Below are 56557 nucleotides of genomic sequence, written 5' to 3'. Positions count from 1 at the left end.
ACTGCATTAATGGTGTTATTGCTGGGTTTAACCCTGTCATCTTTGTTTGCATACCGTTTAATGCAAGATGTGACTCGCCCGATATCTCATATGGTTAGCGTGGTTGATCGTATCCGTCGTGGTCACTTGGACGTACGTATCGAAGGGCAGCTACTTGGTGAACTTGATACCTTGAAAAACGGCATCAATGCGATGGCGATTTCATTGGCCGAATACCATATCGAGATGCAACAAAGCATCGATCAGGCCACCTCTGATTTACGAGAAACACTTGAGCAACTAGAGATTCAGAATGTTGAACTCGATATCGCCAAGAAACGAGCCCAAGAAGCGGCGCGCGTGAAATCAGAATTCTTGGCGAATATGTCGCACGAACTGCGTACGCCGCTAAATGGGGTGATCGGTTTTACCCGCCAGATGCTTAAAACCCGTTTAAGCTCAAGTCAGCAAGACTACTTACAGACCATTGAAAAATCAGCCAACAACCTACTGACCATCATCAATGACATTCTCGACTTCTCGAAACTAGAAGCGGGCAAACTGTTACTCGAAAACATCCCATTCGACTTTACCGAGTCATTGGATGAAGTTATGCGACTATTAGCGCCAAACGCTCACGAAAAAGGGCTAGAACTAACGCTAAAAATCGACAACCGTATTCCAGCGGGCTTGATTGGCGATCCCCTACGTATTCAACAAGTGCTAACCAACTTGATTGGTAACGCGGTGAAATTTACCGAACGTGGCAACATTGATGTGTCGGTTGAACTCAAAGCCGATAAAGATGAAAACGTCGAACTACAATTCATTGTGCGTGATACCGGTATTGGTATTTCAGAGCGCCAGCAAGCGCAGCTATTCCAAGCCTTTAGCCAAGCTGACGCCAGTATTTCGCGCCGCTACGGCGGTACAGGGTTAGGTCTGGTTATCACCCAGAAGCTGGTGACCCAAATGGGCGGTGAAATCAGCTTAACCAGCCGCCTACATCAGGGTTCAACTTTCTGGTTTAGCTTACGCTTACTGAAAACAGATTTACCTGTTTCACAACCGATTGATACCGCAACCTTAGTAGGTAAAAAACTGCTATTGATCGAACCGAATATGCAAGCGGCATCGGTGACCCAGCAGCGCTTGATCAATGCAGGGCTGCAAGTAACCTACCGCTCAACCATGCCTGAAGACATCGAGCCGCACCAATTTGCCCTGCTTAGCCTATCGCCAGGCGAGCAGCCACCAATCGCGACCTTGCTCGATAACGTGTTCAAGGCTGAGCAAATTGCGGACAAAGTCATAGTGAGCTTGCCAGCCACTGAACTGGCTCTATCGGAGCGCCTGATCAGCGCTGGAGTATCGGCTTGTTTAGGTAAACCACTGGCCCAGCGAAAACTGTTTGAAGCACTCGCTGGGAGCAATGACTTACTGCTCGAGCCAGAAATAGGGTTACTACCTGAGCCTGTACCAACCATCTTACCTCTCACTGTGATGGCGGTTGATGATAACCCTGCCAACCTAAAACTGATTTCAGCACTATTGAGTGAGCGGGTAGAGACAGTTATCACTGCGACAGGGGGCCGTAAGGCTGTGGAATACGCTCACCAAAAAGCCTTTGATTTAGTCTTCATGGATATCCAAATGCCAGAAATGGATGGGGTTACCGCCTGTGAAGAAATCCATAAGACAGAGCTAAACCACCATACACCAGTGATTGCTGTTACAGCCCATGCGATGGCGGGCGAGCGAGAACGTTTAATCAATGCAGGCATGGATGACTACCTGACCAAGCCAATTGAAGAGCATATCTTGCAGCAAATCTTGTCGAAGTGGACTCACCCGGAGGGGCAACCAAGCGCACAAGACAATGTTGAAGAGGCTGACTTTACCCCTATCGATCCCCAACCGACTGAAACGGAGAGCGCCAGCAATGTCAGTTGGGATTGGGCGTTAGCCTTAAAACAAGCTGCAGGCAAAGAAGATCTCGCCAAAGATATGCTTCAAATGCTGCTCGACTTCATGCCAGAGGTTGAGATGCTGGTTAATGAAGCCTTAGATGGTAAAGAGATCGAGCTATGGCCTTCGATTCATAAGTTACATGGCAGTTGTGCCTACAGTGGTGTTCCGCGCTTAAAGGCGCTTTGTCACACCATCGAAACCCAGCTTAAAGCGAATGCGACCCAAGAAGATATCGAGCCTGAGTTATTTGAACTGATCGACGAAATGAACAATGTGGTTAAGGCATCAAAAGAATATCGTCACTAAATAGTGCGGTGCTTTTAGTGCTGTAATAAAAAAGGAGAGCCTCGGCTCTCCTTGTTACCACTGGACGCTTTTACATATGGCAGGCACTAGCTTTCTAGGATCACCGTTGCCACCGCATAGCGCCTTTCATCTGAAATGGTCAAATGAATATGATTAACGCCCATGGTCGCCGCTAATTCTGCCGCTTTACCTGACAATGAGAGCACAGGCTTGCCTAGCTCATCATTACTGACCGTAAAATCATGAAAGCTCACACCACAAGCAATCCCAGTGCCTAGGGCTTTTGACGCCGCCTCTTTCACCGCAAAGCGTTTGGCTAAGTAACGACCTTTGAACTTTAAGTCACGAAAGACCTCAAGCTCCGATGCTACCAACACGCGCTCAGCAAATGCTTCACCCGTGCTGCGCATCAAGACTTTTTCAAGCCGCTCTATTTCTGCGATATCCGTCCCTAAGCCTAGGATGGCCATTACTTACGTGCTTCCTGCATGATAGCGCGCATATCAGCAACCGCCTTGCTTAAACCATCAAACATGGCACGACCCATGATCGAGTGGCCAATGTTCAGCTCATAAATTTCAGGTAATGCCGCTAACGGTTTTACGTTGTGGTACGTCAAGCCATGGCCTGCATTCACTTTAATGCCTAAACCATCGGCGTAGCTTGCAGCTGCAGCAATGCGCTTAAACTCAGCTTGTTGCTCTTCTTCCGTTTCAGCGTCGGCATAGTGGCCAGTATGCAGCTCAATGTATGGTGCACCACATGCCAACGAAGCATCGATTTGGGCACGATCAGCATCGATGAATAAAGACACTTTAATGCCAGCCGCCGTGAGTTTTTCTGTTGCAGCTTTGATTTTTTCAACTTGACCTGCAACATCCAAACCACCTTCAGTGGTTAACTCTTCGCGCTTTTCTGGCACTAAGCACACGAATTCAGGTTGGGTTTGCAGCGCAATCTCAACCATTTCATCAGTCACGGCCATTTCAAGGTTCATGCGTGTTTGAATCGTCTCACGCAGAATACGTACATCACGGTCATTGATATGACGACGATCTTCACGAAGGTGAATCGTAATACCATCAGCACCTGCACGTTCAGCGACTTCCGCAGCATGCACAGGATCAGGGTAACGAGTACCACGCGCGTTACGCAGTGTTGCCACATGATCGATATTGACGCCGAGTAGTATGTTGTTCATTTTCCGGTACTCCTTGATCGAGGGATAAACAGTTCCCTACTTTTTAATGGTTTCCCGCCAAGATAAGGTTTTAAGGCAATACGTGTAAAGCGTTTTGCCGCCCGAAGCTGATCTGGGCTGGTAAAATGACGTGCCGCAATCGCTTTAAGTTGGCTGCCGGTAAAGGTCAGCTGGTTGGTCATCATAGAGGCAATGAAACCTCGTTGCTCACGGTAGTTATAGGTCATGCTATCTTCGACGGGTAAGCCACTTCCCGCACAGTGAAGAAAGTCGATACCATAGCCAAGGTGATGCAATAAAGCTAACTCGAAACGACGTAATGCAGGCTCTGGATTATCCGCTTGCGCCAGCTCACGCAGCACATTCAGGTAATCCAGAAACAGCACAGGGTATGGCGTATTAGTTTCTAATACACGCGCAACCAGTTCGTTGACATAAATCGCAGAATACAAGATATAGCCGCGCATCGGCAGGCTGATAGAGATAGGCTCGGCTTGAGTTAAAATCGGCATAGTGCCGCGGCCAGACCATTTCATAAAGAGTGGTGTAAAAGGCTGAAGTGCCCCTTTGAGGTTGGAACGCTTACGTCGCGCACCTTTCGCCAATAAAGTAAGACGGCCGTAATCCTCGCTAAAGATGTCAAGGATCAGGCTCGTCTCACTGTAAGGACGAGAGTGAAGGACAAAACAACGCTGTAGCCCTTCCATGGTGTCCCTTATAGGTCGTCGATGTAACCTAAGCTACGCAATGCACGTTCGTCATCAGCCCAGCCAGATTTCACTTTAACCCAAAGCTCTAGGTACACTTTACGCTCGAACAAGTCTTCCATATCAATACGGGCTTCACGGCCGATGACTTTCATCTTCTCACCGTTTTTACCGATCACCATTTTCTTCTGGCCTTTACGTTCAACCAGAATCAAACCATTGATATCAAAACCGTTAGTACGTGGGTTGAAATCAAAACGCTCGATCTCAACCGTCACAGAATACGGCAGTTCTTCGCCCAAGAAACGCATCAGTTTTTCACGGATGATTTCTGACGCCATAAAGCGCTGAGAACGGTCAGTCACATAATCTTCAGGGAAGTAATATTCACCTTCAGGGATATGGTCACGAACAATTTTCTCTACCGTATCAACGTTAGTACCGCTTTTCGCTGAAATAGGCACAACATCAACAAAGTCCATTTTCTTAGACAGTGCATCTAGATGCGGGAATAAGTCGCCTTTTTCTTTAACGTTATCAACTTTGTTGATCAACAGTACTGTTGGTAACTCACTTTTCTTAAGCTTGTTCAGTACCATTTCGTCATCAGCAGTCCATACGGTGCCGTCAACCAAAAACAATACTAGCTCGACATCGGTCAATGAACTGCTTGCTGCGCGGTTCATCAAACGGTTAATGGTACGTTTTTCTTCAATGTGAAGCCCTGGGGTATCCACATACACCGCTTGGTAACCGTCACGGGTATCAACACCCATGATACGGTGACGCGTCGTTTGAGGCTTACGTGAGGTGATCGAAAGCTTCTGACCGACTAAGCGGTTTAGTAGCGTTGATTTACCTACATTCGGTCGGCCTACAATGGCAATAAAGCCGCAATGTTGTTTATCTGTCATGATTCCAACTGCTTAAGCGCAATTTCTGCTGCTGCCTGCTCTGCCTTGCGCCGACTGCCGCCTTTTCCGATTACAGGTTTATCCAAACCTGTTACTTCACACTGCACGGTGAACTCTTGGTTATGAGCTTCACCCTGAACCTTAGTTACAGTATATGCTGGCAGCGGCAAACGACGCCCCTGTAAGCATTCTTGCAGGCGTGTTTTTGGATCTTTTTGGTTGATACCCGGCTTGATCGTTTCAAGGCGTGATTGGTACCAGCTTAAAATGATGCCGCGAACCACTTCGATATCACTATCTAAGTAAATCGCACCGATGATCGCTTCCACACAGTCAGCCAAGATTGAATCGCGACGGTAACCGCCACTTTTCAATTCACCTGGGCCAAGTAGCAGGTGATCACCTAAATCAAACTCACGACCTAGCTCCGCCAACGTTTTACCACGTACTAGCGTTGCACGCATGCGGCTCATATCACCTTCGTCCACTTCTGGGAAACGGTGGTACAAGTCATCTGCAACAACAAAACTCAAAATTGAGTCACCTAAAAATTCTAGGCGTTCGTTGTGCGTACCATTAGCGCTACGGTGCGTCATCGCTAAGGTCATCAGGTCTAAATTATTAAATTGGTAGCCCAGCTTACGCTGAAGTCTATTTGCAGGAGATGTCATTTTATCTCGATCAGTTTATGCCACCGACACGACTAAAGCGTACGTCGGTAGGAATCCAAGAAGGTAGTGCACTGTCTGCACCTCGTTCAAACTCAAAGCTGATCCAGATCCCGACCGCCTTGCCCACTAGGTTCGCTTCTGGCACGAATCCCCAGTAGCGGCTGTCAGCACTGTTATCGCGGTTATCACCCATTACAAAATACTGGCCTTCAGGCACAACCCACTCACTCACGCCTGGGCGCGGTTGATATGCTAACGTGCGGTCACGTTTAAGTGGGTGAATCAAAATTTGGTGCTCTACGTCACCAAGTTTCTCATTCAGTTGTACGAGTTGTGTCATGCCTTGCTGGAACTCACTGTCTACCATATTGGTCAGTGGTACTGGCTGGCAATCCGAGGTGCCTTTAGCTGCAATACAAATTTGTTTGTTTGCGCTATAGCGAACGGTATCGCCCGGCATACCAACAACACGCTTAATGTAATCGATGCTTGGTTGAGGTGGGTATTTAAATACCACTACATCGCCACGCTCTGGCTCACCCGTTTCAACCAATTTATGGCGGAAAACAGGATCGCGTAACCCGTAGCTAAACTTCTCAACCAGAATAAAATCCCCAACGAGTAACGTCGGCATCATAGAGCCGGATGGGATCTGGAACGGCTCATAAATAAATGAGCGAAACACCATTATTAGTGCGATAACCGGAAAAAGCGAAGCCGTTTGCTCCACCCACACCGGTTGTGGTGCAACGGTATTAAGAACTTCAGCATCTATCTCATCGCCCGCATTGGCTGCAGCTGCATCAATTTTTAATTGACGTTTTGGCGCCCAGACAAACTTATCCAATGCCCAAACGATACCAGTAACCAAGGTTGCCAGTACCAGAATTAACGAAAACATATTTGCCATTATAATCCCTAATCGTTGAACCTACTTTGCGAACCGCAAAATAAAACAGTGAGTAAGCCCCATCATTTTGCAGCCTTACTCAAAGGTAAAGAGAAAGCATAAGTTTAAACATCTAAACTCAGACTTTCTCTTTTAATTAATAAAAACCGCTAGTTAACAACATTGCCTTGCAATGCATTAGCTGGATTCTTATTTATCTTTACCCACATGCAAAATAGCAAGGAAGGCTTCCTGAGGCAGTTCGACGTTACCGATCTGCTTCATACGTTTCTTACCTTCTTTCTGCTTCTGCAGGAGTTTCTTCTTACGACTGATATCACCACCGTAACATTTAGCGATTACGTTTTTACGTAACTGCTTCACTGTTGCGCGGGCAATGATCATGCCGCCAATGGCAGCCTGAATCGCAATATCAAACATTTGACGAGGAATGAATTCCTTCATCTTGTCGACAAGGTCACGACCACGGCCATTTGCGTTATCTTTGTGCGTAATAATTGCTAGTGCATCAACACGTTCGCCATTGATCATAACATCAACACGTACCATGTTAGAGATGTCGTAGCGCTGGAAGTTGTAATCCAGTGATGCATAACCACGCGACGTCGATTTCAGACGATCGAAGAAATCAAGTACCACTTCCGACATCGGAATGTCGTAAGTTAGCGCAACTTGGTTACCGTGGTACACCATATCTACCTGCATACCACGCTTCTCGATACATAAGGTAATAACGTTACCTAGGTATTCAGATGGTACAAGAATGTTACAGCGTGCAATTGGCTCACCGATGGTTTCAATATCATTTACTGCTGGTAGCTTAGATGGGCTATCAACGTAAATTGTTTGACCGTCGGTTTTCTCAACTTCGTAAACTACTGTTGGTGCAGTAGTGATTAGCGCTAGGTTGTATTCACGTTCTAGACGTTCTTGGATGATCTCCATGTGGAGCATACCCAAGAAACCACAACGGAAGCCAAAACCTAGAGCCGCTGAACTTTCTGGTTCGTAGAACAATGACGCATCATTAAGGCTAAGTTTGCCTAGTGCATCACGGAAGTTCTCATAATCATCAGAAGAGACAGGGAACAGACCAGCATAAACCTGAGGTTTCACTTTTTGGAAACCCGGTAGCGGCGCTTCACAGCCATCTTTAGCCAGTGTAATGGTATCACCCACAGGTGCACCTAGGATGTCTTTAATACCACAAACAACCCAACCTACTTCGCCAGTATTTAGCTCTTGTGTGTCGATTTGTTTTGGCGTAAAGATACCAAGGCGATCAATGCCCCAAGTTTGACCTGTGCTCATCATTTTGATTTTAGCGTTTTTCTTCAGTGAGCCATTTTTCACTCGAACCAAAGAAACCACGCCTAAGTAGTTATCAAACCATGAGTCAATGATCAGCGCTTGTAGCGGTGCATCAGGATCACCTTCAGGTGCAGGGATGGCGGTAACGATGTTTTCAAGAACATCATCAACACCTAGGCCTGTTTTCGCCGAACAACGCGTTGCATCTAACGCATCGATACCTACGATATCTTCAATCTCTTCCGCTACACGCTCTGGATCAGCAGCTGGCAGGTCAATCTTGTTCAAGATTGGCACCACTTCCAGATCCATTTCCATTGCGGTGTAACAGTTTGCTAGTGTTTGAGCTTCAACGCCCTGACCAGCATCGACCACCAGCAATGCACCTTCACAGGCAGCAAGTGAACGTGAAACTTCGTAAGAGAAGTCAACGTGTCCTGGGGTGTCGATAAAGTTTAATTGATAGGTTTCGCCATCTTTTGCTGTGTAATCAAGGGTTACACTCTGTGCTTTGATAGTGATACCGCGTTCGCGTTCAAGATCCATGGAATCCAAAACCTGAGCAGCCATTTCACGATCGGAAAGGCCACCACAGACTTGAATCAAGCGGTCGGATAGGGTCGACTTACCATGGTCGATATGTGCAATAATCGAAAAATTACGAATGTGCTTCATGAATTGACGTGACTAACTCGTGATTGAATGAATGGGATCTCGCGATCAAGTTGACGGATTCTACCGAATTTCCCGCCTAGTCGCTATCCTTGCTTGCTGCATTTATTACGCTATCGTTGGATATTTGAGCCCCTAGCACTCGAATTAAGCTCGGTGTATAGGCTGACTGCCCTTCGATGCGCTTAGCGACATGCCTTGCAGTGGCTAAACCTAACGCTGCACTGACACTCGCTAAAACAATCACACCCAACTCACCACCCGCGGCTAAATCAACAAATACCCACTGCCCAATAATGGTACCCGCTATTAAAAAGAGTAGCGGAAGTAAATAAACCAGCAAGGCTGAACTCAGCATACTTTGCTCTGCCAAGCCAATTTCAACCACATCGCCAACCGAAATGGGCTCTTGCGTTTCAATCGTAAGTTGATGTGCTCGACCAGGAATCGCTTTCGATACTATCCCCGTGCCACAGCTATCACGAGATGCGCAGTGGCCACAACTGGTTTGTTGTTGACAGCTGACGGTAATCGCGTTGGCTTCAACTGCAATTACCGTCGCTAAAGAGCGCATCATTGGACTTTTTCCGCTTTCGCAGGAGGCTGCCCTGTAAAGGCGACCGATTCAGCAACACGGCGCGCTGTTGCTGGCGGAATATCACCAACTACAGTGACCTCGACATTGCCTTTCATATAGCTGTGCAATGTTCGACGTCCTTGACGTACTAGCTGCTCCCGTACCGTAAAGCCATCAGCCTCACCGACATAAATAGAGAAGCTAAACAGACCATCGCTGAACATTTTGCTTTCAACTGGGCGTTCCGTCATCAACAAACGATGACGATTTCGAGAGACCGATTCAAACCCTTGCGGTAACCATTTCACCTGCCAACCCAATTCAGCTTGCGGTTGTGGTGGCAATTGCACCACAACAGGTCGCTCAACCGATACCAAGCGCTTTTTGAGCACTTCGCTAATTTTCGGGTTTACCACATACGATACCGCACGGTATTGCTCTAATGGCTCACCGTCACGATCGAGTAAATCAGCTCGCATCACTAAATTGTTATGGTTAGCGACCCAAAGTAGATACGAATAACGGGTACCATCTTTGGGCGCAATACGCACCACATCACAAGCGACACCCGCTTCTCGCGCACGTCCCATGGAAATGAAATCGTAATTAGCGGCTAAATCATCAACATCAACTTTCATCATCGGCGGCAGTGGTGCCACCATTTTGTTGCTGTCGATAGTGAAAGCATCTAACCCTGGTTCAAAGTAGCTTACTTCGCTGCCCCGCTGGATCACTTCTCGCGGTGGGCCGCTTAAATACACCAACTGAGCAAAGGTTTCGCCATCGATTTGCGCATGACTGTAGCGCAATGGCTCAATGCTGTTTTTCTTAATAAGAATGTACGACAACTCATAGCTAAGCTCGCGGCTTGCTACGTCCATCTGATGCAACAAAGCCTCCGCAGAAGAAACGGCGTCTTCAGCGGAGGCTTGCCATGGCATCATCAGGCTGACCAGTGTCGCCGCACCGACCAGAAATTTTTTCATTTATCCGCCATTAGGTCGCAGTAACCAACCGTCGTTCGTTACTGCTCAATCTAAATTACTGATTATTTAATAACGAACGATCAATGCTGCCGTCTTCAGCGTTAAGGCGTAACTGCAATTCATAATCTTGCAGCATGGCATTAATGCGACGACGTTGCTCCATAATCTGAGCTTCGCTTGGTCCGTTATTGTGTGCTGTGCGTACGCTATCTCGCGTTAAACTCACAGGCTCGGCAGTACCCGAAAATGGGACTGTTGGCAGTACTGACAGCTGTGACTCAGATGCCATCTCGATAGATGCACCATCATCGCCGCCATTGTATTGCTGAACCCCAACAATCACTGCTAACGATACACCTGCTGCCATCGCCACTTGACCAAATTGGGTTAACCAAGTAGGTAAGGTACGGCGCACTTCGCGTGGGCTAGGTTGAGACTCAGGGATCTCGCGAACCGTTTTCAAGTCAACCACAGGCGCAATATCATCGGCCGTTTCAAGCCTTGTATCAGCACCAGTATGGGCGGGTTCGGCTTCAAGCGCTAATGCGACACTCCCGGCAATATTCCATTCTTTGCACTGAGGTGCATCACCACGCATGACATCACCAATAAGGTTGAAGTCTTGCCAGGCTTGCTCGCTCTCTGTATCGACTGTCAGCGCATTAATAATGCTCTGATCTAAATCTTCGCCATCTAATAATGCCGAAATTTTTTCTTTATCAGCCATCTTTTTTCACCGTTTGGCTCAACATTAATGTTGCATCAAAGGACGGATGCGTTTTTCGACCGCTTCTCGCGCTCGGAAAATACGTGAACGTACTGTACCAACAGGACACCCCATCACCTCTGCAATTTCCTCGTAACTTAGACCATCCAGTTCACGTAACGAGATTGCGGTTTTGAGATCATCAGGTAGCCCTTCAATAGTACTAAACACAACCTGCTTTAATTCTTCAGACAACATATGGTTCTCAGGGTTCGATATTTCTTTTAACGCACTGCCACTTTCATAGTATTCCGCATCTTCTGCATCAACATCGAAAGCGGGCGGACGACGGCCCTGAGCCACTAAATAATTCTTCGCAGTATTAACAGCGATACGGTAAAGCCATGTGTAAAAAGCACTTTCACCTCGAAATGTCGGTAACGCTCGGTACGCTTTAATAAACGCTTCCTGCGCCACGTCTGGCACATCACCAGAATTACTGACATAACGAGAAACTAAGTTACACACCTTGTTTTGGTATTTCACAACCAATAAGTTAAAGGCTTGCTTGTCACCGCGTTGTACTCGCTCGATTAATACCTGATCAGTTTGCTGCTCGCTCATTCGAGCGGTTACTCCTATATCTGTCTTGCACTCGTGCATCACTTTATTGACAACAAGTGAATACCAATACTTCTACAGTTGCCTCACATAAGTTTCGGCGCTAAAGCCAAACTTCCTATCAACCCAAACCACACGGGTAGCGGCAATATAAAAGCATTTATGAACATGAGCACAATTTAAGACTTGCTGAACTAGGTAAAGTTCCCAAAGATAAAAAATAATTTCTCTACAATAATGCGCGATTTTTTTATCACGGTGGCGCAAAATACCACCAGTATACAAGGTTACACCGCCGATGAATCATCTCACATCAAGATTATTCGATGATAAGCATCATTCATAATAAAGATGCAGCAGGCAAAAGCTGAAAAATGGAATGCAATACCATGTGAGTTTTCTCACGCTGAATAACAACGCAGTTAATACATTAACCTGCTTATGGTTTGACGGCACTTCCACCACAATGAGTGTGGTTTGATTCACATAGTTACGCATATTGGTATACCATTATGCGGATTGCCACAGGGATATGAAATTAATATGAACGAAATTCGTGAACATCAGTGCGATGTACTCGTTATTGGTAGCGGAGCCGCTGGTTTATCATTAGCGTTACGCTTAGCACCATTAGGTAAAGTCATCGTACTGAGCAAAGGACCTCGCAGCGAAGGGGCAACATATTATGCTCAAGGCGGTATCGCAGCCGTTTTCGACGAATCAGACAGTGTTGAATCACACGTTGAAGACACGCAAATTGCAGGGGCACACCTTTGTGACGAAGACGTGGTTCATTTTATTGCCGAAAATGCAAAAGAGTGTGTGCAATGGCTGATTGATGGCGGTGTGCCATTTGATCAAGAAGAATCAGATGATGAAGAACCGCGTTACCATCTAACCCGCGAAGGCGGCCATAGCCACCGTCGCATTCTTCATGCCGCTGATGCAACAGGCATGGCAGTGCAAAATTCACTGCAAGACAATGTCTTAAACCACCCCAACATTGACGTGCTTGAGCGCCATAATGCACTCGATCTCATCACCAACCAGAAACTCGGTAACACCGATGAGCCAAACCGTATTTTAGGGGCTTATATCTGGAACCGTGATGTTGAAGTCGTCGAAACTGTACGCGCCAAATTTGTTGTGCTCGCCACAGGTGGCGCTTCCAAAGTCTATCAATATACCTCAAACCCAGATGTCTCATCGGGTGATGGTATTGCTATGGCATGGCGCGCAGGATGTCGAGTGGCAAACTTGGAATTTAACCAATTTCATCCAACCTGTTTATTCCACCCAGAAGCCCGAAACTACTTACTGACCGAAGCACTCCGTGGTGAAGGTGCGTACTTACGTCGTCCTGACGGTAGCCGTTTCATGTTAGATTTCGATCCTGAGCGTGCAGAGCTAGCTCCTCGCGATGTGGTTGCCCGCGCTATCGACTTCGAGATGAAGCGGTTAGGGGCCGACTGTATGTACCTCGACATCAGCCACAAACCCGCCGATTTTGTCACGAAACATTTTCCAACTATCTATGACAAATTACTGACTTTCGGCATTGATATCACCAAAGAGCCGATCCCCATTGTACCCGCAGCGCACTACACCTGTGGCGGTGTCATGGTCGATAAAGAAGGCCGAACTGATCTCGATGGCCTATATGCCATTGGTGAAGTGAGTTACACCGGCTTACATGGTGCTAACCGCATGGCATCTAACTCACTATTAGAGTGCGTGGTGTATGCGTGGGCAGCGGCGGAAAGCATCACTCAACAATTTAATGATGTCGCACTGCCTGATCACTTACCGCGTTGGGATGAGAGCCAAGTAAATTGCTCCGATGAAGAAGTCGTGATCCAGCATAACTGGCACGAATTGCGTCTGTTTATGTGGGATTACGTGGGCATTGTGCGTTCAACCAAGCGTTTAGAGCGTGCCATGCGCCGTATTCAATTACTTAAGCAAGAGATCCACGAGTACTACAGCGAGTTCCGAGTTTCAAACAACTTACTTGAGCTACGTAACTTAGTTCAAGTGGCCGAGCTAATGGTGCGCTGTGCGATGGAACGAAAAGAGAGCCGCGGCTTACACTACACCTTAGACTACCCAGAGGTAGATACGGAAGCAAAGCCAACGATTTTAACACCTGATCAGCCTTGCTAATCCAGGCTTTCACGCCATAAAAAAGCCCAGTTGGTTCTTCATTTTGAAGTAACACCAACTGGGCTTTTCTGTTTCTATCCGTTACGGTTTTCTATCAAGCTTGGTACTGAGCAATCGCTCTTGCTAACCCTTGCGCTTGATCGGCCACAGCATTAGCCGCTTGTGCATTCTCATGCGAAATTTCTGCATTCGATGTTGTGATATCACGGATCACAGTTACATTCTGTGCCACTTCATTTGAGACATGCGATTGCTGCTCAACAGCCGTTGCTATCTGAGTACTGGTATCCATAATAGCCTGCATATCCCCCATGATTTGGCTAATTTTTTGCTCGGCACTATTCACTTGATCAACACTCATATCACCTTGCTCACGACAACGACCAATATGCGCAACGACCTGCTCTGTCTGCCCTTGAAGCGAGCCAATAATGGTGGTGATCTCTTCCGTTGATTGACGGGTACGTAACGCTAAGGTTCGCACTTCATCGGCCACAACGGCAAAACCACGGCCTTGTTCACCGGCACGCGCCGCTTCAATGGCCGCGTTCAGCGCCAACAGATTGGTTTGCTCAGCAATACCTTTAATCACATCGAGTACCGAACCAATGTTGTCAGAAAGGCCCGATAAGTTGGCAATTTCATCGTTGGTTTGCGCAAGCTCATCCGACAGCTGGCGAATACGCGTTTTAGTGGTACTGACTTCTTGCAGCCCTTCGGTAGCACCCTGGTGGCTGCTATGGGCATTGCCCGCTGCCGTTTCAGTATTCATAGAAATATCGCGAATGGTGACCCCCATCTCTGTCACCGCCGTCGCAACTGAATCGGTTTCCGCTTGCTGCTGAGCCATTGCACTTTCGGTATCACGGCTACGGCGTTGAAGCTGCTCAGAAGCCGCCCCCAGCTCAGTGATTGCGGTCTGAACATCACTCACTAATTGGCGAAGCCCCGTTAGTAAATAATTGAAGTTAACGGCCATATCACTGAGCTCATCATCACCCGATTCATCCGCTCGACGCGTTAAATCATGGCTAGTAGCAATGCCTGACATCAAGGTACTCATCGCGCTGATCCGCTGCTGAATCGACTGGCTAATAAACATTGAAAGTGCAAGCAACGCTGCAATCACAACCAACACCGCAATAATCGTCACAGTCATGATACTTTGGCGTTGGCTTTCCGCAATTTCACGCAGCTGCAGTGACATCTCGTTGAACGCTTGCTCAAGTTGATGTGACTGCTGGCGAATATCACCACGTAAGCCCGATTTATGATCTAACCCGATCACTTTATTCTGCGCGAGCACCTGCTCTAGCGCAGTATTAAACGCCACCAACGGCGCTTTCACTCGCGCACCAACTAATGCGAGTTCTTGCTGGTAAGCCGTTTGGTAATCTTGGTAATACGCTAAGTTTTGGGTTGCAGTAAACAGCTTGGCATCTTGGATTAATGAAAAAATAGCTTGGGCATCAAGCTGACGTGAAGCACTTTGCTGTAGCGCTTCAGCAGCTTGTTCAAACGCGAGATTCAGGCCTTGCTGAGAGGTCAACCCTAGCACTTGATAGCCGGAAATCACCGCCATCATCCCTTGCTGATAACGTTGAATAAACTGCGGCAAGGTGTTCATATGATCCAGCTGAATATCCAGCGCTACCACATGTTGATTAAGGTTGGTGAATTGTTGTTCAAATAACGCCGTGTTTTTATTAAATGTATCTTGGTATTTCATATCGAAACGAGCAAGAAAGTCTTTTTCATTTCGACGTAAATTGAGCAAGGTTACTTCCAATTCACTTACCGTCAGTGTGGCGTTATCTATGGCTGCCACACGCTCGTTAGCAAACCAACTCAATGTTAATGATAACAATAAGGCACTAACGGAGATCCCCGTTAAACCTAAAAGCTTATGTTTAATTTTCATAGTAATGGCCCTTCGGAATGCTCAAGCTTATTTATTGATATAGTTGTAATAAGAGGTGCTATCGGCCAAGACAGATAAAGGTTTAACGTTATTTAGCCACCACCTTCGCCGCTAATCCTTTCAGGAGGCGCAAGATAAAAACGCATCAAGTTTGATACGCAACAAGCTTATTTGAAGGTGATAATACTGCGGATATATAAAGAAAGTGTTCGAAAATCATGATCACAGCAGCAACAGCGATCAATCACAAAATATTGCTGCGTTTTATATTGCTGTGTACACGCTGGAAATGTCACGATAAAAACAATGAGGTAACTTGTTTGTAATGGGATCTGTGTCAATTGCCCCGCTTGACGCTCTTGACCTCGCTGCCAACGGATATCGCCATACTCATTGATGTGTAAACGGCCTTGTTGTTGCCACAAGGTATTGGTATGAGACAACCACTCGGTCAGTAACCCATCAAGAAATAGAGCTGCAATCAAGCCTGCGGTCATTGAGTGACTAGCGACAATACAAAGAAAAATAGCCACACATACATAAGTGATATGCAGTGCAGCCATTTGGTATCTAGAGGGGAAAATCGAAAGATTAACGAAGTTTGCTGTCGTTAAGGGCAATAATTTTATCCACCATAGCAGCATGAGCCGGATTTTCACTACGACCGTGCTTCATTACCCACATAAATAAGTCGGGATCGTCACACGTAAGCAAAGAGATAAAGTCACGCTGCTCTTGCTCTGGTAATTCATCAAAGCACTCTTCAAAAAACGGCATGATAATGACATCTAATTCAAGCATGCCGCGGCGACAAGCCCATTTAACACGTGCTCTTTCATCTGCACTGATCATGTTCAACCTCAATGTTCAACTTGGTTGTTAATTTTAGCGATATAGTACCAGTCACCAATAGCCGCTACTATGCGCAAGGACAAGCAATCTGCCAAGATGAGAGCTGTATCTGATCGATAGCTGACAAATCCCCCTTAGCCCATTACCATAGCAACATATACTTCATTATTGTGATTACGTCCGCCAGCAACATGCCGCGGCCCAACGTGGTTACCCAAACTGTGGAAACGCCTTATGAGCACTTGGTCAAATGCTTTCAATTTTGAACATCTTCCAGTAGCTAGCAGCGATGCTCTACCCGCTTTATCCTTGGTCGATCTCTCTGATTGGTCACTGGTTACTTTAGTCGGCGATGACAAAAAATCGTACCTACAAGGTCAAGTAACCTGTGATGTCGTCACACTCGAACCGAGCCTATCAACACTCGGGGCACATTGTGATGCAAAAGGAAAAATGCGCACGATTTTCCGTCTATTTCACCACCAGCAAGGTTATGCCTTACTGCAACGAAAAAGCATCATGGCAACCCAACTGCCTGAACTGAAAAAATACGCGGTATTTTCTAAAGTTGAGATTGAAGAAGGGCAAGATGTGTTGCTGGGCCTATGCGGTGACCAAGCGCAAGCGGTTATCGATCAGCACTTTGCAGGCAGCGACCAAGTTCGTTCATTTGAAGGTGGTACTGCCGTTCAAGTCGATGCACAGCGTTGGTTAATCGCCGTTGCACCAGAGCAAGCTGATGTGCTGGCTAGCCAACTGGCAACCAACGCTCAATTGGTCACAAGTCCACTGTGGGATCTGTACGATATTAAGGCTGCACTGCCTCGTATTGAAGCAGCAACTGAACTTGAATTTGTGCCACAAGCTACGAATTTACAAGCCGTTGGTGGCATCAGCTTTAAGAAAGGCTGCTACGTGGGCCAAGAAACGGTAGCACGTGCTAAATACCGCGGGACCAATAAGCGTGCCATGTATATTGTACAAGGTGATACAGAACAATGCCCGCAAGCAGGTGATGCTTTAGAGCGTAGTGTCGGTGAAAACTGGCGCAAAGGCGGCACGATTATCGCGGGTTACCAATTCTCAGATAACCAAGCCATTGCCCTCGTGGTACTGCCAAATGATCTTGATGAAGATACCCAGTTTCGCTTAGCCGCGCAGCCAGCTAACCTATGGGCAACACAAGCACTACCTTACTCGTTGGAAGATGAATAACACCATGTCAGTTACACAAACCGCTGTGATTCAATTACTCGAAGCAGAAGGCGTGGAATATCGCCTTCTACCACACAGTAAGCCAGCAAAAACCATTGAAGAGGCCGCCCAAGAACGGGGCGTCGATCCCCAGCAAATGGTGAAATCGATTCTGCTGCGTGATATGAGTGGCTTTCATGTATTAGCCTGCGTACCAGGGCCTGCGCAAGTCGATCCGAAAAAAGTCCGTGATATTTTTGGTTGTCGCCGCATGACCTGTGCTGATGCAACTGATGTCGAAAAAGTCACTGGGCTTGTGATAGGTACGGTTGCACCCATTGGGCTGAAAAACCCACTGCCCCTTATTTTTGATCAAAGCATAGAGCAACATGAGCTGGTCAATATCAGCAGTGGCGATCGTATGGCAGGAGTTGAACTCAGCAAAGATGATCTACTGATCTTGTGCGATCCTATGATGGCCGACATTTGCCGTTAAACGCATCGACAATCAATCGTGATAGCCAAGTAAGTACTAAAGTGAATAAAGGGAATCCATGAAGTCGATTAACTGGCGCGGTGTAGATCTTAATTTATTAGTCGCGTTTTCCGCACTAATGGAACACCGCAGTGTAACGCGAGCAGCAGATAAACTGTCTATCGGTCAATCCGCAATGAGTCATAATTTATCGCGCTTGCGTCAACTGTTAGGCGACCCTTTATTCGAACGTCAGGGGCACCTTATGGTGCCGACCGCGCGGGCCGTCGATCTTGCGCCAACGGTTGATACCATTTTGGCGATGATCACCAATCAAGTTTTGCAGCCAGAACGCTTTGTGCCAGATGATTACACTGGCACTTTTACGATTGGCTTGACCGATTATGCAGAACTGCTTTTTGCTCCTGCACTGTTCGATACTTTGCAGCAGCTCGCTCCACAGTGCCACCTCAGTTTTTGTAATATTGATCGCCATAATTACCTCAATGCCTTTAACGACCGTCATGTTGATATCGTGATTGGGTCCATGCGCACGGATAGTAAAGAGCTCGATAGCCAATACTTATATACCGAAGATCACGTTTGTCTGTTTGACAGTAATGCAACAGGATTAAGTGCTCCGGTTAGCCTCGCGCGCTATATCATTACACCACATGCGCTGGTCTCTCCCGATGGGGTATTGTGTAGCGGTATTGATAAACAACTGGCCGACCAAGGCTTTCAGCGTCATATTGCACTGGGATCGCGCAACTTTTTGACTATTCGCCACTTACTCACAGGCCGAAACTTGATCTGCGTGGTGTCGCGCTTAATGGCGCAACTCGATATTTTTAATGATCAATTGACGCAGTGCCCGCCCCCCGTCGACATTGCCGATTTCGACATTAACTTGCTGTGGCAACGCCGTAATAGTGAAAACCCTAAACTCACTTGGTTACGCCAAGTCGTACAAGACACAGTTACGGAACGCGTCCATGCGTTACGCCAACGCCAATAATCCGCTATTGTGCTGAAGGCTTAGCAGAAGGTTCTTGGATCTGATACAACTTATGGGTATCACACACTTCTTCACAGTCGCATTCTTTATCGATACCGACATTGGCTAAGCCACCACAACTACCAGCAATCGTCTTCTTCTTCACAATCCAACCAATCGCCATAGCCGCTATCACGCATAAGAAAACAGCCAAGGTTAATAGATAAGTCATTCGTCACTCCTTTATTTAAGCTTGATACGACTAAGACCAGGCAAACGTGACATGGTATTCATCACCATACCAATTTTAGGTGTCGCTGCTTTCTTGCTACCACAACCACAACCGCAATCACCTTTTTCTCGTTTGCATGGGCGGCCTTGCTCAGCTGCCGTTAAGTTAAGTTTACTTGCCGTGCCTGCCAGTACATCACTCACTGGCGTGCGAGCCGCAACTTGGCTCACAACAAAGCCAGCCTGTAATAAGCGAGCAAGTGAGCGCTGACCAATACTGCCTAACACAATTTCTTGTACACCAAGCTCGCTAAAGCGGCGCTGAAGCTGTTTCTTATGTTTACAACCTATCGCTTTGCTGCCGCTATTTGTCATGCGTTCGATCAGCTGACCTTGCGCGTCGTACACTACAAATTCAGGGGCTTTACCAAAATGGCCTGCCACGTTATTCGCTGCATTTACAGCTATTGCTCGTAACATTTCGTGATTCTCTCTGATTCAATCTTATTGACTAAGAATTGGGTTATTAAATTATTCTTTATTATTCGCAGCTTGCTTGTCTGCTAACGGTGCTGACTGCAGCTCTAACGCCATGCCTTCAACTAAGGCTTGGGCTATTTTTTTGCGGGCTGAGGCTAAAATGTTCCCCAACGTTTGACGAGAAACACCTAACTGCTCTGCGGCAGGTTGCTGCTGCAAACCCATCAAGTCCACCAGCCGAATCGCTTCTAACTCATCAGCGGCAAGCTGATGATGAGATAACTCGGACATAGGCACACCATTAGGTTTAAAGCAGCTATAGGCTGGTCGGCAACCAATGCGACGAGCGAGTTTAGGTCGAGCCATCATAACTCCTTTAGTTATTGGCATATGCTAACAACCCATTATTAGCATATGCCAATAACCTTGTATTGATCCAAAACAAATCAACTGCTAATACCAGTTAGTAATAACAGCACAAAATACTAGATAGCATCACTGGCTAATCCAGAGGTGTTCAAACATTAAACAAGCAAAATAATCAATAAGCATAAATAAGCTATCAAAATAGTAGGTAGGCCATTTTTTATTCCTTACAAAACAATAGCTAAGCTTTGGATAATATGCAGAAGCGCTAAACTATTCATCTCTCATATCCATTGGTTAAATTACAACCTCCACAGAATAATTAACTGCAAGTTAAAATATGAACAAATAAATAAACCAATCAATAGATAATAATAAACGCGTTATGCTAATTCAGTCACAAAAGTGAAATGTGTGTTGTTTTATAATGGCTGCGTTCGAGACCAATGGAAGGTTAGTTTTTTATGCGAATGTTCAAACGTTACATGCCAAAGCTTGTCGCAAAGCACGTTAGTCGTTTATTCAGCGGCCGAGTTTATATAGATGGCCGTGGCGGGTATGAATTTAACAATGGATTGTTACTGGTACCGGTAAAAGCGCAACAGCGTCATTACCAGACAGTGAATGAAGTGAATCAGGAGATTCGCCGTATTCGCGTGTACTAGCAGAAACTGATACATAGTTTAAGCCCACTTATATCGTGGGCTTTTTTGTCTCTGCGATAGTGCTTACTCTGATTCATCAATAAGATCTTGATAACGCTCTGCGTCAATCAATTCGTCCAACTCTCCCTCATCGTCACACTTCACTTTAAATAGCCAACCATCGCCATAGGGATCACTGTTAACCAACTCAGGCGACCCTTCCAGATCTTCATTCGTATCAATCACAATCCCCGTTAAGGGGGCATAGATATCAGAAGCGGCTTTTACTGATTCAGCAACAGCACACTCTTCTCCCGCATCGGTAGCGGCATCGACTTCAGGAAGATCAACAAACACCATGTCTCCGAGCAGAGACTGGGCATGATCGGTCAACCCTATGGTGTACACCCCATCACCTTCATCGCGGATCCATTCGTGTGTATTGGTAAAAAGCAATTCAGTCGGCACATAACTCATGGCTAAATATCCTTATGAAAACAGCCCGCAGCCTATGCCAAAACGCGCTGTATATAACTGAGGAGTTAAGTACGTTATTCACACATAAACGCACTGATAATGAATGTAGATGAAAAGTGCTAACTTAGACAAATTTGTTCAGGAAAATAGAAATACCGCCCTAAAAAAACCGCCATACTGATCCCAGTATGGCGGTTATATTTGTTTGTATTCTATTTGACGATTAGCGGTGCTTCGCAAGTTCAGGTAATGCACCTGATAACCCTAATGCACGACGCATAAATTCATCTTTGACACCTGGCGCACTATTCGCAATCAACATACCCAAATCACGCACCAATTTTTTAGCTGGGTGACTGCCATCAAACAGATCACGGAAAGCCTGCATCGCGGTGATCATTTTCGCCGCTTCAGTTTTACGCCAGCGTTCGTAATCACGCAAATTGGCACGCTTACCAATATCTTGCTCTTTTAGCCACAAGGCTTTAATTTCTTGAGCTAAGCTCGCCGCATCCAACAAACCAAGATTGACACCCTGTCCTGCTAATGGGTGAATGGTATGAGCAGCATCTCCCACCAGCGCAATACGTTCACGAACAAAATCTCGGGCATAACGCATTTTTAGAGGAAATGCCTGACGATCACCTTCGACCCGACATAAGCCAAGTTTATTATCAAAGGCAACGGTCAGCGCCTTATTAAACTCAGCATCACTTAATCCACATAACTCCTGCGCTTTTGCGGGTGATACCGACCACACAATCGAGCAGAGATCAGGTTCGTGCAAAGGTAAAAACGCTAATGGCCCTTCAGGACGAAAAACCTGACGAGCAGTATTATCATGCGGCTCAGTACAACGAATATTGGCTACAATCGCACTGTGGCCGTAATCCCAATGTGTTAAAGGGATCGACATTTGATTGCGCAACCACGAATTCGCGCCATCTGCGCCCACCACCAATTTAGCGGTAAGGCTTTGGCCTGACTCTAGGCTCAGCCACGCTTCAGTTTCACCCAAAGCGATCGTATGACAGCGCGCTGGCGCTAACAAGGTCACGTTACTTAGCTGTTTTACCCGATCAAGCAAGGCAAGTTGGATCACGCGATTCTCAACAATATGCCCAAGATCAGGCTGAGCGAGACGCGTAGCATCAAAATCAATGCTGGCAAAGCTATCTTGCTCCCACACCTGCATTTTTGAATACGGTGCAAAGCGACGCGCTTCAATACCCGGCCAAGCGCCTACGCCACGTAAAATACGCTCACTGGCGCGGCTTAACGCCGAAACTCGTACATCGGGTAGATCGGCTAATTCAGGTTCAGGTAACTGGCCTTCAATTACCGCCACTCGTAGCTCGGTATCCGCTAGCGCAGCTGCGAGCGTTAGCCCAACCATTCCACCGCCAATAATGGCGACATCAACACTTTGCATCATTATTATCTTTCTACCTGTCCCATGGCACGCCTAACCAGCGGTGCTTGTAATGTATCAACAGCACTCATGGCCATTAAACCTAAATTACGTCCTGCCACTAATGGTAAACAATCATTGGCAAACAGCCCGACCAAGCCTGCCGTCATGTTAATAGTGGCTTGACGATCGGGCTGACGGCGTTGACGGTAACGACTCAGCATCGCAGTACCACCAATATCGCGGCCTTGCTCGAAAGCCGCCACAATTTCTTCTGCCAGTGTCATGACATCACGCAGTCCAAGATTAAAACCTTGTCCAGCTATCGGATGCAACGTTTGCGCAGCATTACCCACAACGGCGACACGGTGCGTCGTTATGCGTTTCGCCTGACGAAGTAACAGAGGATATGACGCACGTTGACCTGTTTTAACCAGCGCCCCTAAACGCCAACCAAAGGCTTGCTGAAGTTCAGCGAGAAATTCACTGTCACTCCAGCTCATCACTTGGTGATGATGCTCAGGTTTAACACACCACACCAAAGAGCTACGCCCTTCAGACATTGGCAGTAAGGCAACGGGACCATAAGGGGTGAATCGCTCAAACGCGCGGCCTTGATGTGGCTCAGATGTCGTCACATTAGCAATGATCGCCACTTGCTCAAAATCATGCTCATCGCGCTCAATACCCAGCATGTCGCAGCAACCAGATAAGGCACCATCGGCCGTTACCAATAGCGATGTTGCGATTTGATCACCTGAACTGAGCGATAGCATGACACTTTGCTGCTGGCGTTCAATCGCCACTATGCTACTCGGACAATACAGAGTAACTTGCTGGCACTCGGTTAAGTGTTGATGAAACACACGACCAGCATCAGCCAGTTCAATCACATAACCCAAGGCCTCAACGGCTTGTTGCTGCGCACTTAGGCGAACAATGCCGGCATGACCACGATCAGAGACATGAATATCAGAAATAGCGGTCGCCTCTGAGCGTAAGGTTTGCCATACGCCCACGGTGTCTAATAATGCAGCAGTCCCCAAGGATAACGCGATACAACGCGAATCATACCCTGGGTGGCTGTCTAGCTGAGGTTCGACTGCTTCTACCACCGCCACCCTCAAACCTTGCTGGCTGAGGGTGTCGAGTGCAATCGCTAGCGAGGCTCCCGCCATCGCACCACCGGCAATCACGACATCAAAGTGCTTCACATTCATCCCTTACTTCAAATTTGGATCAGTGTAACGTTGGCTCATCATCCGCAGGCATACCTGGAATGTTTGGTTGTTCAACCGAATCAGGACGTTGGCCTAAACCAACTAAACAGCTCAACACACACTCAGGCACATAAGCAATGATCTGCTCAAGCAATTGCGCTTGTTCATCCATGTCTTCATCTTCGTTAATGCCAAGCTGTGCAATTTCTTCCAGTGCAGCCACGGCATCGGTAACATCAGGGGTAAGCTCGGCTTTTTTCATCCCCATCAAGCCCATGCCTGAGATGAAATTAGTTACCCACTCACTCAATGCTTCCGCGCGCACTTCAAGCTCTTCGCTTTCTGCTGGCAGTAACAGCGACACTTCAAACTGACTTTCAGCTAACTCAGCCGCTGTCGAGGTAAATAAAACTTGGGCCATGCTGTGCAATTCGCCAGAAGCGGCATCGAACACTTGGCGCACAGTAGCTTTGGCACTGTCTAGTAATGGCTCACCTTGGTTAGCATAATCGCACACTGCAGCGACCCAACTTTCGTCGGATACGGCTAAACCACCACAAATCATTCCCATCAATAAGCCATGCAGCTCAGACGGCGACACAGCTAAACCGTGATTTTTCAGTTCACTATCAAGAACATTGTAAGCGGGTAGTTTTGCTTCACTCATGCGGTGATTACCTTATCTAGATTGGCGTAAATCGTTATTATGGTATGCTACCACTTATACCTTGCGGCATAAATAACGAGGGTGACCCCAGTTGTGATTGAGCTATCATCACGGCCCTTGTTTGGGTGATGTTTACACCAGACTGCCTATTAACTGAGTAGTCAAACGGTGCTAAGCCGCAAAGCACAGTGTACAGACTTGCATGTTGAAAGGGCTTTATTCTATATTGACTCCCTATCGCAAGCAGGGTGTAATTTACAGACACGCTGACACGGATCAGATAAGAGACTTTATGAGTAATCAGGCAGTTGAAATCAAAATTTTAGGTCGTACCTTAAAGGTAAACTGTCCTACGGGCCAAGAAGCGGCGCTTATTGCTGCAGCCGAAGATTTTGACCTGCGGCTGAAAACTTTATCTGAGCGCACCAAAGTCTCTAATCCAGAACAACTTTTAATGTTCGCGGGGCTTAACATTTGCAGTGAATTGCATAGTGAGCGTCGAGAAATAGACAATAAAGCCGATGATTTATCCAATCGAATCAGCCAATTAGCAGAAACGTTAGATAAAGCATTGCAAAATCAACCAAAGCGTTGATAATGAATTGACCCTGGGGTGTTCGTGAGTGAATCAACGTCCCCGAGCCGATAAGCAAATACCCAGGATTGGCTTTTTTATTAGCTATTGAGCATGCTCAGCCCGACTGAGAAGCCTACGGTTAATGTTGCCGGTCCACCTTGAACATCTGGTTCAAGGGCTTAGATTTACCACGGCACCTTGGGGCATACCTTCTAGATCGCGTTCTTGCTTTACCAATTCATTTTCGTCATTGGATGACCTATGAGTTCAACGGTTACACGCTCGCCTCGACAATTAATCCGTCATCAAGTACGCACTCAGCGCCAAGCACTCACTACGAATCAACAAGCTCAGGCCGCTCAGCTACTGCTGCAGCAATGCCAACAATCCCAACATTTTGCTCACGCCCAGCATATCGCTTTGTATTTATCGAATGATGGTGAAATTGATACCCAACCCGTGATTGATTGGCTGTGGCAACAACAAAAGCAGGTCTATTTACCTGTGCTGCACCCGTTCAGTAAAGGGCATCTTTTATTTCTTCACTACACCAGCACCACAGTGATGCAATCAAATCGCTACGGTATCCAAGAACCCGTCCTTGATCTTCGCCTGGTCAAACCCGCTGGTGAATTAGATCTTATTTGCACCCCACTGGTTGCTTTTGATCGCACAGGTCAACGCCTTGGGATGGGCGGCGGTTATTACGATCGAACGCTGTCACCTTGGCATCAATATCGACTCCACCCTTACCCTCTTGGGCTTGCTCATGATTGCCAACTTGTCGAACAGCTTCCTCATGAAACCTGGGATGTGCCACTACCTACCATCATTACTCCTGGCCATATATTTACCTGGCCAACCGCATAAAACCACCACCAGTAGCACGAAACACCCCCGAAAAAGCAAACGTTTGGCTCAGTATTGAAAAAATTCCACCCGCTAAGTCTCTGTATTACAAAGCTGTCTTGGTTTTTATTGGTGAAACAGAGACATAGGTCAACATTTTCTCCTGACGAAGTTCACACTGTTAGCTATAATCAGCGCTCCCAACGCTCGTCATCATTACGACCAGGAGATAAAGCATGACTCAAGATGAAATGAAAAAAGCTGCCGGCTGGGCTGCACTCGATTACGTGAAAAAAGGCAGCATTGTCGGTGTGGGCACTGGCTCAACCGTTAATCACTTCATTGATGCTCTTGAATCGCGCAAAGAAGAAATCAAAGGTGCTGTCTCTAGCTCTGTAGCCTCAACCGAACGCTTAGAGAAGATTGGTATTCCTGTATTTGATGCAAACGAAGTATCAAGCCTTGATGTTTACGTTGATGGCGCAGACGAAATCAATGGCGATTTCGACATGATCAAAGGCGGCGGCGCGGCACTAACACGTGAAAAAATCGTGGCGGCTATCGCGAAAAAGTTCATCTGTATTGTTGATGACACCAAGCAAGTTGATGTACTTGGCCAATTCCCACTACCGGTTGAAGTGATCCCTATGGCTCGCTCTTTCATTGGTCGAGAGCTGGTTAAGCTAGGCGGCGACCCGGTTTACCGTGAAGGCTGTGTAACAGACAACGGCAACATCATTCTTGATGTTCACAACATGAAGATCACAGACGCCAAAGACCTAGAGCAGAAGATCAATGCCCTACCAGGTGTAGTAACAGTAGGCTTGTTCGCTGCTCGTGGTGCTGACGCACTGCTTGTTGGTAGCCCTGAAGGCGTGAAAAAATTCGAAAAGTAACCGTATTCCCGATACGTTATGTTGCTTGATTACAAAACGGCGCCCTCTGCGCCGTTTTTTATTCAATTTTTTGTAATATTCTTACCCTTATTGATTATTTTTTGATACGTTATTAACCAATATACGCTTTCAAGCTAGGCTTTATAGTATCGAGCTAACCCAATAGCTCCCCTGCAACCTACTGATATTTGTTGTTTTACTGCTATTTTGCAGATGCTTGCCGTATTTACGTATTATGCCCTAGCGGCTATAAGCAGAATAATTAGCGAACTCTGACTTCACTTGCGTTTTTAAGGATAAGAACCCCATGGATAACGTTTCACTGGATAAAGAAAAAATCAAAGTGCTTCTACTCGAGGGCCTCCACCCTTCAGCAATTGAAGTGCTTCAACAAGCGGGTTACACCAACATTGAGTACCATAAAGGCTCTCTAGCAGGTGATGAGCTAATCGAAGCGATCAAAGACGCACATTTTGTTGGGATCCGCTCGCGCACCCAACTGACTGAAGAAGTGTTTGCTGCAGCGAAGAAACTCGCGGCTGTTGGTTGTTTCTGTATTGGTACTAACCAAGTTGAACTTGAGTCAGCAACTCGCCGTGGTATCCCAGTATTCAATGCCCCATTCTCTAATACCCGTAGCGTGGCTGAACTCGTACTCGGCGAAATCTTATTGCTACTGCGCGGCATTCCAGAAAAGAACGCGAAAGCCCACCGCGGTGAGTGGTTTAAATCCGCCGATGCCTCCTTTGAAGCCCGAGGTAAACGCCTTGGTATTATTGGTTACGGCCACATTGGGACTCAATTAGGTATTTTGGCTGAGAATCTCGGGATGCGGGTGTACTTCTACGACATTGAAAACAAACTCTCGCTGGGTAACGCCACCCAAGTCTTCTCGATGAGCGAGCTACTCAACAAATGTGATGTGATCAGTTTGCACGTACCTGAAACGCCTGAAACCCAAGATATGATGGGCGCAGAAGAGTTTGCCCGCATGAAGCCAGGCTCTATCTTCATTAATGCCGCCCGCGGCACTGTGGTTGATATTGACTCTTTGTGTAGCGCACTTGAAAGCAAGCACCTTGCAGGCGCAGCGGTTGATGTATTCCCTGTTGAGCCTAAAACCAACAAAGACCCGTTTGAGTCACCACTCATGCAATACGATAACGTATTACTCACACCACACATTGGTGGTTCAACCCAAGAAGCTCAAGCCAATATCGGTCTTGAAGTCGCGGGGAAACTGGCGAAATACTCAGATAATGGCTCAACTTTATCGGCGGTTGGTTTCCCAGAAGTATCATTACCGGAACACCGTGACTGTGCTCGCTTGTTACACATTCACGAAAACCGACCTGGCATTCTGAACCAAATTACGACCATTTTCGCTACCGAAGGCATTAACATCGCGGCACAGTACCTACAAACAGGGGCTGAGATTGGTTATGTGGTGATTGATGTTGAAACGGAACGCTCTGCTGAAGCGCTTAGTAAACTCAAGCAAATCGAAGGCACCATTAGAGCGCGAATTCTGCACTAAGATCTAAGTAAAAAACAGAACGCTAAATAGCAAAAGGCCGCACACTAGTGCGGCCTTTCTTCATTCTGTTTCGTGTTTAATATTCAGATTAATCAACCAGCTTAAATACCACGTCCACGCTGTCTTTAATCACTAACTGATCATTTTGATAGCTCTCAGCGGCATCATTCGCCGAGTAAGATGCCATACGTGCTTGGGCGTAATAAGGCTGCACATTTTGGGTCAGGTAGGTAATTTTCCATACCCCCTCTAAACTTTCCCCGAAGCCACTTGCGACCGATTCTGCTTTTGCTTTGGCATCTTTAATCGCCGCTAACCGTGCTTGTTGTTTAATCTCAGCTTCTTTACTGCTTTTCAGCTCAATATTCTGGATTCGGTTAATGCCATCAACCAAAGACCCATCAAGGTAAGTATTTAACTTCGCAAGCTGATGGACCGTTACTGTCACTTGACGGTTCGCACGATAGCCAATCAATTTAGGCTCTTTATTTTTAGGGTACGTATATTCTGGGTGCAATGAAATATTGGCGCTCTTAATATCTTCACGTTTCACACCTTGTTTCTCTAAACGCGCCATGAAAGCAACAACCGCTTTATCAACCGCTTGCTTTGCTTCTTTTGCGGTTTCACGCTTTTCGGCAACTTCAACATGCAAGATAGCCATATCTGCCGTGACAGTCACTTCACCGTTGCCTTGAGTAACCAGGTGCGGAAATTCCACATCAGCCGCAGATACACTCGTTGAAAGTAATGCTGTCGCACCAAGTACAGTGGCCAGTAACGTCTTTTTCATTCTATTTCTCCTACAAGCATGAATATGTCTTGGACAACAAATATTAGGAATCATCCTAACGAGACAATACTCTAGCAAAGCATTTTAAATCTGAACAGTGTTTTATTGTAAATTTACGTCAAGATGCACGAACTATAGCAGCAAGTATTGCAGCAAAACTCCCCGAGGTTGTAAAAACCCAAGCTAAAACGCGGTATCGATCTAGCGCTTGCCGCTATGATGCTTTTTATTGTCACTCAATTTAGCAGACGGACTGTGGATTCAATATGGCGCTGAATACATTAGAGCAGATCTACCAAACCAATATCGACTTATTCAACCACGCGAATGTGCCCTATCAAGCTTGGCAACATGAGCCGATTTTAGATTTTGAAACCGATGCTCGTATTGCAGCTGAATTAGGCTGGACGGCGGCTCCCAGTAAAAGCTTATTTATGAAGATAAAAGGTGGGGGGTACTGTTTACTCTTAACCCACCGTGATAGCCGTCTTGATAGCAGGTTGGTCAAGCAAGTCATAGGTAAACGCGTATCGGTATGCAGTAATGAAGAGATGGTTGCAGCTATCGCATGTGTACCGGGCGCGGTCTGCCCCTTCGCACTGCCTGACGATGTGATTATTTTAGTCGACCCTGTGGTCTATTTACATCAAGAGCTGATGTATACCCCAGGTAAACCTGACTATACCTTTGCGTTTGAGACCAAGCACCTCGATACTCTCTTAACGGCTTTACCCAATAAGGTGATTCGGTTGCCTACAGATATTCCAGCGTAACCCTCCCAATATAAAAAATGGCGCTCCTCGAGCGCCATTTTTAATGTTATCTATATAAGCGAAAGCAACTTAGCCTTCTAACTTATTAAGGTGCACATCCATTTGTGGGAATGGAATAGCGATATTTTCTTTATCCAACTCTTCTTTAATTGCTTGTAGCAAATCAAAGTACACACCCCAGTAATCCTCTGTTTTCACCCATGGGCGAACCACAAAGTTTACCGATGAATCAGCCAATGCGACTACACCAATGGTAGGCTCTGGATCTTTCAACACACGAGGATCAGCGGCGACAACACGTGCTAACACTTCTTTGGTCTTTTTTAGATCCGCATCGTAAGATACGCCAATCACGTAATCGATTCGACGCGTCGCATGACGAGAATAGTTAGTGATCGGGCTACCGATTACTGAGCCATTTGGCACCACAACCATTTTGTTATCTGGTGTTTTTAGTACCGTTGAGAAAATCTGAATCGACTCAACCGAACCCGCTACGCCACCAATCTCAACGTAATCGCCAGATTTAAATGGACGGAAGCTAACAATCAATACACCCGCAGCAAAGTTAGACAGTGAACCTTGCAGTGCAAGACCAATCGCTAAGCCCGCGGCACCGATCACAGCAACCACAGAGGCGGTTTGCACACCCAAACGGCCTAAAGCGGCAATCAATACGATAACAAATAGCAGGTAACGCACTAGTGAGTGAAGAAACTCAACAACCGCATCATCCATGTTCTTCTTACGCAGCACTTTTGCTACGCCATTCGCGATGCCTTTAACGATTAAGTTACCAATAAACAAAATCAGCAAAGCAGAAACAAGGTTAACCGCATATTGAATCAGTAGGTCTTGGTTATCAGCAACCCAAGTACCAGCATTCAATACGCCTGACGTTAGCTCGTTTTCAGTAATAGTATCGACTACCTTGTCGGCTACACTCTCGGTCATATTTACTCTCTCTCTATTAACTCGCCTATCTTGGCCTTATACCAAATAGAATAATCATCAGTGACTATAACAGCGATTTTATGATTTGCGGGGCATTATCAGCCATTCTTCCCTGACAATAAAATAATTAATCTTATCGTGACAACAAACATAGCTTATCAAGCAGCAAATTTTAAACAAAAAAAAGCCCGCAAAATGCGAGCTTTTCATCAACTTAAATGCTTTAAAGCAATAGGCGACTATAAATTATAGTACGTCGATTGCGTTAAGGTCTGAGAATGCTTTCTCAAGACGAGTAACCATAGAAGATTGACCAGCACGTAGCCATACGCGTGGATCGTAGAACTTCTTGTTTGGCGCAGCTTCACCAGTTGGGTTACCAATTTGACCTTGTAGGTAATCACGGTTTGCAGCTTCGTATTGACGAACACCATCCCATGAAGCCCACTGTGTATCAGTATCGATGTTCATTTTGATAACACCGTAACCGATAGACTCTTGGATTTCTGCTTCAGAAGAACCAGAACCACCGTGGAATACGAAGTTTAGTGCGTTCGGTGCGATACCGAATTTCTCAGCACAGTATGCTTGAGAATCACGTAGGATAGTTGGAGTTAGTACAACGTTACCTGCTTGGTAAACACCGTGTACGTTACCGAAAGATGCAGCGATAGTGAAACGTGGGCTGATAGCAACTAGTTTCTCGTACGCGTAAGCAACATCTTCAGGAGAAGTGTAAAGCTCAGATGCGTCCATATCAGAGTTATCAACGCCGTCTTCTTCACCACCAGTACAACCTAGTTCGATTTCTAGTGTCATACCCATTTTCGCCATGCGAGTTAGGTATTTACCAGAAATTTCGATGTTCTCTTCTAGAGACTCTTCAGAAAGGTCGATCATGTGAGAAGAGAAAAGAGGCTTACCCGTTTCAGCGAAGAATGCTTCACCAGCGTCTAGTAAACCGTCGATCCATGGTAGAAGTTTCTTAGCAGCGTGGTCAGTGTGAAGAATAACTGGAACACCGTAAGCTTCAGCTACAGCGTGTACGTATTTTGCACCCGCTACAGCACCAAGGATTTGTGCGCCTTGACCTTCAAGTTTAACGCCTTTACCAGCGAAGAAACCAGCACCGCCGTTCGAGAACTGAACAACAACTGGCGCTTTAACTTTAGCAGCTGCTTCTAGTACACCGTTGATAGTATCAGTGTTTACTACGTTTACAGCAGGAAGAGCAAATTTGTTTTCTTTTGCTACTTCAAAAACTTTCTGTACGTCGTCGCCAGAAATAACACCAGGTTTTACAAAATCGAAGATCTTAGACATAACAATAGTCCTATTAACTTGTTGTCTTTGTGAATTTTAAATCTTTGCAAACGTTTGCTACTGGGTCAGTATTCTATAAAAACCTGACCTAATTCACAAACATTTAAATATGGGAGCACTAGGCTCCCACATTAAAAATTACGCTTTCGCACGCTCTTCAAGCATAGCTACTGCAGGAAGTACTTTACCTTCAACGAACTCAAGGAATGCACCGCCACCTGTAGAGATGTAAGAAACGTCAGCTTTAATACCGAATTTATCAATAGCTGCTAGGGTGTCACCACCGCCTGCAACAGAGAAACCTTCTGATTCTGCGATTGCTTTAGAAATACCCGCAGTACCTGCTTCAAAGTTTTTGAATTCAAATACGCCAACTGGGCCGTTCCAAAGAATTGTTTTTGCATTGCCGATGATTTCAGCAAGTGCCGCAGTTGAATCAGGACCAAGGTCGAAGATCATGTCATCGTCTTGAACGTCAGCAACGTTTTTGATTTCTGCTTCTGCGTTTTCGTCAAATGCTTTCGCACATGCAACGTCAGTCGCTACAGGGATTGAACACTCTTTCATTAGTTTTTGAGCAGTTTCAACTAGATCTGCTTCGTACAGTGATTTACCAACGTTGTGGCCTTCAGCTGCAATGAATGTGTTTGCGATACCGCCGCCAACAACAAGTTGGTCAGCAATTTTAGATAGTGACTCAAGAACAGTCAGCTTAGTAGATACTTTAGAACCACCAACGATAGCAACGAGTGGACGAGCAGGGTTGTCCATTGCTTTGCCTAGTGCTTCAAGTTCTGCAGCTAGTAGAGGACCAGCACAGGCAACAGGAGCGTGAGTACCTACACCGTGAGTAGATGCTTGTGCACGGTGAGCAGTACCAAATGCGTCCATCACGAAGATGTCACATAGTGCTGCGTATTTTTTAGATAGCTCTTCTTCGTTCTTCTTTTCGCCTTTGTTAAAGCGAACGTTTTCAAGAACAACTAGCTCACCAGCGTTCAGCTCTAGGCCATCTAGGTAATCTTTTGCTAGTTTAACGTCGCAATCTAGTGCGTCGTTTAGGTAGTTAACTACAGGCGCTAGTGAAAACTCTTCAGCGTATTCGCCTTCAGTAGGACGACCAAGGTGAGAAGTAACCATTACTTTTGCGCCTGCTTCTAGGCACATTTTGATAGTTGGTAGAGATGCAAGAATACGTGCATCTGAAGTTACTTTACCGTCTTTTACTGGCACGTTTAGGTCAGCACGGATAAATACGCGTTTACCTGCAAGTTCCAGGTCAGTCATCTTGATTACAGACATTCTTTGTCCCTTTTCAAAGTTAGCTAAAATCTTTCAAGCTCGGCACTGTGCCCAACTCACGAATTCTTTACTTTATCTGTCTACTTTAGCCGTTAGTGCAGGCTAAAAGGCTACTCTCCCGTTGGGAGACCATCGTAGCTTTGATGCATCGCCAATGCGGTATCTAACATCCGATTGGCAAATCCCCATTCGTTATCACACCACACCAGCATTTTTATTAAATGCTGATTACTGACTCGGGTTTGTGTACCGTCGACTATCGCGCTATGAGGATCGTGATTAAAGTCGATCGAGACCAGTGGTGCTTCAGTGTAATCTACAATATTTGCTAATGTACAACGAGTCGCGTCCAACAGTGATTGATTTACGTCATTAACTTTCACATTTGTTTTAACTGTGACGCTTAAATCCATCGCTGTCACATTTATTGTCGGTACTCGGACCGAAATAGCTTCAAACTTGTCAGAAAGTTTCGGAAAAATGCGGCCAATTCCTAAATGTAATTTAGTATCAACAGGAATGATTGATTGGCTAGCAGCGCGAGTTCGGCGTAAATCGGTGTGGTACGCATCAATGACCTGTTGGTCATTCATGGAAGAGTGAATCGTTGTGATGGTGCCCGACTCAATCCCGAAGGCGTCGTCCAACACTTTAATAACAGGGACAATACAGTTAGTGGTACACGAACCATTCGACACTATGCGGTCATCTGGCTTCAGTGTTTCATGGTTTACACCATAAATGATTGTATTGTCGATATCGGTGGCAGCAGGATGTGAGAATAACACTTTCTTAGCGCCAGCTTGAATGTGGGCTAAGCCATCTTCACGCGAACCAAAGATCCCCGTACAGTCGAATACGATGTCAACGTCGAGATCACGCCAAGGAAGAAGGTTTAAATCACTTTGATGAAGGATGCGAATTGAATCTTGTTCACCATTTTCATGGGCTATAAACAAGTGCTCCTGATCATGAGAGACAGGCTTAAAGAAACGACCATGGCTAGTGTCGTATTGCAACAAGTGAGCCATTGCTTCTGGCTCAGCCAACTCGTTGACTGCCACGATGTCTATTTGCTGGTGTTTACCGCTCTCGTACAGGGCGCGTAACACACTGCGGCCAATACGGCCAAATCCGTTAATTGCGACTTTTAGTGTCATATCCGTGCTACATAAGAATTAAGCCGCGTAAGTGTATAACAAGCTCTGCCCAGAATCACCATAAATGTGACTCTTCTCACCATTTAACATTTATATGCTTAGCCCACATAAATACCGTTTGAGTTGCAGCCAATTTCATATCCATCAATAAAAAAGGCTTCCCGAAGGAAGCCTTTATTCAGCATAAACTACGTACGATTACGCAAGTAGTTCTTTGGCTGTGTTCACAACGTTTTCAGTGGTGAAACCGAACATTTTGAACAGCTCGCCTGCAGGTGCAGACTCACCAAATGTTGTCATACCGATGATCTTGCCACCGAAACCAACGTACTTGTACCAGAAGTCAGCAATACCTGCTTCAACAGCGATACGTGCTGTTACGTCAGCTGGCAGTACAGACTCACGGTATTCTGCGTCTTGCTTATCGAACGCGTCTGTTGCTGGCATAGAAACTACGCGAACCAAACGGCCTTCAGCCGTTAGTTGTGCTGCTGCTTCTACTGCTAGTTCAACTTCAGAACCTGTTGCAATGATGATTAGCTCAGGCTTACCCACACAATCTTTCAGGATGTAACCACCCTTAGCGATGTTGGCCACTTGCTCTGCGTTACGTTCTTGCTGTGCAAGGTTTTGACGCGAGAAGATTAGCGATGTTGGGCCATCTTTACGTTCAATTGCCAGTTTCCAAGCTACCGCTGATTCAACTTGGTCACATGGACGCCATGTGCTCATGTTTGGCGTTAGACGCAGTGAAGCAATTTGCTCAACCGGTTGGTGCGTTGGACCATCTTCACCTAAGCCGATTGAATCGTGGGTGTAAACTTGGATGTTTTGCACTTTCATTAGTGCAGCCATACGCATTGCGTTACGCGCGTATTCCATGAACATTAGGAAAGTTGCGCCGTATGGTACGAAACCACCGTGTAGCGCAATACCGTTCATGATAGCTGTCATACCGAACTCACGTACACCATAGTGGATGTAGTTACCCGCGAAATCATCAGCTGTTAGCGATTTAGAGCCCGACCACATAGTCAGGTTAGAAGGCGCAAGGTCAGCCGAGCCGCCCATGAATTCTGGTAGCATAGCACCAAATGCTTCTAGTGCATTTTGTGATGCTTTACGTGATGCGATGTTCGCTGGGTTAGCTTGAAGATCAGCAATGATTGCTGATGCTTTTTCTTCCCACTGTGCAGGTAGTTCACCGTTTACACGACGCTTGTATTCTGCTGCTAGCTCAGGGTAAGCCGCTTGGTACGCTGCGAACTTCTCGTTCCAGCTTGCTTCTTTCGCTGCGCCCGCTTCTTTTGCATCCCACTGTGCTGCGATATCAGCAGGGATTTCAAATGGACCGTGGTTCCAGCCAAGTTGCGCTTTCGTTGCTGCAATTTCTTCAGCGCCTAGTGGTGCGCCGTGACAGTCGTGCGTACCCGCTTTGTTTGGTGAACCAAAACCGATAACTGTTTTAGTACAGATAAGCGTTGGACGACCGGTTTCTGCTTTAGCCGCTTCAATTGCCGCGTTGATTGCGTCAGCATCGTGACCATCAACCGCAGGGATCACATGCCAGCCGTACGCTTCGAAACGCTTAGGCGTATCGTCAGAGAACCAGCCTTCAACTTCACCATCAATAGAGATGCCGTTGTCATCCCAGAATGCAACAAGCTTGCCTAGGCCTAATGTGCCAGCAAGTGAACAGGCTTCGTGAGAGATACCTTCCATTAGACAGCCATCGCCCATGAACACGTACGTGTTATGGTCAACGATGTCGTGGCCTTCACGGTTGAATTGTGCAGCTAGGGCTTTTTCAGCCATTGCCATACCAACACCGTTAGTGATGCCTTGGCCTAGAGGACCTGTTGTTGTTTCAACACCCGGTGCGTAACCATATTCAGGGTGACCCGGTGTTTTAGAATGCAGTTGACGGAAGTTCTTCAGATCTTCGATAGAAAGATCGTAACCCGTCAGGTGAAGCAGAGAATAAATTAGCATTGAACCGTGGCCGTTCGACAAAATGAAACGGTCGCGATCAGCCCACTCAGGGTTTTGTGGGTTGTGGTTCATGTGGCCACGCCACAGTACTTCAGCGATATCAGCCATACCCATAGGTGCGCCTGGGTGGCCTGAGTTAGCTTGTTGAACACCATCCATGCTTAGGGCACGAATTGCATTAGCTAGATCTTTACGAGAAGACATGTCTGCTCCAGAGGTTCGTAGACTGTTGTAATATGGTTATTTGCTTGTCTTAAAACTACCTGTATCAGGCGCAGCAAATTAACCAGGAATCGGCGGGCGGGTATTGTCGCAAAGTATTTACCCTTACTGCAAACGATTTCCTGAACAAAATAAGTCTGTTTTCAACAAGCTGCTACCTTAGTGCCACAAAAACGCAGAAATTTCGCACAGTTAAAGTAATCGTTTGCGTCATCAATATTTAGAAACCACAAAATAAGTATTGTTGATTTTCACTCTCGTTTGCGTATTATAGCCGTCTAGACGGAAGTAGCTCTATACATACGAACGTATATACGTGTGAATAGAACGGCACCTAGCCCGCATAAAAGTGCTACTTATATTACTATTATGAATACCTACAAGTGAGAATTCTCATGGCAAAACACCTGTTTACTTCTGAGTCAGTATCTGAAGGTCATCCAGATAAAATTGCAGACCAAATTTCTGATGCAGTATTGGATGCAATTCTAGAGCAAGACCCAAAAGCACGTGTTGCTTGTGAGACTTACGTAAAAACCGGCATGGTAATGGTTGGCGGTGAAATAACGACATCAGCTTGGGTTGATATCGAAGAAATCACACGTGAAACAGTGCGTGAAATTGGTTACGTTCACTCAGACATGGGCTTTGATGCCAATTCTTGTGCTGTACTAAACACCATCGGTAAGCAATCACCAGACATCAACCAAGGTGTTGATAAAGCAGACCCTAAAGAGCAGGGCGCAGGTGACCAAGGTATTATGTTCGGTTACGCTACCAACGAAACTGACATCCTAATGCCAGCACCAATTACTTACTCTCACCTTCTTGTTAAGAAGCAAGCTGAAGTGCGTAAGAGCGGTAAACTAGACTTCCTTCGTCCAGATGCGAAATCTCAAGTGACCTTCCAATACGACCAAGGCAAAATTGTTGGTATCGATGCAGTTGTGCTTTCAACGCAACACTGTGATTCAGTAACCACACCGGATCTACGTGAAGCCGTAATGGAAGAAATCATCAAGCCAGTACTGCCTGCAGAGTGGATCAACAAAGACACTAACTTCTTCATCAACCCAACCGGCCGTTTTGTTATCGGTGGCCCTATGGGTGACTGTGGTCTAACAGGTCGTAAGATCATCGTTGATACCTACGGTGGCGCTGCACGTCACGGTGGTGGTGCATTCTCTGGTAAAGATCCATCAAAAGTTGACCGCAGTGCAGCATACGCAGCACGTTACGTAGCGAAAAACATCGTTGCAGCAGGCCTGGCCGATCGTTGTGAAATCCAACTGTCTTACGCTATCGGTGTTGCCGATCCAACATCTATCATGGTTGAAACCTTCGGTACTGAAAAAGTGTCTCACGACATCATCATCGAAGCAGTTCGTCAGAACTTCGACCTACGCCCTTACGGTCTACAAGAAATGCTGAACCTACTTCAGCCTATCTACCAAAAGACGGCGGCATACGGCCACTTTGGTCGTGACGAATTCCCTTGGGAAGCAACAGATAAAGCGGCAATCCTACGCGATTTCGCTAACATCAAGTAAGTTTGCCTCGGCATTAAGCCAGCGAATCTTGATAGAAAAAAGGAAGCCTCGGCTTCCTTTTTTATTGCCTGTTTGGGACGATTTTCTCCAAGCTCATCGCAGCCAACAAGGCATTAAGCAAGAGCTAGCTATTATTGTCGCGTTTCCCTAAACTATTTATACTGCCTGCTCCACCAGCAACCTAAAGCACACCATGCCCTCACTTCAATCCCAAGTTATCGCTAAAGTCGAATCCTGTATTTCGCATGCTAATCAACGTCTGCAAAAGCGTTTTGCGATGCCTGCCGTTAGCTTTCGTCAAGGGGGCAAAATTGCAGGTAGTGCACGGTTACAGGGATGGGAAGTACGCTTTAATCCCGTATTGCTAAAAGAAAACCCACAAGCTTTTCTCGATGAAGTGGTGCCACACGAAGTCGCGCATTTGATCACCTTTAAGCTATTTGGTCGCGTTCGACCACATGGCAAAGAGTGGCAAACCATCATGACCCAAGTCTTTGGTCTTCCCGCCCGCACCACTCACAGTTTTGATGTCAGCTCAGTGCAAGGCAAAACGTTCCCCTATCAATGCCAATGTAGCCAACATCAACTCACGGTACGCCGTCACAATAAAGTGGCACGCGGACAGGCCAATTATCACTGCCGCCAGTGCCGCCAACCGCTTATTCTGTGCCCATAATACCTGCAGCCCTGCTCCCCGCTCGCTCATACTATTTCTATCAGTACGGTGTAATTGCGTAAGTTATTGGTACATCATGGCGTGATATAGCTCTAAAATAGTAAGATATTGATAAGCCTATCAAACCTATTGCGAGCGAATACATCCATGAAACGCGCCTACTTAGCCCTTCTCGGCCTGCTGTTATTACCCACCGCGAGTCATGCCGAAGGTAAACACCCGACCTCATTTTCCAATGCGAAAAAGCAGGCGATTAAAATTTATAAAGATCATCCGGTGAGTTTTTATTGCGGCTGTGATATTAAATGGCAAGGCAAAAAAGGGATCCCAGATCTTGATAATTGCGGCTACCAAGTGCGTAAACAACTTAAACGCGCCAGTCGTATTGAGTGGGAACACGTGGTTCCTGCGTGGCAATTTGGTCACCAGCTGCAATGCTGGCAAGACGGCGGCCGTAAAAATTGTCGTAAAGACAAACGCTTCAAAGTGATGGAATCGGATCTGCATAACCTGACCCCCGCGATTGGTGAAGTAAACGGCGACCGTTCTAATTACCAATTCCTACCGTGGAATGGCAACAAGGGAGCGTTTTATGGCCAATGTGACATGAAGGTCGACTTCAAAAGCAAACGTGTCGACCCGCCAGAGGCTTCTCGCGGTGCTATTTCACGAATCTATTTATACATGGCGCAGGAATACCGCGAGTTAAATCTATCACGCCAGCAACGCCAGTTAATGGAAGCATGGAATCGCCAATACCCTGTTGATCAATGGGAATGTGAGCGTGACCGTCGCATTAAAACAACACAAGGCACCAACAATCCTTTTGTTTTAGCAGCCTGTAATAAGGCTAAGCTGTAATCTTTCAGCAGCAAACTTGATGCGTCGCGACGGCATCCACAAGAAAAAGGCGATAAACATGCCCGCCCTCTTGTAATTCACCTCGCGCGTATCCATGTTAGTATTCTGCTTGTCAATTTATTTACTATTGAGTTATCGACCTAACCATGAGAATTCCACGTATTTACCACCCAGAGTCACTGCCATCCCAAGGAAAAGTGATGCTTTGTGATGATGCAGCCAACCACGTCGGCCGCGTAATGCGTATGCAGCCAGGTCAAGAAGTGCTGATGTTTGACGGCAGTGATGCCGAGTTCCCAGCCGTGATCACCGCCGCCAACAAAAAAAATGTTGAGGTTGAAATCCAAGCTCGCAATGAAAATAGCGTCGAATCGCCGCTCGATATTCATCTTGGACAAGTGATCTCTCGTGGTGAAAAAATGGAATTCACCATTCAAAAGTCGGTAGAACTAGGTGTTAAAACCATTACCCCGCTGATTTCAGAGCGCTGTGGCGTTAAGCTAAATGCTGAACGTTTCGAGAAAAAGCTGGGGCAGTGGCAGAAGATAGCAATTGCTGCCTGCGAACAATGTGGGCGTAATGTGGTGCCTGAAATTCGTCCAGTCATGAAGCTAGAAGACTGGTGTGCCGAAGCGTACGACGGCTTGAAACTGAACCTGCATCCTCGTGCCACCTACTCAATTAACACCCTGCCAGAGCCTGTCACCAAAGTGAAACTGCTGATTGGTCCTGAAGGCGGCTTATCGGCTGACGAAATTTCAATGACCGAGCAATACACCTTTGATGAAGTCTTGCTGGGCCCTCGTGTACTGCGTACCGAGACAACCGCAATGACAGCTATTACTGCTTTACAAGTTCGCTTCGGCGATCTGGGCTAACAAGAGGAAAACAGCAATGATCAAACTGGGTATCGTGATGGACCCTATCGAGTCTATCAACATTAAAAAAGACTCCAGCTTTGCCATGATGATGGAAGCTCAGCGCCGTGGTTGGGAAATTCATTACATGGAAATGAATGACCTATCGCTAGAACAAGGTAAAGCGGTGGCACGTACTCGCGTCGTCACGCTACAAGAAGATCCAAACGGCTGGTTTGAATTCCAAAGCGAACAAGAAATTGCGCTGTCGGATCTTGATGCCGTACTAATGCGTAAAGATCCTCCGTTCGACACAGAATACATCTACGCGACTTACATTCTTGAGCGTGCTGAAAACGAAGGTGCACTGATCGTTAACAAACCACAAAGCCTGCGTGATTGTAACGAAAAACTGTTCACGGCATGGTTCCCAGAATTAACCCCAACCACGTTAGTGACACGTCGTGCTGACAAGATCAAAGCGTTCCACCAAGAACATGGTGATGTGATCCTAAAACCACTTGATGGCATGGGTGGTTCATCGATCTTCCGTGTGATGAAAGGCGATCCGAACGTCTCTGTTATCATCGAAACCTTAACCGCGATGGGGGAAAACTACTGCATGGCGCAGACGTTTGTACCTGATATTAGCAACGGTGATAAGCGTATTTTAGTGGTTGATGGTGAACCTATGCCTTACTGCCTAGCGCGTATTCCAGCCAAAGGGGAAACCCGAGGTAACTTAGCAGCGGGTGGTCGTGGTGAAGCACGCCCAATCAGTGAAACCGATCGTAAGATCGCTGAAACTGTCGCACCAGTGCTAAAAGAAAAAGGCCTGATTTTTGTTGGCCTGGATGTGATTGGCGACAAGCTAACGGAAATCAACGTAACCAGCCCGACTTGTATCCGTGAAATCGAAGCCGCCTTTGATATTTCAATCACAGGTAAGCTGATGGATGCGATTGAGCGCCGCGTAAACGCTTAATTCCAACCCTATCAGACTCGCCCGTCATGCATTACCGACCTTGTCATAGCAAATGGTTAGTCATCAATGATGGGCGATTTTCTTTTCTGAGCCGCTACGCGCTAAGCCAATATCGACAGTTCGCCAATTCCTCGGCATACTTACCAGTATTCTTGTTTCCCTGTTTTCTGTACGCCATGAGGTACCCTAGATAATGGATCTGACAAATCATTTTTTGATTGCGATGCCATCCTTACAAGATTCCAGCTTCAAGCGTAGTGTGGTTTATGTGTGCGAGCACAATGATGAAGGAGCGATGGGCGTTGTGGTTAACGTACCTATCGATATTTCATTAACGAATATGCTGGAACAGCTCGAACTTGAGCGCAGCCTACCTGTGACCCAAGCGCAGCGGCTAGAGCAACCCGTTTTTAATGGTGGTCCTGTCTCGAGCGATCGTGGCTTTGTCCTGCACAACCACGGTGGCGTCTTCAGCTCCAGTATTCAAGTCACCCCTCATCTGAGTGTTACCACCTCAAAAGACATTCTCGCTATTCTAGGCTCTGACGATTCACCTGAAAAATTCTTAGTCGCTTTAGGCTATGCGGGCTGGGATGCAGGTCAACTTGAACAAGAATTAGTGGATAATCATTGGCTCACTATTGAGGCCGATCCCGCGATTCTTTTTGATACCCCAATCAACGAACGCTGGCAAAAAGCCGTGGCTAAACTGGGTATCAATGCCGCCAATCTTTCTATTGATAAAGGACATGCATGAGCAACTCTCGAAGTGTATTAGCGTTTGACTATGGTACCACCAGCATAGGTGCCGCTATCGGCCAAGAGCTAACAGGTACTGCTAATCCATTAAATGCATTCAAAGCCCGCGATGGCGTACCTAACTGGGATGACATCGAAAAATTACTCAAAGAATGGCAACCCGATTTAGTGGTCGTCGGCCTACCGCTCGATTTAGAAGGAAATGAACTGCCAGCCATTACCCCACGCGCTAAAAAGTTCGCCAACCGTCTACATGGTCGCTTTGGCTGCAAAGTTGAACTGCACGATGAACGCCTAACGACTGTTGAGGCTAAATCAGATTTATTCAACCACGGTGGCTACCGTTCGCTGAGCAAAGGCAACGTCGATTCCCAATCGGCAGTGGTTATTTTGGAAAGTTGGTTCGAACGTCAATACGGCGAATAACCGCCTCATCACCACTCAATTTATTTACCCAAACGACGTCATGCTTCATGCCGTCGTTCTTTATTTCCATTGATGTAATCTCTCTTTCCCCAAAGACTCCCCCACCACAAAGATCAGCTTTTTATCTATTATCCAGCCAATAACTGCACGCACCAGATAGTCATCAAGATCGATCCTTTCAGATCCACATCGCATAAGGGATGATCAGCCTGTACAGCTTTTGGACTATATCTACTCGAAAGCTTGTATTGCTGATCGCCAAGATCGTTGGATGTAAAAAAGCCCCTATAAAATAGAGGCTTAATAGCGCAGCTCAGTTTGTTAAGCTCTAAGTACATAGTAACCCTAAAGCTATCAGCTCGTGATAGGCGTAATACTAGCCAAGCGTAAACGCATTAATCAAAACTCACAGTAACCCCTTCAAGACTGCTATTACCTTGCTGGAATTTATCGCCTTTTTTGATCATTAAGCGTAAATCATTGGCGGAGTCAGCATGGTGCAAGGCATCTTGTTCGGTAATTTTGCCACTGTTGAATAACTCAAATAATGACTGATCAAAGGTCATCATTCCTGAGTCGGTCCCTTTCGCCATGGTGTCTTTTATTTCATGCAATTCACCACGGCGGATCAGATCAGCAACCCGCGGCGTATTGATCAATAACTCAAATGCAGCGTGGCGACCCACGCCATGCGCATCGGGGATCAACTGCTGTGCCAACACACATTTCAAGTTCAACGAGAGATCAAACAAAAACTGATCACGACGCTCTTTAGGCACCAAATGCAAAATACGCTCAAGTGCTTGGTTGGCATTATTGGCGTGCAAAGTTGCCATGCATAAATGCCCCGTCTCGGCAAAATTCATCGCATACTCCATGGTTTCTGGGGTACGGATCTCACCAATCAAAATCATATCAGGCGCTTGGCGCAGCGAGTTTTTTAGCGCCACTTCATAGCTTTCGGTATCAAGCCCAACTTCACGCTGAGTCACGATACATTTGTCGTGCTGGTGGACAAACTCAATCGGATCTTCCACCGTTAGGATATGACCGCTACGCTCACGGTTTCTAAAACCCGTCATGGCAGCCATCGAGGTCGATTTACCCGACCCTGTCGCCCCAACAACCAGAACCAAACCACGCTTCGCCAGTGCCATCCGCTCCATATCAATCGGAAGTGATAACTCATCCAAGCGAGGAATTTGCGTTTCAATACGGCGCACCACCATGCCCGGTAATTCACGTTGCCAAAAAGCACTGACGCGAAAGCGCAATTCATTGCGTACCAAAGCAAAGTTAGCTTCGCGGGTGGTCTCAAATTCGTGGGTTAGCTTAGGATCCAGCGCTTCAGCAAATAAGGCATCGACACCGGCACGGTCTAACTTGTCACCGACCGCTTGCAGTTGACCGTCTATTTTCAACAAACACGGCGAATCCACCGTGATGTAAAGATCCGAGGCTTTGTTCGCGACCATCTGGTCAAGAATGTCTTGTAAAGTCACTGCTCGCTCCTACATTCTGTTAGCAGCACTATCAAGTACACGTCGGCCTTCTTCAGCCTCTACCGTGCCTTGTGCCACCAGCATCTTGATACTTTGATCCATGGTCTGCATCCCCGATGCTGAGCCAGTTTGGATCATGGAATACATCTGTGCGACTTTATCTTCGCGGATCAAGTTTCGGATCGCGGGGGTCGCCATCATAATTTCATGGGAGGCGACACGACCGCCACTGGTACACTTCAATAGACTCTGCGACACCACCGCCCGCAATGACTCCGATAACATAGATCGCACCATAGATTTATCATTACCAGGGAAAACATCAATAATACGGTCGATGGTTTTTGCCGCTGAACTGGTATGCAGTGTGCCTAATACTAAGTGGCCCGTTTCTGCCGCTGTCAGTGCCAAGCTAATGGTTTCTTGATCTCGCAGCTCACCCACCAAAATCACATCGGGATCTTCACGCAGCGATGAACGCAGCGCGGCCTGAAAACTATGAGTATCGCGATGTACTTCACGTTGGTTAATCAAGCTACGCTTGCTGTGATGCACAAATTCAACCGGATCTTCAATCGTCAAGATATGGCGGTTGTAGTTTTCATTAATGTAGTCAACCAAAGCCGCTATCGTGGTCGACTTACCCGAGCCTGTTGCGCCCGTTACCAGCACTAAGCCACGCGGTAGCTGGGCGATGTCATAAAAGATATCTGGAACACTCAACGACTCCAGCGTTGGCACATGCATGGGAATAGTACGAAAAACCGCGGCACTGCCGCGAGACTGGTGAAATGCATTCACCCTAAAGCGACCGACATCAGGTAATTCGAACGAAAAGTCCACTTCTAGCTTTTCTTCATACTCACGACGCTGTGCATCATTCATAATGTCAAAAACTAAGCGATGCACCTCGCTATGCGCTAAAGCAGGTAAACTCAGTTTACGTACATCACCATCGACACGAATAATTGGTGGAACCCCTGCAGAAAGGTGCAGATCAGAGGCATTATGCTTTACACTAAAGTCCAGTAGTTCGGTGATATCCATTAATTTTCCCCACAGAATCAATTATGAGTAGTATCAAGCAAAATATTGAACAGGTCATCACTCAGATCGCTTCAGCAGCAGAAAAATGCGGTCGAGACGCCGATTCAGTGCAACTGTTGGCGGTGAGTAAAACAAAACCTATTATCGCTATCGATGATGCGATAGCCGCTGGTCATCGTGCATTTGGTGAAAATTACGTGCAAGAAGGTGTTGAAAAAGTACAACATTTTCGCACTACACCTTATGCAGATAGCCTGGAGTGGCACTTTATCGGTCCGATTCAGTCAAATAAAACCCGCCCAATTGCAGAACACTTTGATTGGGTTCACTCGATAGATCGTGCCAAGATTGCCCGCCGTCTCAGCGAGCAACGCCCTAGCGAAAGCGCACCACTCAATGTCTTGCTGCAGGTAAACACCAGCGGTGAAGCCAGTAAATCAGGCTTAACCTTTGATGAACTCGCGGGGGTCGCAGCTGACATTGCTAGCATGCCAAATTTAGTCTTGCGTGGCTTAATGTCGATCCCCGAAAAAGCGCATGACTACGACAGCCAACTCGCTGCGTTTCAATCATTGTCCGATGCAATGACAGCGCTGCAAGCCGAGCACCCTCAACTCGATACCCTGTCAATGGGAATGAGTGGTGACATGGATGCAGCCATTGCTGCTGGCAGCACCATTGTTCGTATCGGTACCGCAATTTTTGGTGCTCGCGATTACCCGACTAACGCTTAGTCACAAACAATCTGGCATGTGCCAATAGCACCTGCCCTAGAAAAGATGATTTCTTACCCCCATAAATAAAGGGTAAGGGTTAACAGGCAAGGAGCCTTATTCAATGGAACAACGCTCAATCACCTTTATTGGTGCGGGCAATATGGCCCACTCTATTATTGCAGGGCTGGTAACCAGTGGTTACAACGCCAACCTCATTACCGCAACAGCACCCAGTGCTGAACGCCGAGAGCCGCTTGCTCGCCAATACGGCATTCACACCGATGACGATAACGTGCGTGCCGCCGAGCATGCCGATGTTATTGTATTAGCGGTTAAACCACAGTTAATGGCTTGTGTGTGTGAAAAGCTGCAAGGTATTAACTTCGACAACAAACTGGTGATTTCAATTGCTGCGGGTATTTCTGCCCAGCGATTAAATGAGATGTTGGCTTGCGAGCTCAAACTTGTGCGTGTCATGCCAAATACCCCTTCGCTAATCGGCAAAGGAATGAGCGGGTTATACGCATCGGCAGTTGTGAGTCAGCAAGATAAAACCTTCGCAGAACAACTGATGCAAGCTGTCGGTGAAGTCTGTTGGGTCGAACAAGAGTCTGGCATTAATGCCGTGATTGCCGCTGCGGGCAGCGCACCTGCTTACTTCTTCCTGTTTATGGAAGCCATGCAAGCAGAAGCCATTAACCAAGGTTTTGATGCAGAAACGGCACGTTTGTTAGTGCAACAATCCGCATTGGGTGCAGCAGGAATGGTCCAAGCCAGCCCGGATCTCGAACTTTCAACCCTGCGCGAACAGGTGACATCCAAAGGTGGTACCACCGCGGAAGCGCTTCGCACATTTAACGAACATCAGCTGAGTGATACAGTAGCTAAAGCAATGCGTGCTGCAGTCTCTCGCGCTGAAGAAATGGAAAAACTTTTTTAAGGTTACTATATGAATGCAATGGCTTTTTTATTAAACACAGTATTTGACCTCTACATCATGGTCGTACTACTGCGTGTCTGGTTACAGTGGTCACGAGCGGATTTCTATAACCCGTTTTCGCAATTTGTGATTAAAGTAACCCAACCTATCGTGGCACCGCTACGCCGTATTATTCCATCAATCGGCTCGCTAGATTTAGCAACCTTATTGCTGGCGTATGTATTAAGCGTCATGAAGTTCCTTTCACTACAAATGGTAGTGAGTGGCGGTAACATGATGTTCAGCCCTGATTTCCTATGGGTTGGTGCGTTAGCCATGCTAAAAGCAGCTGGTTGGCTATTATTCTGGGTACTTCTTATCCGTGCCATCCTAAGCTGGGTGAGCCAAGGCCGCAGCCCTATTGAGTACGTGATGCACCAGTTAACAGAACCACTCACCGCACCAATCCGTCGTATCCTGCCACAAATGGGCGGTTTGGATCTGAGTGTGCTCATTCTGTTTATTGGCTTGCAGTTCGCGAACTTCCTAATGGGCGATATTGTGGGCCCAGTTTGGTTCAAACTATGAGTCAACACGCTGTTGCTCGTACTGGCGATGATCTTATTATTCGGCTGTATATTCAGCCGAAAGCCAGCCGCGATCAAATCGTGGGTTTGCATGGTGATGAACTCAAAATCGCCATTACCGCGCCACCGGTCGACGGTAAAGCCAATGCTCACCTGGCTAAATACCTTGCCAAGCAGTTTAAAGTGGCGAAAGGGCAAGTGAACATTGAAAAAGGCATGCAAGGGCGACATAAGCAAGTTCGCATTGAAAGCCCCAAAACCATTCCGGACAGCGTAGCACCTCTATTACATTCGTAACTGTCATCTGAACGATGATGGCTACGCATAAGGATTTGCCCGACTCCTCTATACTTAGAGGAGTCGCTGTATTACCCACTTACGCTTTGAGTAATTAAATAACACCGCCAAGGTCTTATTGATTAACGACGAATAAAACCTAAGTGAGTAACAAAAGGATAATGTCATGAAAAAGCTATTTTTTTTGCTGTCTGCGCTTTTGTTCAGCGCCTTACCAGCCCAAGCCGAACAACTCAAAAATATAGGCGATCTGGAAGTACACTACGCTAGCTTTCCATCAACCTTCTTAACACCTGAAGTCGCCAGTACCTATCGTATCCAACGTAGCCGCTACTCGGCAGTCGTCAATGTCACCGTATTGGATAAGAGCCAGCAAGGGAAACCTGCGGTTACTGCTGTACTGTCTGGTACAGCACGCAATTTACTCGGTAATGAAAAGCGCTTATCGTTTCGCGAAATTCGCGAAGGCAAAGCCATTTATTACATCGCTGAAATTAGCCATGCCAATGAAGAAAGCTTGAAATTTAATATCGATGTCAGCCAAAACGGTACCAATGGCAGCATTAATTTTAAGCAAACTTTCTTTGTCGATTAGGGTGAGAACTAAATGATTGATATCAGGCGGCTAAGTTATTCTTAGCCGCCTTTTTCTTTTCTCGCTATCCGAACGAGCTAACAACCGACTGAACCTAGCAACGACACCAAGCTGCTAAAGCTATCTGCTGAATCAAGTGATTGAATGGGGTATGATGCGCGGCAGATACAATGACTGCACTTCAGAGGAAAAGTAATGAGCAAACTTGTACTAGCAACAGGCAACCAAGGCAAAGTAAAAGAAATGGCTACTATTTTGGCTGATTTCGGTTTTGATGTGGTTGCACAAAGTGATTACAACGTCTCTGAAGTGGCAGAAACTGGCACCACTTTCATTGAAAATGCGATCATCAAAGCGCGTCACGCCGCCAAAGAAACGGGCTTACCTGCTATCGCCGATGACTCAGGTTTAGAGGTTGATTTCCTAAAAGGCGCACCCGGTATTTATTCGGCGCGTTACGCTGGCGAAGGTGCTAGCGATCAGCAGAACATCGAGAAACTCCTTGATGCAATGAAAGATGTACCAGCAGACCAACGCACTGCACGCTTCCATTGTGTACTGGTAATGATGCGCCATGAAAACGATCCAACACCTTTGGTATGCCACGGTAGCTGGGAAGGTAGCATCCTAACGGAGACCCACGGTGACAATGGCTTCGGCTACGATCCTGTATTCTGGGTACCTGAAGATCAGTGCGCATCAGCACAACTCGAGCCTGTACGTAAGAAACAACTGTCGCACCGTGGTAAAGCACTGCAACAACTGTTTGCAGCGCTAAAGGAAGCCTAATGCAAGTACCACCGCTTAGCTTATACGTTCATATCCCTTGGTGTGTTCAGAAATGTCCCTACTGCGATTTTAACTCGCACGCCTTAAAAGCGGATATTCCCGAGCTCGACTACATTGATGCGTTGCTCGACGATCTTGATATCGATTTAGCCGCTTATCAGCTCGACGATAGTGCGCGACCGCTGCACTCAATCTTCATTGGCGGCGGCACCCCTAGCTTGATTTCGCCACCAGAGATCGGCCGCTTATTAGCAGGGATCCAAGCGCGGATTCCATTTAGTGATGATATTGAAATCACCATGGAAGCCAACCCAGGCACCGTCGAGGCTGGGCGTTTTGACGCTTATCGCCAAGTGGGGGTAAACCGCATCTCTATTGGCGTGCAAAGCTTCCAAGATGAAAAACTGACACGCTTAGGCCGTATTCACGGTAGCGATGAAGCAAAAAAAGCAGCACTATTGGCAACCGATGCAGGCTTAAACAGCTTTAACCTCGATTTAATGCACGGCTTACCCGATCAATCGCTTGATGATGCAATGTCAGATCTCAAGCAGGCCATCGCTCAAAATCCACCGCATTTGTCTTGGTATCAGCTGACCATAGAACCCAACACCTTGTTCTATTCAAAGCCACCAACGCTGCCTGATGATGACAATTTGTGGGATATTTTCGAGCAAGGTCATCAATTGCTGGCTGACGCAGGCTATGTGCAGTACGAAATTTCAGGTTATAGCAAGCCAGGTTATCAATGCCGTCATAACCTTAACTATTGGCGTTTTGGTGACTATCTTGGCATTGGTTGTGGCTCGCACGGTAAAGTCAGTTTTGCTGATGGGCGTATTATTCGTACCGTCAAAGTAAAACACCCACGTGGCTATTTGAATCCAACCAAGCCCTATCTTGATCAAGCAACGGAAGTTGTACTCGAAGATCGTCCTTTTGAGTTCTTCATGAACCGCTTTCGCTTATTAGAAGCCTGTCCAAAGCAAGACTTTGTCGATCGTACAGGCTTACCGCTCAGCGCGATTGAGCCAACCATCAGCTGGGCCATCGAGCAGAACTTCTTGCAAGATCAAGGCGATCAATGGCAGATCACCGAGCACGGCAAGTTATTCTTAAACGACTTACTGGCCGCTTTTGTCGCTGAAGACGACGAGTAACACTCAAGCCTCATTGTTGCGTCAAAACAAAAAACGCGAATGCTCACCACATTCGCGCTTTTTATTGTCTGTTATAACGTGTCCACATTCACAAAGTCACACTACGCCAAGCCTTTAGGGCTGGGATGGTCGATTGAATGTGTTGTTCTTGTTGCTGGCGCTTTGCTACTTTCTGACAAAGATCCGCATTCATTTCGCTAGAAGCACTCACCGGCGAGGCTTGCGTCAAATCCGCTACCATCAATTGATGGTAATCCAATAGCACCTGCTGTTGCTCCGCGCTTAATGCCACTCGATGAACACCAAAATAGAGCTTACCCTCGGCATTGACAGTAAAGGCATGTTTGCCGTCATTAAGAGATAGCGCCCCTTGTTCGACGGAGACTTGGTTATGCCAAGTGGGTTCACAGGCTTGTAGCGCACTCACCCCTAACACCGCAAGCGAGATAAACGCGGCTGAGACAGTGCGAAAAAACACACCCGATATCGTGTGCTGCTGTAGTTTATTCCGTGGTTGCTTCAGTCCTGTCATCTCATCCCCTTTAAACGACAAAGGGTGATGGACAAACCAAACTCACCCTAGAAAATTGAACGGCCAATACGCTCAGCAAGTAATTCCAGTGCTGCCGTACCCGCTAATGAGTTACCGGAAGGATCCAGTTCTGGCGACCATACACAGATCGTCATTTCACCCGGCACGATAGCAACAATGCCGCCACCGACCCCAGATTTACCCGGCATCCCAACACGATAAGCAAACTCCCCTGCGCCATCGTACAAGCCACAGGTCGCAAGCAATGCATTCATTTGCTTACTCTGAGTTTGGCTGATAATGGTTTTTTTTGCGCCTAAAGGAAGTCCTTTATTTGCTAAGTAACTGAAGGTACGTGCTAAATCAACACAACTCATTCGCAGCGAACAATAGCTAAAATAGTTAGTGAGCACTGGCATCACTTCATTTTCAAAGTTGCCAAATGAACGCATTAAGTACGCAATAGAGGCATTACGATCGCTATGCTGCATTTCCGAACTGGCGACGACTTTGTCGTAGATAATATGCGGATTACAGGCAAGCTCACGCACTTGCTCTAGCATGCGATATTGTGGGGCAGACAAACGACTGTGCAGTAAATCCGACACCACGAGTGCGCCCGCATTGATAAAGGGGTTACGTGGAATACCATTTTCAAGCTCAAGCTGGATCATCGAATTAAACGCATGGCCCGACGGCTCTTTACCGACCCGTTGCCAGATCTCTTCTGGCTCATATAAGGTCATCGCCAATGTCAGGCTCAGCACCTTGGAGATCGATTGAATAGAAAAACATTCGCTACTGTCACCTGCTTGAATAATTTCACCGTCGTTATAACACACGGCAATACCCAGTTTATTCGGTGAAACTTCGGCTAAGGCAGGAATATAGTCGGCTACTTTTCCCTTACCAATTAAGGGTCTAACCTCATCCAAAATACCAGCGAGTAACTCTTCTGTTGGTTTCATTTCTTCAACTCCAAGGGCAAAAAAGCCAACACTAGGTTGGCTTTTTAAATTACGGTGACTGTTAATTCAGTGCATTTTTACGTGATGAATTACTCAGTACGCGCGAATTTCATGTCCCACACGCCGTGACCTAAACGGTGACCACGTGCTTCAAATTTCGTTAATGGGCGATCTTCTGGACGAGGGATATAATCACCATCAGTTGCCGTGTTTTTGTAGCCTGGGGCTGCATTCATCACTTCAACCATGTGCTCAGCATAGTTTTCCCAGTCTGTCGCCATGTGGAATACACCGCCGATTTTAAGCTTCTTGCGTAGCATTTCAACGAATTCAGGTTGAACAATGCGACGTTTGTGATGACGCGCTTTGTGCCATGGGTCTGGGAAGAACAGTTGAACTGTGTCTAGGCTATTGTCTGGGATCATGTAATCAAACACTTCCACGCCATCGTGACACATTACACGAAGGTTAGTCAGTTCAGCTTCACCCGCCGCCATTAGACATGCGCCAACACCTGGACTGTGTACTTCAATACCGATAAAGTTTTTCTCTGGTGCGTTCTTCGCCATTTCAACTAGCGATGCGCCCATACCAAAACCAATTTCAAGTACAACAGGTGCTTCACGGTTGTATTCTTCAGCCCAGTTTAGGTTTTCTTTAACGAAGTCCACACCCATAGTCGGCCAGTGTTTTTCCATCGCCATTTCTTGGCCTTTGGTTAAACGACCTTCACGACGAACAAAGCTACGGATCTTACGAACCAGCTTACCGTCTTCAGTAAATTCAGTCAGCGTAACGTCGCCAGACTTCTTTGTAACTTCACTCATGGGGGGTTTCCTAAACTAGAAAAGAATAAAAACTAAGCGACGGCATTATCCAAAGTTATGAGATAAGTGCAAGTCTGATGTCGAATTCAGCACCCTGCTTATGCCATCAAGAACAGAAAAAAACATTAACCGTGCAGATCACGTCCGAATCAATCTTCACGAACGACACAGTAACCATCGTGACTGTCATTGCGAGAACACTGACTTTATGATGCAATCCATGGCGAATATAACGTCGCAATAGACAAAACTAAACACATTAAAGAGCGTGCACTCGACACGCCTAAGTAGAGTCCTGTGAGCAATCCTGTCAACAATGCCTTCTCCCACGCTATTTTAGCTTGGTACGATAAATTTGGCCGTAAAACCTTGCCTTGGCAATTAGAAAAAACGCCTTATAAAGTCTGGCTAAGCGAAATCATGTTGCAACAAACTCAAGTTGCAACTGTTATTCCTTACTTCGAGCGTTTCTTGGCCCGTTTTCCAACCGTGCAAGACTTGGCCGCTGCTGAACAAGATGAAGTCCTACACCTATGGACTGGGCTTGGTTATTATGCCCGAGCACGTAATCTGCACAAAGCAGCGCAATGCATAGTGAACGAACATGGCGGCGTTTTCCCAACCGATATCGATCAAGTTCAGGCCCTGCCTGGCATTGGCCGTTCAACTGCGGGGGCGGTACTCTCGCTTTCGCTAAAGCAACATCATTCGATTTTAGATGGTAACGTCAAGCGCACCCTTTCACGTTGCTATGCCGTCGAAGGCTGGCCCGGTAAAAAGTCGGTCGAAAATGCACTGTGGGAGATTGCCGATGCCAATACTCCCACACAAGGTGTAGAACGGTATAACCAAGCCATGATGGACATGGGGGCGATGATTTGTACCCGTAGTAAGCCCAAGTGCGAATTGTGTCCGGTTAATGATATATGCCAAGCCAAAGCACAAGAGCGCCAAGCCGAGTTCCCCGGCAAAAAGCCCAAGAAAGTAATGCCAGAAAAGCAGACATGGTTTGTCATTTTGCAGCATGGCGATGAAGTCTGGCTAGAACAACGCCCACAGACGGGGATTTGGGGCGGACTGTGGTGTTTCCCACAACACGATAACGATCAATTAGCTGATCTGGTTGAACAGCGCCTCGCCACTCAAGCGAATGTCGTAGCACAAGAGCAATTGACTGCTTTTCGTCACACGTTTAGCCATTACCATCTCGACATTACTCCCATGCATTTCACCTTGGACAAGCAGCCATGCCAGATCCGAGAAAATGGCCAATGGTATAATTTACGCCAGCCTGCAAAAATTGGCTTAGCCGCGCCCGTTCAACAGATTTTAGCGAGCTTGCACTATCAGCTGGTAAACGGTTAACCCTAAAAAATGAGTGGATTTGCGATAGGCATGGGAGTTCTGGCAGCTGTCGCGCCACTCTGGTATAACTAGCTGCGTACGTAATAAGGTTATGACTGAAGGAGCCGCTCAATGAGCCGTACTGTATTTTGTACTCGCCTTAAAAAAGATGCGGAAGGTTTAGATTTCCAACTTTACCCAGGTGAACTTGGTAAACGCATTTTCGACAACATCTCTAAAGAAGCTTGGGCTGAATGGCAAGGTAAGCAAACCATGCTGATCAATGAGAAAAAGCTTAACATGATGGATGTCGAGCACCGTAAATTACTTGAAACAGAAATGGTTAAATTCCTGTTTGAAGGCCAAGACGTGATCATTGATGGCTATACGCCACCAAGTGAATAAAACAGCGGTATCTTGACGATATAGCTATTGAGCGTCACGATTTGTCATCATTAAAATGAAAAAGACTTACTGTGACGTTCAGAAAATGACATCATTTGTCGCTACATAAATGGTGTCATTTTTTTATCTGTCGGTGTTATGAAAAAACGTTTAGTTCTGTTATCTCTACTTGCGCTAAGTGGCTGTAGCCGTGAGTTTATTGAAAAAATATACGATGTGGATTACACCACCACCAACCGTTTTGCCAATAACCTAGCACCGCTTCCTGGTCAGTTCACCAAAGATTTAGTCGCCCTCGATAAGCTGATCAACTCCTTCAATGGCGAAGTCGAACGCTATTGGGGCAACGACAGTATGATCGCCAGTAAACACCACTACGTAAAATACACCGATGGCTACCAAAGCCGTGCTCACGTCGACTTTGACCGTGGTGTGGTGGTAGTGGGTACAGTTGCCAAAACTGAACCAGAAAAACACCTAAAAGCCGCCATCGTCACCACCCTTTTAACCCCCGACGATCCTGCTGGGGTCGATCTGTATTCTGATCAAAAAATCCAAGTCGGTGGTAAACCCTTTCTATTTGGCCAAGTACTGGATCAAGATAAAAAGCCGGTTGAGTGGTCATGGCGTGCCAATCGCTTTGCCGATTATTTAGTTCAAAACAAGATCAAAAAACGCAAAGTACGCTTTCAGCAAGCCTATTACGTTGAGATCCCTATGGTAGCTAACCATGTCGACAAGCGTGGCTATAAATACGCGAGCATAGTGCGTGATGCATCAAAACGTTATGGCATCAATGAAGATCTGATTTACGCCATTATCAAAACGGAAAGCAGCTTTAACCCTTATGCCGTGAGCCACGCGAATGCGTACGGGTTGATGCAAGTGGTACCTAAAACCGCTGGGGCCGATGTTTTTAAGTTGGTGAAAAAGAAATCAGGTGTGCCATCTCCCGAGTATTTGTTCGACCCAGTAAAAAATATCGACACAGGTACAGCCTACTTTTACATCTTAAAAAACCGTTATTTAAGGGATGTCAAACACCCAACCTCGCTGCACTACAGCATGATTTCGGCTTATAACGGCGGTACGGGCGGCGTGCTAAATACCTTTAACCGCAATGATCGCAAGCGGGCAATGAAAGATTTAAATAACCTGCAACCGAATCAGGTTTACTGGGCATTGACCAATAAACACCCGAAAGCCGAAGCAAGACGTTACTTGCAAAAGGTAACAACATTCCAAAAAGAGTTTAACCAAGGCAAAATTTAGCCTTATTGCTAACGTCACTGGCCCGCAAAAAGTGACGTTAGCAAGGTAAAAATCGCGGAATCACGCTTCACTTATGCGATTCCGCCACCTCAATGGGCAAAATTCCAGCAAGCAGGCCGATTTACTGTTTTATCTAAAAAAAATGGTTGACGACAACGCCCAAAAGCCGTTTAATAGCGCTCCGTTGCCTCGATAGCTCAGTCGGTAGAGCAGAGGATTGAAAATCCTCGTGTCGGTGGTTCGATTCCGCCTCGAGGCACCATTACTTCTCTTTAGTAGTTAAAAATGGTGCAAGCAACGATAGCAATTCCCCTTTAGTTCAGTTGGTAGAACGGCGGACTGTTAATCCGTATGTCGCAAGTTCAAGTCTTGCAAGGGGAGCCAAATTTAGTTGTTAAGCAATAGCTTGATGACAAACAAGAATTCGTGTGCCGACTTAGCTCAGTAGGTAGAGCAACTGACTTGTAATCAGTAG

General features: G+C 46.5%; 60 protein-coding genes, 2 tRNA genes and 1 other RNA gene (1 of these 63 cut by a window edge). 31 read left to right on the top strand and 32 right to left on the bottom strand.

Annotation, left to right across the window (positions count from 1 at the left end; translation table 11 throughout):
* On the top strand, positions 1-2256 hold the 3' portion of the coding sequence (barA, locus tag L4C35_RS20620) for a two-component sensor histidine kinase BarA (RefSeq protein ID WP_428464669.1). 525 nt of this gene lie to the left of the window's left edge; 2256 of the gene's 2781 nt are visible here — the last part of the coding sequence; its start codon lies beyond the left edge, outside the window; its stop codon occupies positions 2254-2256.
* A gap of 86 nt (positions 2257-2342) precedes the next feature.
* Here the strand turns inward: barA and acpS are convergent, their stop codons facing one another.
* From acpS to rpoE, 11 genes are all read right to left on the bottom strand, one after another.
* Positions 2343-2726, bottom strand: coding sequence for a holo-ACP synthase (gene acpS, locus L4C35_RS20615; protein WP_428464668.1), 384 nt, complete (start codon positions 2724-2726; stop codon positions 2343-2345).
* Positions 2726-3457, bottom strand: a complete 732-nt coding sequence (pdxJ, locus tag L4C35_RS20610) for a pyridoxine 5'-phosphate synthase (RefSeq protein ID WP_428464667.1) — start codon at positions 3455-3457, stop codon at positions 2726-2728. The genes acpS and pdxJ overlap by 1 nt, the downstream gene beginning before the upstream one ends.
* Positions 3454-4164: a DNA repair protein RecO gene (recO, locus tag L4C35_RS20605; protein ID WP_428464666.1), complete on the bottom strand. Its 711-nt coding sequence runs from the start codon at positions 4162-4164 to the stop codon at positions 3454-3456. Before recO ends, pdxJ begins: the two co-directional genes overlap by 4 nt.
* An 8-nt stretch (positions 4165-4172) precedes the next feature.
* Positions 4173-5078 carry a GTPase Era gene (gene era / locus L4C35_RS20600; protein WP_428464665.1) on the bottom strand — a complete coding sequence of 302 codons (906 nt, stop codon included), beginning with the start codon at positions 5076-5078 and terminating at the stop codon, positions 4173-4175.
* Positions 5075-5749 (bottom strand): ribonuclease III, encoded by a 675-nt coding sequence (gene rnc, locus L4C35_RS20595; RefSeq protein ID WP_428464664.1) that lies wholly within the window; start codon positions 5747-5749, stop codon positions 5075-5077. The genes era and rnc overlap by 4 nt, the downstream gene beginning before the upstream one ends.
* A gap of 10 nt (positions 5750-5759) precedes the next feature.
* The gene (gene lepB, locus L4C35_RS20590; protein ID WP_428464663.1) at positions 5760-6659 is read right to left on the bottom strand and encodes a signal peptidase I; all 900 of its coding nucleotides are present in this window, start codon (positions 6657-6659) and stop codon (positions 5760-5762) included.
* Between the two features lie 189 nt (positions 6660-6848).
* Complete coding sequence (lepA, locus tag L4C35_RS20585; RefSeq protein WP_428464662.1) at positions 6849-8645, bottom strand: translation elongation factor 4; 1797 nt, start codon at positions 8643-8645, stop codon at positions 6849-6851.
* A gap of 76 nt (positions 8646-8721) precedes the next feature.
* Positions 8722-9219 carry a SoxR reducing system RseC family protein gene (locus L4C35_RS20580; RefSeq protein WP_428464661.1) on the bottom strand — a complete coding sequence of 166 codons (498 nt, stop codon included), beginning with the start codon at positions 9217-9219 and terminating at the stop codon, positions 8722-8724.
* Positions 9216-10205, bottom strand: a complete 990-nt coding sequence (rseB, locus tag L4C35_RS20575) for a sigma-E factor regulatory protein RseB (RefSeq protein ID WP_428464660.1) — start codon at positions 10203-10205, stop codon at positions 9216-9218. The genes L4C35_RS20580 and rseB overlap by 4 nt, the downstream gene beginning before the upstream one ends.
* A gap of 55 nt (positions 10206-10260) precedes the next feature.
* Entirely contained in the window at positions 10261-10932 is a 672-nt protein-coding gene (locus L4C35_RS20570) for an RseA family anti-sigma factor (protein ID WP_428464659.1), read from the bottom strand.
* A 24-nt stretch (positions 10933-10956) separates the two neighbouring features.
* The gene (gene rpoE, locus L4C35_RS20565; protein ID WP_048900578.1) at positions 10957-11535 is read right to left on the bottom strand and encodes an RNA polymerase sigma factor RpoE; all 579 of its coding nucleotides are present in this window, start codon (positions 11533-11535) and stop codon (positions 10957-10959) included.
* A 540-nt stretch (positions 11536-12075) separates the two neighbouring features.
* On the opposite strand from rpoE, the gene nadB reads away from it, so the two are divergent.
* Positions 12076-13695 (top strand): L-aspartate oxidase, encoded by a 1620-nt coding sequence (gene nadB, locus L4C35_RS20560; RefSeq protein WP_428464658.1) that lies wholly within the window; start codon positions 12076-12078, stop codon positions 13693-13695.
* A 94-nt stretch (positions 13696-13789) separates the two neighbouring features.
* Here nadB and L4C35_RS20555 read toward each other — a convergent pair whose 3' ends face one another.
* The 3 genes from L4C35_RS20555 to L4C35_RS20545 all read right to left on the bottom strand — a co-directional run bounded on the left by L4C35_RS20555 (position 13790) and on the right by L4C35_RS20545 (position 16468).
* On the bottom strand, positions 13790-15616 hold the full coding sequence (locus L4C35_RS20555; RefSeq protein WP_428464657.1) for a methyl-accepting chemotaxis protein: 1827 nt from the start codon (positions 15614-15616) through the stop codon (positions 13790-13792).
* Between the two features lie 167 nt (positions 15617-15783).
* Positions 15784-16179, bottom strand: coding sequence for a protein YgfX (locus L4C35_RS20550; protein ID WP_428464656.1), 396 nt, complete (start codon positions 16177-16179; stop codon positions 15784-15786).
* A 28-nt stretch (positions 16180-16207) separates the two neighbouring features.
* Complete coding sequence (locus L4C35_RS20545; protein WP_428464655.1) at positions 16208-16468, bottom strand: FAD assembly factor SdhE; 261 nt, start codon at positions 16466-16468, stop codon at positions 16208-16210.
* A 234-nt stretch (positions 16469-16702) separates the two neighbouring features.
* Between L4C35_RS20545 and ygfZ the strand changes: the two genes are divergently transcribed.
* From ygfZ to L4C35_RS20530, 3 genes are read left to right on the top strand one after another with little or no spacing between them, the layout of a single operon-like run.
* On the top strand, positions 16703-17683 hold the full coding sequence (gene ygfZ / locus L4C35_RS20540) for a tRNA-modifying protein YgfZ (RefSeq protein WP_428464654.1): 981 nt from the start codon (positions 16703-16705) through the stop codon (positions 17681-17683).
* Complete coding sequence (locus tag L4C35_RS20535) at positions 17676-18158, top strand: aminoacyl-tRNA deacylase (protein ID WP_428464653.1); 483 nt, start codon at positions 17676-17678, stop codon at positions 18156-18158. Before ygfZ ends, L4C35_RS20535 begins: the two co-directional genes overlap by 8 nt.
* A 58-nt stretch (positions 18159-18216) precedes the next feature.
* Positions 18217-19155 (top strand): LysR family transcriptional regulator, encoded by a 939-nt coding sequence (locus L4C35_RS20530; RefSeq protein WP_428464652.1) that lies wholly within the window; start codon positions 18217-18219, stop codon positions 19153-19155.
* Between the two features lie 4 nt (positions 19156-19159).
* Here L4C35_RS20530 and nqrM read toward each other — a convergent pair whose 3' ends face one another.
* From nqrM to L4C35_RS20515, 3 genes are read right to left on the bottom strand one after another with little or no spacing between them, the layout of a single operon-like run.
* The gene (gene nqrM, locus L4C35_RS20525; protein WP_428464651.1) at positions 19160-19366 is read right to left on the bottom strand and encodes a (Na+)-NQR maturation NqrM; all 207 of its coding nucleotides are present in this window, start codon (positions 19364-19366) and stop codon (positions 19160-19162) included.
* 11 nt (positions 19367-19377) lie between these two features.
* Positions 19378-19845, bottom strand: coding sequence for a NifB/NifX family molybdenum-iron cluster-binding protein (locus L4C35_RS20520; RefSeq protein WP_428464650.1), 468 nt, complete (start codon positions 19843-19845; stop codon positions 19378-19380).
* A gap of 51 nt (positions 19846-19896) precedes the next feature.
* A complete protein-coding gene (locus L4C35_RS20515) occupies positions 19897-20211 on the bottom strand; it encodes a DUF134 domain-containing protein (RefSeq protein WP_428464649.1) in 315 nt (104 codons plus the stop codon).
* 464 nt (positions 20212-20675) lie between these two features.
* Here L4C35_RS20515 and L4C35_RS20510 point away from each other — a divergent pair, with 464 nt between their 5' ends.
* On the top strand, positions 20676-20876 hold the full coding sequence (locus L4C35_RS20510; RefSeq protein WP_428464648.1) for a DUF1107 domain-containing protein: 201 nt from the start codon (positions 20676-20678) through the stop codon (positions 20874-20876).
* A 63-nt stretch (positions 20877-20939) separates the two neighbouring features.
* Here the strand turns inward: L4C35_RS20510 and gcvH are convergent, their stop codons facing one another.
* The 4 genes from gcvH to L4C35_RS20490 form a co-directional block, all read right to left on the bottom strand.
* Positions 20940-21323: a glycine cleavage system protein GcvH gene (gene gcvH / locus L4C35_RS20505; protein ID WP_428464684.1), complete on the bottom strand. Its 384-nt coding sequence runs from the start codon at positions 21321-21323 to the stop codon at positions 20940-20942.
* 232 nt (positions 21324-21555) lie between these two features.
* Complete coding sequence (locus tag L4C35_RS20500) at positions 21556-22767, bottom strand: FAD-dependent 2-octaprenylphenol hydroxylase (RefSeq protein ID WP_428464647.1); 1212 nt, start codon at positions 22765-22767, stop codon at positions 21556-21558.
* Positions 22768-22769: 2 nt separating this feature from the next.
* Entirely contained in the window at positions 22770-23963 is a 1194-nt protein-coding gene (gene ubiH, locus L4C35_RS20495; RefSeq protein WP_428464646.1) for a 2-octaprenyl-6-methoxyphenyl hydroxylase, read from the bottom strand.
* A gap of 19 nt (positions 23964-23982) precedes the next feature.
* Positions 23983-24630, bottom strand: a complete 648-nt coding sequence (locus tag L4C35_RS20490) for a UPF0149 family protein (RefSeq protein WP_428464645.1) — start codon at positions 24628-24630, stop codon at positions 23983-23985.
* Positions 24631-24922: 292 nt separating this feature from the next.
* On the opposite strand from L4C35_RS20490, the gene zapA reads away from it, so the two are divergent.
* The 5 genes from zapA to serA all read left to right on the top strand — a co-directional run bounded on the left by zapA (position 24923) and on the right by serA (position 28489).
* On the top strand, positions 24923-25225 hold the full coding sequence (gene zapA, locus L4C35_RS20485; RefSeq protein WP_428464644.1) for a cell division protein ZapA: 303 nt from the start codon (positions 24923-24925) through the stop codon (positions 25223-25225).
* A gap of 7 nt (positions 25226-25232) precedes the next feature.
* A non-coding RNA gene (gene ssrS / locus L4C35_RS20480) (6S RNA) lies at positions 25233-25416 on the top strand.
* Positions 25417-25468: 52 nt separating this feature from the next.
* A complete protein-coding gene (locus tag L4C35_RS20475; protein WP_428464643.1) occupies positions 25469-26077 on the top strand; it encodes a 5-formyltetrahydrofolate cyclo-ligase in 609 nt (202 codons plus the stop codon).
* A 215-nt stretch (positions 26078-26292) separates the two neighbouring features.
* The gene (gene rpiA, locus L4C35_RS20470; protein WP_428464642.1) at positions 26293-26952 is read left to right on the top strand and encodes a ribose-5-phosphate isomerase RpiA; all 660 of its coding nucleotides are present in this window, start codon (positions 26293-26295) and stop codon (positions 26950-26952) included.
* A gap of 307 nt (positions 26953-27259) precedes the next feature.
* Positions 27260-28489: a phosphoglycerate dehydrogenase gene (gene serA, locus L4C35_RS20465; protein ID WP_428464641.1), complete on the top strand. Its 1230-nt coding sequence runs from the start codon at positions 27260-27262 to the stop codon at positions 28487-28489.
* Positions 28490-28577: 88 nt separating this feature from the next.
* On the opposite strand, the gene L4C35_RS20460 is transcribed toward serA, so the two are convergent.
* Entirely contained in the window at positions 28578-29282 is a 705-nt protein-coding gene (locus L4C35_RS20460; RefSeq protein ID WP_428464640.1) for an oxidative stress defense protein, read from the bottom strand.
* Positions 29283-29548: 266 nt separating this feature from the next.
* On the opposite strand from L4C35_RS20460, the gene L4C35_RS20455 reads away from it, so the two are divergent.
* A complete protein-coding gene (locus tag L4C35_RS20455) occupies positions 29549-30055 on the top strand; it encodes a YbaK/EbsC family protein (RefSeq protein WP_428464639.1) in 507 nt (168 codons plus the stop codon).
* A 69-nt stretch (positions 30056-30124) separates the two neighbouring features.
* Here L4C35_RS20455 and mscS read toward each other — a convergent pair whose 3' ends face one another.
* From mscS to tkt, 5 genes are all read right to left on the bottom strand, one after another.
* Complete coding sequence (gene mscS / locus L4C35_RS20450) at positions 30125-31009, bottom strand: small-conductance mechanosensitive channel MscS (protein WP_428464638.1); 885 nt, start codon at positions 31007-31009, stop codon at positions 30125-30127.
* 246 nt (positions 31010-31255) lie between these two features.
* On the bottom strand, positions 31256-32332 hold the full coding sequence (gene fbaA, locus L4C35_RS20445; protein ID WP_428464637.1) for a class II fructose-bisphosphate aldolase: 1077 nt from the start codon (positions 32330-32332) through the stop codon (positions 31256-31258).
* A gap of 138 nt (positions 32333-32470) precedes the next feature.
* Complete coding sequence (locus tag L4C35_RS20440) at positions 32471-33634, bottom strand: phosphoglycerate kinase (protein WP_428464636.1); 1164 nt, start codon at positions 33632-33634, stop codon at positions 32471-32473.
* A gap of 110 nt (positions 33635-33744) precedes the next feature.
* On the bottom strand, positions 33745-34794 hold the full coding sequence (epd, locus tag L4C35_RS20435; protein ID WP_428464635.1) for an erythrose-4-phosphate dehydrogenase: 1050 nt from the start codon (positions 34792-34794) through the stop codon (positions 33745-33747).
* Positions 34795-34992: 198 nt separating this feature from the next.
* Positions 34993-36990, bottom strand: a complete 1998-nt coding sequence (tkt, locus tag L4C35_RS20430) for a transketolase (protein WP_428464634.1) — start codon at positions 36988-36990, stop codon at positions 34993-34995.
* Between the two features lie 413 nt (positions 36991-37403).
* Between tkt and metK the strand changes: the two genes are divergently transcribed.
* From metK to ruvX, 7 genes are all read left to right on the top strand, one after another.
* Positions 37404-38558 carry a methionine adenosyltransferase gene (gene metK / locus L4C35_RS20425; protein WP_428464633.1) on the top strand — a complete coding sequence of 385 codons (1155 nt, stop codon included), beginning with the start codon at positions 37404-37406 and terminating at the stop codon, positions 38556-38558.
* Between the two features lie 193 nt (positions 38559-38751).
* Positions 38752-39234, top strand: a complete 483-nt coding sequence (locus L4C35_RS20420) for a SprT family zinc-dependent metalloprotease (RefSeq protein ID WP_428464632.1) — start codon at positions 38752-38754, stop codon at positions 39232-39234.
* Positions 39235-39381: 147 nt separating this feature from the next.
* On the top strand, positions 39382-40095 hold the full coding sequence (locus L4C35_RS20415; RefSeq protein ID WP_428464631.1) for an endonuclease: 714 nt from the start codon (positions 39382-39384) through the stop codon (positions 40093-40095).
* Positions 40096-40241: 146 nt separating this feature from the next.
* A complete protein-coding gene (rsmE, locus tag L4C35_RS20410) occupies positions 40242-40973 on the top strand; it encodes a 16S rRNA (uracil(1498)-N(3))-methyltransferase (RefSeq protein WP_428464630.1) in 732 nt (243 codons plus the stop codon).
* 16 nt (positions 40974-40989) lie between these two features.
* Positions 40990-41937 (top strand): glutathione synthase, encoded by a 948-nt coding sequence (gene gshB, locus L4C35_RS20405; protein WP_428464629.1) that lies wholly within the window; start codon positions 40990-40992, stop codon positions 41935-41937.
* Positions 41938-42130: 193 nt separating this feature from the next.
* Positions 42131-42694, top strand: a complete 564-nt coding sequence (locus L4C35_RS20400; protein ID WP_428464628.1) for a YqgE/AlgH family protein — start codon at positions 42131-42133, stop codon at positions 42692-42694.
* Positions 42691-43122, top strand: a complete 432-nt coding sequence (ruvX, locus tag L4C35_RS20395) for a Holliday junction resolvase RuvX (RefSeq protein WP_428464627.1) — start codon at positions 42691-42693, stop codon at positions 43120-43122. Before L4C35_RS20400 ends, ruvX begins: the two co-directional genes overlap by 4 nt.
* Positions 43123-43517: 395 nt before the next feature.
* Here ruvX and L4C35_RS20390 read toward each other — a convergent pair whose 3' ends face one another.
* Both L4C35_RS20390 and L4C35_RS20385 read right to left on the bottom strand, forming a co-directional pair.
* Entirely contained in the window at positions 43518-44624 is a 1107-nt protein-coding gene (locus tag L4C35_RS20390) for a PilT/PilU family type 4a pilus ATPase (RefSeq protein WP_428464626.1), read from the bottom strand.
* Positions 44625-44633: 9 nt separating this feature from the next.
* Positions 44634-45671: a type IV pilus twitching motility protein PilT gene (locus tag L4C35_RS20385; RefSeq protein ID WP_428464625.1), complete on the bottom strand. Its 1038-nt coding sequence runs from the start codon at positions 45669-45671 to the stop codon at positions 44634-44636.
* 23 nt (positions 45672-45694) lie between these two features.
* On the opposite strand from L4C35_RS20385, the gene L4C35_RS20380 reads away from it, so the two are divergent.
* The 7 genes from L4C35_RS20380 (at position 45695) to hemW (ending at position 50734) form a co-directional block, all read left to right on the top strand.
* Positions 45695-46405 carry a YggS family pyridoxal phosphate-dependent enzyme gene (locus L4C35_RS20380; RefSeq protein WP_428464624.1) on the top strand — a complete coding sequence of 237 codons (711 nt, stop codon included), beginning with the start codon at positions 45695-45697 and terminating at the stop codon, positions 46403-46405.
* A gap of 103 nt (positions 46406-46508) precedes the next feature.
* A complete protein-coding gene (proC, locus tag L4C35_RS20375; RefSeq protein WP_428464623.1) occupies positions 46509-47327 on the top strand; it encodes a pyrroline-5-carboxylate reductase in 819 nt (272 codons plus the stop codon).
* 9 nt (positions 47328-47336) lie between these two features.
* On the top strand, positions 47337-47894 hold the full coding sequence (locus L4C35_RS20370) for a YggT family protein (protein WP_428464622.1): 558 nt from the start codon (positions 47337-47339) through the stop codon (positions 47892-47894).
* A complete protein-coding gene (gene yggU / locus L4C35_RS20365) occupies positions 47891-48190 on the top strand; it encodes a DUF167 family protein YggU (RefSeq protein WP_428464621.1) in 300 nt (99 codons plus the stop codon). The genes L4C35_RS20370 and yggU overlap by 4 nt, the downstream gene beginning before the upstream one ends.
* Before the next feature lie 166 nt (positions 48191-48356).
* Entirely contained in the window at positions 48357-48785 is a 429-nt protein-coding gene (locus L4C35_RS20360) for a DUF4426 domain-containing protein (protein ID WP_428464620.1), read from the top strand.
* A gap of 195 nt (positions 48786-48980) precedes the next feature.
* Positions 48981-49574 carry an XTP/dITP diphosphatase gene (locus tag L4C35_RS20355; protein WP_428464619.1) on the top strand — a complete coding sequence of 198 codons (594 nt, stop codon included), beginning with the start codon at positions 48981-48983 and terminating at the stop codon, positions 49572-49574.
* Positions 49574-50734 (top strand): radical SAM family heme chaperone HemW, encoded by a 1161-nt coding sequence (hemW, locus tag L4C35_RS20350; protein WP_428464618.1) that lies wholly within the window; start codon positions 49574-49576, stop codon positions 50732-50734. The genes L4C35_RS20355 and hemW overlap by 1 nt, the downstream gene beginning before the upstream one ends.
* Before the next feature lie 88 nt (positions 50735-50822).
* Here the strand turns inward: hemW and L4C35_RS20345 are convergent, their stop codons facing one another.
* The 3 genes from L4C35_RS20345 to trmB all read right to left on the bottom strand — a co-directional run bounded on the left by L4C35_RS20345 (position 50823) and on the right by trmB (position 53061).
* Positions 50823-51266 carry a hypothetical protein gene (locus L4C35_RS20345; protein ID WP_428464617.1) on the bottom strand — a complete coding sequence of 148 codons (444 nt, stop codon included), beginning with the start codon at positions 51264-51266 and terminating at the stop codon, positions 50823-50825.
* A 47-nt stretch (positions 51267-51313) separates the two neighbouring features.
* Positions 51314-52234, bottom strand: a complete 921-nt coding sequence (glsB, locus tag L4C35_RS20340) for a glutaminase B (protein ID WP_048901006.1) — start codon at positions 52232-52234, stop codon at positions 51314-51316.
* Positions 52235-52323: 89 nt separating this feature from the next.
* Positions 52324-53061, bottom strand: coding sequence for a tRNA (guanosine(46)-N7)-methyltransferase TrmB (gene trmB, locus L4C35_RS20335; RefSeq protein WP_048901005.1), 738 nt, complete (start codon positions 53059-53061; stop codon positions 52324-52326).
* 297 nt (positions 53062-53358) lie between these two features.
* Here trmB and mutY point away from each other — a divergent pair, with 297 nt between their 5' ends.
* The 5 genes from mutY to L4C35_RS20310 all read left to right on the top strand — a co-directional run bounded on the left by mutY (position 53359) and on the right by L4C35_RS20310 (position 56466).
* The gene (gene mutY, locus L4C35_RS20330) at positions 53359-54426 is read left to right on the top strand and encodes an A/G-specific adenine glycosylase (RefSeq protein ID WP_428464616.1); all 1068 of its coding nucleotides are present in this window, start codon (positions 53359-53361) and stop codon (positions 54424-54426) included.
* 111 nt (positions 54427-54537) lie between these two features.
* Positions 54538-54810, top strand: a complete 273-nt coding sequence (locus tag L4C35_RS20325) for an oxidative damage protection protein (protein WP_371704635.1) — start codon at positions 54538-54540, stop codon at positions 54808-54810.
* Positions 54811-54948: 138 nt separating this feature from the next.
* On the top strand, positions 54949-56082 hold the full coding sequence (gene mltC / locus L4C35_RS20320; protein ID WP_428464615.1) for a membrane-bound lytic murein transglycosylase MltC: 1134 nt from the start codon (positions 54949-54951) through the stop codon (positions 56080-56082).
* A gap of 186 nt (positions 56083-56268) precedes the next feature.
* Positions 56269-56344, top strand: a tRNA-Phe gene (locus L4C35_RS20315).
* A 46-nt stretch (positions 56345-56390) separates the two neighbouring features.
* Positions 56391-56466 (top strand) — tRNA-Asn (locus L4C35_RS20310).
* Positions 56467-56557: the final 91 nt, after the last annotated feature.

The organism is Photobacterium kagoshimensis (assembly GCF_050337045.1).
Taxonomy (GTDB): Bacteria; Pseudomonadota; Gammaproteobacteria; order Enterobacterales; family Vibrionaceae; genus Photobacterium; species Photobacterium kagoshimensis.
The sequence above is the reverse complement of the archived record's forward strand: the minus strand, read 5'-3'. Positions and strand labels throughout refer to the sequence as shown.

Bases quoted from the DNA above. Each gene is read 5' to 3' on its own strand.
- acpS (WP_428464668.1), bottom strand. From the start codon at position 2,726: ATGGCCATCCTAGGCTTAGGGACGGATATCGCAGAAATAGAGCGGCTT.
- pdxJ (WP_428464667.1), bottom strand. From the start codon at position 3,457: ATGAACAACATACTACTCGGCGTCAATATCGATCATGTGGCAACACTG.
- recO (WP_428464666.1), bottom strand. From the start codon at position 4,164: ATGGAAGGGCTACAGCGTTGTTTTGTCCTTCACTCTCGTCCTTACAGT.
- era (WP_428464665.1), bottom strand. From the start codon at position 5,078: ATGACAGATAAACAACATTGCGGCTTTATTGCCATTGTAGGCCGACCG.
- rnc (WP_428464664.1), bottom strand. From the start codon at position 5,749: ATGACATCTCCTGCAAATAGACTTCAGCGTAAGCTGGGCTACCAATTT.
- lepB (WP_428464663.1), bottom strand. From the start codon at position 6,659: ATGGCAAATATGTTTTCGTTAATTCTGGTACTGGCAACCTTGGTTACT.
- lepA (WP_428464662.1), bottom strand. From the start codon at position 8,645: ATGAAGCACATTCGTAATTTTTCGATTATTGCACATATCGACCATGGT.
- L4C35_RS20580 (WP_428464661.1), bottom strand. From the start codon at position 9,219: ATGATGCGCTCTTTAGCGACGGTAATTGCAGTTGAAGCCAACGCGATT.
- rseB (WP_428464660.1), bottom strand. From the start codon at position 10,205: ATGAAAAAATTTCTGGTCGGTGCGGCGACACTGGTCAGCCTGATGATG.
- L4C35_RS20570 (WP_428464659.1), bottom strand. From the start codon at position 10,932: ATGGCTGATAAAGAAAAAATTTCGGCATTATTAGATGGCGAAGATTTA.
- rpoE (WP_048900578.1), bottom strand. From the start codon at position 11,535: ATGAGCGAGCAGCAAACTGATCAGGTATTAATCGAGCGAGTACAACGC.
- nadB (WP_428464658.1), top strand. From the start codon at position 12,076: ATGAACGAAATTCGTGAACATCAGTGCGATGTACTCGTTATTGGTAGC.
- L4C35_RS20555 (WP_428464657.1), bottom strand. From the start codon at position 15,616: ATGAAAATTAAACATAAGCTTTTAGGTTTAACGGGGATCTCCGTTAGT.
- L4C35_RS20550 (WP_428464656.1), bottom strand. From the start codon at position 16,179: ATGGCTGCACTGCATATCACTTATGTATGTGTGGCTATTTTTCTTTGT.
- L4C35_RS20545 (WP_428464655.1), bottom strand. From the start codon at position 16,468: ATGATCAGTGCAGATGAAAGAGCACGTGTTAAATGGGCTTGTCGCCGC.
- ygfZ (WP_428464654.1), top strand. From the start codon at position 16,703: ATGAGCACTTGGTCAAATGCTTTCAATTTTGAACATCTTCCAGTAGCT.
- L4C35_RS20535 (WP_428464653.1), top strand. From the start codon at position 17,676: ATGAATAACACCATGTCAGTTACACAAACCGCTGTGATTCAATTACTC.
- L4C35_RS20530 (WP_428464652.1), top strand. From the start codon at position 18,217: ATGAAGTCGATTAACTGGCGCGGTGTAGATCTTAATTTATTAGTCGCG.
- nqrM (WP_428464651.1), bottom strand. From the start codon at position 19,366: ATGACTTATCTATTAACCTTGGCTGTTTTCTTATGCGTGATAGCGGCT.
- L4C35_RS20520 (WP_428464650.1), bottom strand. From the start codon at position 19,845: ATGTTACGAGCAATAGCTGTAAATGCAGCGAATAACGTGGCAGGCCAT.
- L4C35_RS20515 (WP_428464649.1), bottom strand. From the start codon at position 20,211: ATGGCTCGACCTAAACTCGCTCGTCGCATTGGTTGCCGACCAGCCTAT.
- L4C35_RS20510 (WP_428464648.1), top strand. From the start codon at position 20,676: ATGCGAATGTTCAAACGTTACATGCCAAAGCTTGTCGCAAAGCACGTT.
- L4C35_RS20500 (WP_428464647.1), bottom strand. From the start codon at position 22,767: ATGATGCAAAGTGTTGATGTCGCCATTATTGGCGGTGGAATGGTTGGG.
- ubiH (WP_428464646.1), bottom strand. From the start codon at position 23,963: ATGAATGTGAAGCACTTTGATGTCGTGATTGCCGGTGGTGCGATGGCG.
- L4C35_RS20490 (WP_428464645.1), bottom strand. From the start codon at position 24,630: ATGAGTGAAGCAAAACTACCCGCTTACAATGTTCTTGATAGTGAACTG.
- zapA (WP_428464644.1), top strand. From the start codon at position 24,923: ATGAGTAATCAGGCAGTTGAAATCAAAATTTTAGGTCGTACCTTAAAG.
- L4C35_RS20475 (WP_428464643.1), top strand. From the start codon at position 25,469: ATGAGTTCAACGGTTACACGCTCGCCTCGACAATTAATCCGTCATCAA.
- rpiA (WP_428464642.1), top strand. From the start codon at position 26,293: ATGACTCAAGATGAAATGAAAAAAGCTGCCGGCTGGGCTGCACTCGAT.
- serA (WP_428464641.1), top strand. From the start codon at position 27,260: ATGGATAACGTTTCACTGGATAAAGAAAAAATCAAAGTGCTTCTACTC.
- L4C35_RS20460 (WP_428464640.1), bottom strand. From the start codon at position 29,282: ATGAAAAAGACGTTACTGGCCACTGTACTTGGTGCGACAGCATTACTT.
- L4C35_RS20455 (WP_428464639.1), top strand. From the start codon at position 29,549: ATGGCGCTGAATACATTAGAGCAGATCTACCAAACCAATATCGACTTA.
- mscS (WP_428464638.1), bottom strand. From the start codon at position 31,009: ATGACCGAGAGTGTAGCCGACAAGGTAGTCGATACTATTACTGAAAAC.
- fbaA (WP_428464637.1), bottom strand. From the start codon at position 32,332: ATGTCTAAGATCTTCGATTTTGTAAAACCTGGTGTTATTTCTGGCGAC.
- L4C35_RS20440 (WP_428464636.1), bottom strand. From the start codon at position 33,634: ATGTCTGTAATCAAGATGACTGACCTGGAACTTGCAGGTAAACGCGTA.
- epd (WP_428464635.1), bottom strand. From the start codon at position 34,794: ATGACACTAAAAGTCGCAATTAACGGATTTGGCCGTATTGGCCGCAGT.
- tkt (WP_428464634.1), bottom strand. From the start codon at position 36,990: ATGTCTTCTCGTAAAGATCTAGCTAATGCAATTCGTGCCCTAAGCATG.
- metK (WP_428464633.1), top strand. From the start codon at position 37,404: ATGGCAAAACACCTGTTTACTTCTGAGTCAGTATCTGAAGGTCATCCA.
- L4C35_RS20420 (WP_428464632.1), top strand. From the start codon at position 38,752: ATGCCCTCACTTCAATCCCAAGTTATCGCTAAAGTCGAATCCTGTATT.
- L4C35_RS20415 (WP_428464631.1), top strand. From the start codon at position 39,382: ATGAAACGCGCCTACTTAGCCCTTCTCGGCCTGCTGTTATTACCCACC.
- rsmE (WP_428464630.1), top strand. From the start codon at position 40,242: ATGAGAATTCCACGTATTTACCACCCAGAGTCACTGCCATCCCAAGGA.
- gshB (WP_428464629.1), top strand. From the start codon at position 40,990: ATGATCAAACTGGGTATCGTGATGGACCCTATCGAGTCTATCAACATT.
- L4C35_RS20400 (WP_428464628.1), top strand. From the start codon at position 42,131: ATGGATCTGACAAATCATTTTTTGATTGCGATGCCATCCTTACAAGAT.
- ruvX (WP_428464627.1), top strand. From the start codon at position 42,691: ATGAGCAACTCTCGAAGTGTATTAGCGTTTGACTATGGTACCACCAGC.
- L4C35_RS20385 (WP_428464625.1), bottom strand. From the start codon at position 45,671: ATGGATATCACCGAACTACTGGACTTTAGTGTAAAGCATAATGCCTCT.
- L4C35_RS20380 (WP_428464624.1), top strand. From the start codon at position 45,695: ATGAGTAGTATCAAGCAAAATATTGAACAGGTCATCACTCAGATCGCT.
- proC (WP_428464623.1), top strand. From the start codon at position 46,509: ATGGAACAACGCTCAATCACCTTTATTGGTGCGGGCAATATGGCCCAC.
- L4C35_RS20370 (WP_428464622.1), top strand. From the start codon at position 47,337: ATGAATGCAATGGCTTTTTTATTAAACACAGTATTTGACCTCTACATC.
- yggU (WP_428464621.1), top strand. From the start codon at position 47,891: ATGAGTCAACACGCTGTTGCTCGTACTGGCGATGATCTTATTATTCGG.
- L4C35_RS20360 (WP_428464620.1), top strand. From the start codon at position 48,357: ATGAAAAAGCTATTTTTTTTGCTGTCTGCGCTTTTGTTCAGCGCCTTA.
- L4C35_RS20355 (WP_428464619.1), top strand. From the start codon at position 48,981: ATGAGCAAACTTGTACTAGCAACAGGCAACCAAGGCAAAGTAAAAGAA.
- hemW (WP_428464618.1), top strand. From the start codon at position 49,574: ATGCAAGTACCACCGCTTAGCTTATACGTTCATATCCCTTGGTGTGTT.
- L4C35_RS20345 (WP_428464617.1), bottom strand. From the start codon at position 51,266: ATGACAGGACTGAAGCAACCACGGAATAAACTACAGCAGCACACGATA.
- glsB (WP_048901006.1), bottom strand. From the start codon at position 52,234: ATGAAACCAACAGAAGAGTTACTCGCTGGTATTTTGGATGAGGTTAGA.
- trmB (WP_048901005.1), bottom strand. From the start codon at position 53,061: ATGAGTGAAGTTACAAAGAAGTCTGGCGACGTTACGCTGACTGAATTT.
- L4C35_RS20325 (WP_371704635.1), top strand. From the start codon at position 54,538: ATGAGCCGTACTGTATTTTGTACTCGCCTTAAAAAAGATGCGGAAGGT.
- mltC (WP_428464615.1), top strand. From the start codon at position 54,949: ATGAAAAAACGTTTAGTTCTGTTATCTCTACTTGCGCTAAGTGGCTGT.